Origin of the sequence: Cognatilysobacter xinjiangensis (assembly GCF_014651995.1) — a bacterium.
GTDB classification, from domain to species: Bacteria; Pseudomonadota; Gammaproteobacteria; order Xanthomonadales; family Xanthomonadaceae; genus Cognatilysobacter; species Cognatilysobacter xinjiangensis.
This window is the reverse complement of sequence record NZ_BMXY01000001.1, coordinates 1,696,449-1,741,615: the sequence shown is the minus strand read 5'-3', so window position 1 is coordinate 1,741,615 and position 45,167 is coordinate 1,696,449. Positions and strand designations below refer to the sequence as shown.

Annotated in this window: 48 protein-coding genes; 27 read left to right on the top strand and 21 right to left on the bottom strand. The window is 70.3% G+C overall.

The features are described 5' to 3' along the window. Window positions 1-213: 213 nt before the first annotated feature. Both IE066_RS08420 and IE066_RS08415 read left to right on the top strand, forming a co-directional pair. Window positions 214-684 (top strand): hypothetical protein, encoded by a 471-nt coding sequence (locus IE066_RS08420; protein ID WP_189448642.1) that lies wholly within the window; start codon window positions 214-216, stop codon window positions 682-684. A gap of 9 nt (window positions 685-693) precedes the next feature. Next, a complete protein-coding gene (locus tag IE066_RS08415) occupies window positions 694-1,437 on the top strand; it encodes a pseudouridine synthase (protein WP_189448639.1) in 744 nt (247 codons plus the stop codon). A 2-nt stretch (window positions 1,438-1,439) separates the two neighbouring features. Here the strand turns inward: IE066_RS08415 and IE066_RS08410 are convergent, their stop codons facing one another. From IE066_RS08410 to tdh, 3 genes are all read right to left on the bottom strand, one after another. Continuing rightward, entirely contained in the window at window positions 1,440-1,862 is a 423-nt protein-coding gene (locus IE066_RS08410; RefSeq protein WP_189448637.1) for an HNH endonuclease, read from the bottom strand. Window positions 1,863-1,962: 100 nt separating this feature from the next. Beyond that, window positions 1,963-3,156: a glycine C-acetyltransferase gene (gene kbl / locus IE066_RS08405; protein WP_189448635.1), complete on the bottom strand. Its 1,194-nt coding sequence runs from the start codon at window positions 3,154-3,156 to the stop codon at window positions 1,963-1,965. A 163-nt stretch (window positions 3,157-3,319) separates the two neighbouring features. Beyond that, a complete protein-coding gene (gene tdh, locus IE066_RS08400; RefSeq protein WP_189448906.1) occupies window positions 3,320-4,342 on the bottom strand; it encodes an L-threonine 3-dehydrogenase in 1,023 nt (340 codons plus the stop codon). Window positions 4,343-4,517: 175 nt separating this feature from the next. Between tdh and IE066_RS08395 the strand changes: the two genes are divergently transcribed. Continuing rightward, window positions 4,518-6,665, top strand: a complete 2,148-nt coding sequence (locus IE066_RS08395; RefSeq protein ID WP_229790710.1) for a S46 family peptidase — start codon at window positions 4,518-4,520, stop codon at window positions 6,663-6,665. A 92-nt stretch (window positions 6,666-6,757) separates the two neighbouring features. Continuing rightward, on the top strand, window positions 6,758-8,923 hold the full coding sequence (locus IE066_RS08390) for a S46 family peptidase (protein ID WP_189448633.1): 2,166 nt from the start codon (window positions 6,758-6,760) through the stop codon (window positions 8,921-8,923). A 72-nt stretch (window positions 8,924-8,995) separates the two neighbouring features. On the opposite strand, the gene IE066_RS08385 is transcribed toward IE066_RS08390, so the two are convergent. Next, window positions 8,996-9,391 (bottom strand): DUF3224 domain-containing protein, encoded by a 396-nt coding sequence (locus IE066_RS08385; RefSeq protein WP_189448631.1) that lies wholly within the window; start codon window positions 9,389-9,391, stop codon window positions 8,996-8,998. Window positions 9,392-9,658: 267 nt separating this feature from the next. Here IE066_RS08385 and serA point away from each other — a divergent pair, with 267 nt between their 5' ends. The 8 genes from serA to IE066_RS08345 all read left to right on the top strand — a co-directional run bounded on the left by serA (window position 9,659) and on the right by IE066_RS08345 (window position 17,579). Continuing rightward, the gene (gene serA / locus IE066_RS08380) at window positions 9,659-11,239 is read left to right on the top strand and encodes a phosphoglycerate dehydrogenase (protein ID WP_189448628.1); all 1,581 of its coding nucleotides are present in this window, start codon (window positions 9,659-9,661) and stop codon (window positions 11,237-11,239) included. A gap of 10 nt (window positions 11,240-11,249) precedes the next feature. Beyond that, window positions 11,250-11,891 carry a histidine phosphatase family protein gene (locus tag IE066_RS08375; protein WP_189448625.1) on the top strand — a complete coding sequence of 214 codons (642 nt, stop codon included), beginning with the start codon at window positions 11,250-11,252 and terminating at the stop codon, window positions 11,889-11,891. Between the two features lie 85 nt (window positions 11,892-11,976). Next, entirely contained in the window at window positions 11,977-13,257 is a 1,281-nt protein-coding gene (folC, locus tag IE066_RS08370) for a bifunctional tetrahydrofolate synthase/dihydrofolate synthase (RefSeq protein ID WP_189448623.1), read from the top strand. A gap of 88 nt (window positions 13,258-13,345) precedes the next feature. Beyond that, complete coding sequence (locus IE066_RS08365; RefSeq protein WP_189448620.1) at window positions 13,346-14,353, top strand: SPOR domain-containing protein; 1,008 nt, start codon at window positions 13,346-13,348, stop codon at window positions 14,351-14,353. Between the two features lie 3 nt (window positions 14,354-14,356). Beyond that, entirely contained in the window at window positions 14,357-14,905 is a 549-nt protein-coding gene (locus IE066_RS08360) for a CvpA family protein (RefSeq protein ID WP_189448617.1), read from the top strand. A 22-nt stretch (window positions 14,906-14,927) separates the two neighbouring features. Further along, window positions 14,928-16,397, top strand: coding sequence for an amidophosphoribosyltransferase (gene purF / locus IE066_RS08355; protein ID WP_189448614.1), 1,470 nt, complete (start codon window positions 14,928-14,930; stop codon window positions 16,395-16,397). 1 nt (window position 16,398) lies between these two features. Further along, a complete protein-coding gene (locus IE066_RS08350) occupies window positions 16,399-16,773 on the top strand; it encodes a ribonuclease E inhibitor RraB (RefSeq protein WP_189448613.1) in 375 nt (124 codons plus the stop codon). Beyond that, a complete protein-coding gene (locus IE066_RS08345) occupies window positions 16,773-17,579 on the top strand; it encodes a ferritin-like domain-containing protein (RefSeq protein WP_189448610.1) in 807 nt (268 codons plus the stop codon). The genes IE066_RS08350 and IE066_RS08345 overlap by 1 nt, the downstream gene beginning before the upstream one ends. A 12-nt stretch (window positions 17,580-17,591) precedes the next feature. Here IE066_RS08345 and lpxH read toward each other — a convergent pair whose 3' ends face one another. Further along, the gene (gene lpxH / locus IE066_RS08340; protein ID WP_189448607.1) at window positions 17,592-18,326 is read right to left on the bottom strand and encodes a UDP-2,3-diacylglucosamine diphosphatase; all 735 of its coding nucleotides are present in this window, start codon (window positions 18,324-18,326) and stop codon (window positions 17,592-17,594) included. A gap of 196 nt (window positions 18,327-18,522) precedes the next feature. On the opposite strand from lpxH, the gene IE066_RS08335 reads away from it, so the two are divergent. From IE066_RS08335 to IE066_RS08325, 3 genes are read left to right on the top strand one after another with little or no spacing between them, the layout of a single operon-like run. After that, entirely contained in the window at window positions 18,523-18,768 is a 246-nt protein-coding gene (locus IE066_RS08335) for a type II toxin-antitoxin system HicB family antitoxin (protein WP_189448605.1), read from the top strand. A gap of 59 nt (window positions 18,769-18,827) precedes the next feature. Next, window positions 18,828-20,234, top strand: coding sequence for a glutamate--tRNA ligase (gene gltX, locus IE066_RS08330; protein WP_189448602.1), 1,407 nt, complete (start codon window positions 18,828-18,830; stop codon window positions 20,232-20,234). Window positions 20,235-20,241: 7 nt separating this feature from the next. Then, the gene (locus tag IE066_RS08325) at window positions 20,242-20,742 is read left to right on the top strand and encodes a transcriptional repressor (protein WP_189448600.1); all 501 of its coding nucleotides are present in this window, start codon (window positions 20,242-20,244) and stop codon (window positions 20,740-20,742) included. Window positions 20,743-20,918: 176 nt separating this feature from the next. On the opposite strand, the gene IE066_RS08320 is transcribed toward IE066_RS08325, so the two are convergent. After that, window positions 20,919-23,069, bottom strand: a complete 2,151-nt coding sequence (locus tag IE066_RS08320) for a TonB-dependent receptor (protein ID WP_189448597.1) — start codon at window positions 23,067-23,069, stop codon at window positions 20,919-20,921. Between the two features lie 78 nt (window positions 23,070-23,147). Between IE066_RS08320 and IE066_RS08315 the strand changes: the two genes are divergently transcribed. Both IE066_RS08315 and IE066_RS08310 read left to right on the top strand, forming a co-directional pair. Further along, the gene (locus IE066_RS08315; protein WP_189448595.1) at window positions 23,148-23,540 is read left to right on the top strand and encodes a MerC domain-containing protein; all 393 of its coding nucleotides are present in this window, start codon (window positions 23,148-23,150) and stop codon (window positions 23,538-23,540) included. Between the two features lie 122 nt (window positions 23,541-23,662). Next, a complete protein-coding gene (locus tag IE066_RS08310; RefSeq protein WP_189448593.1) occupies window positions 23,663-23,848 on the top strand; it encodes a 30S ribosomal protein THX in 186 nt (61 codons plus the stop codon). Between the two features lie 60 nt (window positions 23,849-23,908). Here the strand turns inward: IE066_RS08310 and IE066_RS08305 are convergent, their stop codons facing one another. The 4 genes from IE066_RS08305 to IE066_RS08290 all read right to left on the bottom strand — a co-directional run bounded on the left by IE066_RS08305 (window position 23,909) and on the right by IE066_RS08290 (window position 27,602). Further along, window positions 23,909-24,919, bottom strand: a complete 1,011-nt coding sequence (locus IE066_RS08305; protein WP_189448590.1) for an extracellular catalytic domain type 1 short-chain-length polyhydroxyalkanoate depolymerase — start codon at window positions 24,917-24,919, stop codon at window positions 23,909-23,911. Window positions 24,920-24,980: 61 nt separating this feature from the next. Then, on the bottom strand, window positions 24,981-26,180 hold the full coding sequence (locus tag IE066_RS08300) for a dipeptidase (protein ID WP_189448588.1): 1,200 nt from the start codon (window positions 26,178-26,180) through the stop codon (window positions 24,981-24,983). Window positions 26,181-26,203: 23 nt separating this feature from the next. Further along, window positions 26,204-27,418 carry an imidazolonepropionase gene (gene hutI / locus IE066_RS08295; protein ID WP_189448585.1) on the bottom strand — a complete coding sequence of 405 codons (1,215 nt, stop codon included), beginning with the start codon at window positions 27,416-27,418 and terminating at the stop codon, window positions 26,204-26,206. Beyond that, window positions 27,411-27,602 carry a hypothetical protein gene (locus IE066_RS08290; protein WP_189448582.1) on the bottom strand — a complete coding sequence of 64 codons (192 nt, stop codon included), beginning with the start codon at window positions 27,600-27,602 and terminating at the stop codon, window positions 27,411-27,413. The genes hutI and IE066_RS08290 overlap by 8 nt, the downstream gene beginning before the upstream one ends. A 56-nt stretch (window positions 27,603-27,658) precedes the next feature. Between IE066_RS08290 and IE066_RS08285 the strand changes: the two genes are divergently transcribed. After that, the gene (locus tag IE066_RS08285) at window positions 27,659-28,894 is read left to right on the top strand and encodes a formimidoylglutamate deiminase (protein WP_189448580.1); all 1,236 of its coding nucleotides are present in this window, start codon (window positions 27,659-27,661) and stop codon (window positions 28,892-28,894) included. Between the two features lie 55 nt (window positions 28,895-28,949). On the opposite strand, the gene IE066_RS08280 is transcribed toward IE066_RS08285, so the two are convergent. Together IE066_RS08280 and IE066_RS08275 are read right to left on the bottom strand one after the other, a co-directional pair. Next, window positions 28,950-29,237: a hypothetical protein gene (locus IE066_RS08280; protein WP_189448578.1), complete on the bottom strand. Its 288-nt coding sequence runs from the start codon at window positions 29,235-29,237 to the stop codon at window positions 28,950-28,952. A gap of 32 nt (window positions 29,238-29,269) precedes the next feature. Further along, on the bottom strand, window positions 29,270-30,496 hold the full coding sequence (locus IE066_RS08275; RefSeq protein WP_189448575.1) for an alkaline phosphatase family protein: 1,227 nt from the start codon (window positions 30,494-30,496) through the stop codon (window positions 29,270-29,272). Between the two features lie 96 nt (window positions 30,497-30,592). Here IE066_RS08275 and IE066_RS08270 point away from each other — a divergent pair, with 96 nt between their 5' ends. The 4 genes from IE066_RS08270 to IE066_RS08255 all read left to right on the top strand — a co-directional run bounded on the left by IE066_RS08270 (window position 30,593) and on the right by IE066_RS08255 (window position 33,539). Next, window positions 30,593-31,102: a YybH family protein gene (locus IE066_RS08270; RefSeq protein ID WP_189448572.1), complete on the top strand. Its 510-nt coding sequence runs from the start codon at window positions 30,593-30,595 to the stop codon at window positions 31,100-31,102. Between the two features lie 71 nt (window positions 31,103-31,173). Further along, entirely contained in the window at window positions 31,174-31,488 is a 315-nt protein-coding gene (locus IE066_RS08265; protein WP_189448570.1) for a hypothetical protein, read from the top strand. Window positions 31,489-31,587: 99 nt separating this feature from the next. Next, the gene (gene hutU, locus IE066_RS08260) at window positions 31,588-33,258 is read left to right on the top strand and encodes a urocanate hydratase (RefSeq protein WP_189448567.1); all 1,671 of its coding nucleotides are present in this window, start codon (window positions 31,588-31,590) and stop codon (window positions 33,256-33,258) included. Then, window positions 33,258-33,539: a DUF3253 domain-containing protein gene (locus tag IE066_RS08255; RefSeq protein ID WP_189448565.1), complete on the top strand. Its 282-nt coding sequence runs from the start codon at window positions 33,258-33,260 to the stop codon at window positions 33,537-33,539. The genes hutU and IE066_RS08255 overlap by 1 nt, the downstream gene beginning before the upstream one ends. 84 nt (window positions 33,540-33,623) lie before the next feature. Here IE066_RS08255 and IE066_RS08250 read toward each other — a convergent pair whose 3' ends face one another. The 3 genes from IE066_RS08250 to IE066_RS08240 form a co-directional block, all read right to left on the bottom strand. Continuing rightward, complete coding sequence (locus IE066_RS08250) at window positions 33,624-34,028, bottom strand: hypothetical protein (protein ID WP_189448562.1); 405 nt, start codon at window positions 34,026-34,028, stop codon at window positions 33,624-33,626. 11 nt (window positions 34,029-34,039) lie between these two features. Further along, window positions 34,040-35,230: a zinc-dependent alcohol dehydrogenase gene (locus IE066_RS08245; protein ID WP_189448560.1), complete on the bottom strand. Its 1,191-nt coding sequence runs from the start codon at window positions 35,228-35,230 to the stop codon at window positions 34,040-34,042. 78 nt (window positions 35,231-35,308) lie between these two features. Beyond that, window positions 35,309-35,632 carry a DUF6122 family protein gene (locus tag IE066_RS08240; RefSeq protein ID WP_189448557.1) on the bottom strand — a complete coding sequence of 108 codons (324 nt, stop codon included), beginning with the start codon at window positions 35,630-35,632 and terminating at the stop codon, window positions 35,309-35,311. 517 nt (window positions 35,633-36,149) lie between these two features. Here IE066_RS08240 and IE066_RS08235 point away from each other — a divergent pair. Beyond that, a complete protein-coding gene (locus tag IE066_RS08235; RefSeq protein WP_189448555.1) occupies window positions 36,150-36,386 on the top strand; it encodes a hypothetical protein in 237 nt (78 codons plus the stop codon). Window positions 36,387-36,389: 3 nt separating this feature from the next. Here IE066_RS08235 and IE066_RS08230 read toward each other — a convergent pair whose 3' ends face one another. Together IE066_RS08230 and IE066_RS08225 are read right to left on the bottom strand one after the other, a co-directional pair. Further along, window positions 36,390-38,894: an ABC transporter permease gene (locus IE066_RS08230; protein WP_189448552.1), complete on the bottom strand. Its 2,505-nt coding sequence runs from the start codon at window positions 38,892-38,894 to the stop codon at window positions 36,390-36,392. Beyond that, the gene (locus IE066_RS08225; RefSeq protein WP_189448550.1) at window positions 38,894-39,613 is read right to left on the bottom strand and encodes an ABC transporter ATP-binding protein; all 720 of its coding nucleotides are present in this window, start codon (window positions 39,611-39,613) and stop codon (window positions 38,894-38,896) included. The genes IE066_RS08230 and IE066_RS08225 overlap by 1 nt, the downstream gene beginning before the upstream one ends. A 39-nt stretch (window positions 39,614-39,652) precedes the next feature. On the opposite strand from IE066_RS08225, the gene IE066_RS08220 reads away from it, so the two are divergent. Continuing rightward, window positions 39,653-40,330, top strand: coding sequence for an arylesterase (locus IE066_RS08220; RefSeq protein ID WP_189448548.1), 678 nt, complete (start codon window positions 39,653-39,655; stop codon window positions 40,328-40,330). On the opposite strand, the gene IE066_RS08215 is transcribed toward IE066_RS08220, so the two are convergent. Together IE066_RS08215 and IE066_RS08210 are read right to left on the bottom strand one after the other, a co-directional pair. Continuing rightward, a complete protein-coding gene (locus tag IE066_RS08215; protein ID WP_189448545.1) occupies window positions 40,331-40,549 on the bottom strand; it encodes an RNA-binding S4 domain-containing protein in 219 nt (72 codons plus the stop codon). 1 nt (window position 40,550) lies between these two features. Beyond that, window positions 40,551-40,946, bottom strand: a complete 396-nt coding sequence (locus tag IE066_RS08210) for a DoxX family protein (RefSeq protein ID WP_189448543.1) — start codon at window positions 40,944-40,946, stop codon at window positions 40,551-40,553. Between the two features lie 122 nt (window positions 40,947-41,068). Here IE066_RS08210 and IE066_RS08205 point away from each other — a divergent pair, with 122 nt between their 5' ends. Further along, window positions 41,069-41,467, top strand: coding sequence for a VOC family protein (locus IE066_RS08205; protein ID WP_189448540.1), 399 nt, complete (start codon window positions 41,069-41,071; stop codon window positions 41,465-41,467). A 93-nt stretch (window positions 41,468-41,560) separates the two neighbouring features. Continuing rightward, window positions 41,561-41,926, top strand: coding sequence for a cupin domain-containing protein (locus IE066_RS08200; protein ID WP_189448538.1), 366 nt, complete (start codon window positions 41,561-41,563; stop codon window positions 41,924-41,926). Window positions 41,927-41,933: 7 nt separating this feature from the next. Here the strand turns inward: IE066_RS08200 and IE066_RS08195 are convergent, their stop codons facing one another. Both IE066_RS08195 and IE066_RS08190 read right to left on the bottom strand, forming a co-directional pair. Continuing rightward, a complete protein-coding gene (locus tag IE066_RS08195) occupies window positions 41,934-42,878 on the bottom strand; it encodes a DMT family transporter (RefSeq protein ID WP_189448536.1) in 945 nt (314 codons plus the stop codon). A 55-nt stretch (window positions 42,879-42,933) separates the two neighbouring features. Then, on the bottom strand, window positions 42,934-43,827 hold the full coding sequence (locus IE066_RS08190; protein ID WP_189448533.1) for a LysR substrate-binding domain-containing protein: 894 nt from the start codon (window positions 43,825-43,827) through the stop codon (window positions 42,934-42,936). 170 nt (window positions 43,828-43,997) lie between these two features. On the opposite strand from IE066_RS08190, the gene IE066_RS08185 reads away from it, so the two are divergent. Next, the gene (locus IE066_RS08185; protein ID WP_189448531.1) at window positions 43,998-44,891 is read left to right on the top strand and encodes a DMT family transporter; all 894 of its coding nucleotides are present in this window, start codon (window positions 43,998-44,000) and stop codon (window positions 44,889-44,891) included. Window positions 44,892-45,167: the final 276 nt, after the last annotated feature.

Genomic DNA, 45,167 nt, shown 5'->3' with positions numbered 1-45,167 from the left:
GTCGTACCGAGCTCAACGTCCAGAACTCGTAATACGCAGCGCTTGGATGTACCCGCGAAGCCCGGCCTTGTGCCGGGCTTCGTTTTTCTGCCTCCCTAAATGCGTGCGGCAATAGCCGGCCGCGTACACGGCCGCAGAATCGCGATCGAAGCGGTTGGATTTCACGAAGCACGACGTATCCTGTCTCGCCGCACACGCCGCCGGAGACCGACCATGCGCCTTGCCCTGTTGCCCCTTCTGCTCGTCGCCGGAAGCGCTTGGGCGCAGGACGCCTGCACCGCGCTGGCGCGCAATGCGACGGCACCGGCCACTATGCCGGCGCTCGCGCCGGAGCTGACCGCGCCGGCGCCCGTGCTGGGCGCGCCCAGCGGCGTGCTCGCGCAGGCCTTCGACGAGACGCAGACGCTCGACGCGGTGCTGCTGCGCATGCGCATCGACAAGTGCCGCGCGACGGCCTCGGCAGCGCCGGCCGGCCAGTTCGTGCCCGGCACGGATCCGGCCTCGTACAAGCCCAAGACCGAGTTCGACAACACGCCGTGGCGGTTCGACATGAACCAAAACGGCAAGCGCATGACCGCCGACGAGTTCGACGCCTGGATGAAGGCGCGCGGCGTGCGCGTCGCCAAGGGCGCGCAGCCGGCCACGCCGCCTCCGCCGCCGCCGGCCGACGCCGAGAAGAAGTAAGCCCGACCGATGCGTGCGCCGGCGTCGCCCCGGCACGGGCTGGCGCGCGTGCTGTCCAAGCGCGGTCTGTGCTCGCGTACGCAGGCGGCGGCTTGGGTGCGCGACGGACGCGTCGCCGTCAACGGAAAGGTCGTACGCGACCCCGAATTTCCCGTCCGCATGGACATCGATCGCGTCGATGTGGCGGGGGTCGAACAGGCGTCCGCAGCACCGATCTACCTCGCGCTCAACAAGCCGCGCGGCCTGGTGACGACCGCTAAGGACGAGAAGGGCCGCGATACCGTCTATCGCTGCTTCGACGATGCGGGCCTTCCGTGGATCGCGCCGGTCGGTCGCCTCGACCGCGCTAGCGAGGGCCTGCTGCTGTTCAGCAACGATCCGGCCTGGGCAGCCTCGATCACCGACCCGGAACGCGGGCCGGACAAGACCTATCACGTGCAGATCGACCGCGTGCCCGATGCGGCGTTGCTGGCCGCCCTGGAGGCCGGTCGCGAGGTCGACGGCGAACGGCTGGCCGCCGTGCGCGCGACCCTGCTGCGGCAGGGCCAGCGCAATGCCTGGCTGGAAATCGTGCTCGACGAGGGCCGCAACCGGCACATCCGGCGCCTGCTCGATGCGCATGGCATCGGCGTGCTGCGGCTGGTTCGGGTGTCGATCGGGCCCGTCGCACTCGGCGCGCTCGCGAAGGGCGCCTGGCGCCTCCTGGATGCCGGCGAAGCCGAATCGCTGGCGCCGGTCCGTCCATCGCGCTGACGTCAGCGCTGCGGCATGCGCCACGTGCCGCGCTGCGCGCGGGCGTCGTCCGTGTCACGCCAACGGGCGAGCCGGCGCGCCAGCAGTGCGTCCACGACTTCGAAGGCGCGCGTATCGGCCGGACCGCGCGCATCCGGTCCCTTGCCCTTGTCGTGGTTGCAGCGCGCACAGGCGATGGCGAGGTTGCGCGGGTCGTCGGCGTCGTCGCCGACCCGCACCGTGAGCGGCGTGGCGGCGCGCTTGCCGAACCAGGCCTGCGCGACGACGTGTTCGAGCGACGCATGGCCGAGCGGCGTGCCGTCGCCGCGTACCTGCAGGCGCGTGCGGCAGTGCAGGCAGCGCGTGGTCCAGGCGTCGCCTGCGAGCGTCGCCTCCGCGTCCGCCCGCAGCGCCGTCAGGAACAGGCGGCGCAGGGCGGGGCGCATGTCGGGGCAGGTCGAAGCCGCATCCCGGCAGCCTGACATGCAGGCACGGGTGGAGCGGTGATCGGTGACGGCCCGCGCGCGGCGACGCGGGCCGGGACGATCAGGCCTTCAGCACGCCAAGTTCGTGGCCGATGCGCGTGAACGCGTCGATGGCACGATCCAGGTGCTCGCGTGTGTGTGCCGCGGAGATCTGCGTGCGGATGCGTGCCTGGCCCTTCGGCACGACCGGGAAGAAGAAGCCGATCGCGTAGATGCCTTCCTCGAGCAAGCGCTCGGCGAAACGCTGCGCGAGCGGCGCGTCGTAGAGCATCACCGGGCTGATCGGGTGCACGCCGGGCTTGATGTCGAAGCCGGCGGCGGTCATGCGTTCACGGAAGTAGCGTGTGTTCTCCTGCAGCTGCGTGCGCAGGTCGCCTGCGGCGTCGAGCATCTCGAACGCCTTGATGCCGGCGGCGACGATGTGCGGCGGCAGCGAGTTGGAGAACAGGTACGGACGCGAGCGCTGGCGCAGCAGTTCGATGACCTCGCGCTTGGCGATGGTGAAGCCACCGAGCGCGCCGCCCATGGCCTTGCCGAGAGTGCCGGTGATGATGTCGATCTTCTCCAGCACGCCCTTGACCTCGGCGGAGCCGCGGCCGCTCGCGCCGAGGAAGCCCGTCGCGTGGCATTCGTCGATATGGACGAGTGCGCCGTACTTGGCGGCCAGCGCGGTGATCTCGTCGAGCGGCGCGATGAAGCCGTCCATCGAGAACACGCCGTCGGTGGTGATCATGATGGTGCGCGCGCCGTCGGCCTTGGCCTGCTGCAGCTGCTTCTCCAGGTCCGCCATGTCGCAGTTGGCGTAGCGGTAGCGCTTGGCCTTGCACAGGCGCACGCCGTCGATGATCGAGGCGTGGTTGAGCGCGTCGGAAATGATCGCGTCGCCTTCGTCGAGCAGCGGCTCGAACAGGCCGCCGTTGGCGTCGAAGCAGGCAGCGTAGAGGATCGTGTCCTCCTTGCCGAAGAAATCGGCGATCGTCTTCTCGAGCTGCTTGTGCAAGTCCTGCGTGCCGCAGATGAAGCGCACCGACGCCATGCCGAAGCCGTGCGTGTCCAGCGCCTTCTTCGCTTCCGCGATGATGTCCGGATGGTCGGCGAGGCCGAGGTAGTTGTTGGCGCAGAAGTTCAGCACCGTGCGGCCGTCGGCGAGCGTGATCTCGGCCGACTGCGGCGACGTGATGATGCGCTCGGACTTGAACAGTCCGGCGTCGCGGATCTTGTCGAGGGTTTCCGAATAGCGCTCGGTAAGGGTCATCACAGGCTCCGATGAAGTGGGAGCGGCAGGCGAGCTGCCGATGCGCGACCGTAGGCGGCATGGACGCCGCCTACCAGCCTATATGGACGTATTCACGGCGTGCCGCGCATCGGCTTCGTCTGCCGCGTCGCGTCGATCCCGCCAGCTATGACGTCCGAACGAATCAGTTCCAGCTCAGGACGATCTTGCCGCTCTTGCCGGCTTCCATCAGGTCGAAGCCTTCCTGGAAACGATCGACCGGCAGCTGGTGAGTCAACACCTTGCCCAGCGGGAAGCCCGACAGCACCAGCTGCGTCATCTTGTACCAGGTCTCGTACATGCGGCGGCCGTAGATGCCGTGCAGTGTGAGGCCCTTGAAGATGATCTTGTCCCAGTCGGCGCCGGCGCCCTTGGGCATGATGCCGAGCATCGCGATCTTGCCGCCGTTGTACATGCAGTCGAGCATGTCGTTGAACGCGCGCGGGTTGCCGGACATTTCCAGGCCCACGTCGAAGCCTTCCATGTGCAGGTCGGCCATCACGTCCTTGAGCGAGGTGTTCGACACGTTCACGACCCGCGTCGCGCCCATGTCGGCGGCGAGCTTCAAGCGGTAGTCGTTGACGTCGGTCACCACGACATTGCGCGCGCCGATGTGCTTGCAGATGCCGGCGGCGATGATGCCGATCGGGCCCGCGCCGGTGATCAGCACGTCCTCGCCGACCACGTCGAACTCCAGCGCGCAGTGCGCGGCGTTGCCGTATGGGTCGAAGAAGGCGGCGAGTTCGCTCGGGATCTGGTCCGGGATCGGCCACAGGTTCGAGGCCGGCATGACGATGTACTCGGCGAACGCGCCGTTGCGGTTCACGCCGATGCCGACGGTGTTCGGGCACAGGTGCTGCTTGCCGGCGCGGCAGTTGCGGCAGTGGCCGCAGACGATGTGGCCCTCGGCGGAGACGCGCTGGCCGATGGCGTAACCGGTCACGCCGGTGCCGAGTTGCACGATGCGGCCGACGAACTCGTGACCGATGACCAGGCCCGGCTTGATCGTGCGCTGGCTCCACTCGTCCCAAAGGTAGATGTGCAGGTCGGTGCCGCAGATCGCGGTCTTCTCGAGCTTGATCAGCACCTCGTTCGGGCCGGGCACGGGCACGGGCACCTCCTCCATCCAGATGCCCTTGGCGGCTTCGCGCTTGACGAGGGCGCGCATGGTCGGCGAGGTGGGGGAGAGGGTGGCGGTCTCGGACATGCGGAAAAGGCCTGCGACGCGCGGCGCGCGGTGGAGCGCGAATTATACGGGGGCCACCCTGAAGCCCCCGCGCGGGTTTGCCGCGCGCGGACGGGAGCGGCTATGGTCGGCGGCTGCTCCAAGGGAATCCCCGTCCATGCGCCGTCGTCTGCTCGCCACCGCCCTGTCCCTCGCCATCGCCCCGGCTGCCGCGTCCGAAGGCATGTGGATGCCGTCACAATTGCCGGACCTCGCGCCGCAGCTGAAGGCCGCCGGCTTCGAGGGCGACCCCGCCGCGCTCGCCGACCTCACGCGGCCGCCGCTGAACGCGGTGGTGAAGGTGGGCGGCGCCACCGGCGCGTTCGTGTCGAAGGACGGGCTGGTGCTGACCAACCACCACGTCGCGTTCGGCGTCATCCAGTACAACAGCAAGCCCGAGCGCGACCTGATCGCGGGCGGCTTCGTCGCCAACAGCCGCGCCGAGGAGTTGCCGGCCAATCCCGACTACCGCGTGCTGGTGACGACCGGCTTCGACCGCATCACCGATCGCATCCTGGCTGGCGCCAAGGGCAAGACCGGTCGCGCCTACTACGACGCCGTGGACGCAGCGACCAAGGCGGCCGTGGCCGAGTGTGAGCGCGAGGCGGGCTACCGCTGCAGCGTCGCCAACATGTACTACGGCACTGACTTCTACCTGATCCGCCAGCTCGAGCTGCGCGACATCCGCCTCGTGTACGCGCCGCCGGCGGGCATCGGCAACTACGGCGACGAGGTCGACAACTTCATGTGGCCGCGCCATTCGGGCGACTTCACCGTGCTGCGCGCCTATGTCGGCCGCGACGGCAAGCCGGCCGACTACAGCGCCGACAACGTGCCCTACAACCCGCCGGCGCACCTGCAGGTTTCGACGCGCCACGTGGGCGAAGGCGACTTCGCGATGCTCGCGGGCTACCCGGGGGTCACGTTCCGCCATCGCATGGCGAGCGAGTTCGAACAGCAGATCGGCTGGCAGCTGCCCAGCCGCGTCGCGCTGAGCCAGTCGATGATCGACACGATCGGCAAGGCCGCGACCACGCCCGAGGCGCGCGTTCTGTACGCCGCGCAGGTACAGAGCCTGAAGAACACGCTCAAGCGCGCACAGGGCGAGCTGGACGGCCTGCGCCGCAGCGACGCCGCCAAGGCGCGCGAGGCCGACGAGGCCCAGATGCTGGCCTGGCTCGCGAAGCAGCCGTCGGCGAAGGCCACGCGCAACGACATCGCCGCCGTGCAGAGGCTGCTCGACCAGGCCTCCGCCATGCGCGAGCGCGACCAGCTGCTGGGCATGATCCGCAGCCAGACGCAGTTGCTGCGCGCCGCGCTCACCGTGCAGCGCCTGGCGCACGAGCGCGCCAAGCCCGACGCCGAACGCGAGACCGGCTACCAGCAGCGCGACGAGACGCTGATCACCGGCCAGCTCAAGCAGGTGCAGCGCCGCTACGACCCCGCGGTCGAGAAGGCGCTGCTGGCCGATCTGCTGTCGCAGTACCAGGCATTGCCCGCGGCGCAGCACGTGGCCGAGTTCGATGCGGTGTTCGGTACGACGGCCGAGGAAACGCGCGCGAAGCTCGACGCGCTGTATGCCGGCACGAAGCTGGGCGACGACGCGGTGCGCCTGGCGGCGATGGGGCGCGACGCCGCCGCGCTCAAGGCCGATGCCGATCCGCTGCTGCAGGCGGCCGCCGCACTGATGCCGGCGGTCATGCGGCTGGAGGATGAGGCCAAGGTGCGCGACGGCGAGCTGCTGCGCCTGCGCCCGTCCTACATGCGTGCGCTGATCGCCTACCGCCAGTCGCAGGGCAGGGCGGTGTACCCGGATGCGAACTCCACGCTGCGCGTGAGCTACGGCAACCTCAAGGGCATGTCGCCGCGCGACGGCGTGAACTACGTACCGGTGACCACGGTGGGCGGCATCGTCGAGAAGCACACCGGCGAGGCGCCGTTCGACGCGCCCGCGCCGCTGCGCGCGGCGATCGCGAAGGGCGACTTCGGCACGACGGCCGATCCGTCGATCAAGACCCAGACCGTCAACATCCTCACGGACCTCGATACCACCGGCGGCAACTCCGGCTCGCCGGTGCTCGACGCCGAGGGCAAGCTGATCGCGCTGAACTTCGACAGCAACTGGGAGTCGGTCAGCGCCAGCTGGAAGTACGACCCGAACTACAAGCGCGCCATCCACGTCGACATGCGCTACATGCGCTGGCTGATGGCGAAGGTCTACCCGGCGCCGCAACTGCTCGCCGAGATGGGCCTGCCGGCCGAATGAAACGTGCAGGCCGGCGATCCGTCGCCCGCCCGCGAAGCCTGCGATCGACCATTGGCGTCGTCGCGACCCGATCACCGCAACAGGAACTCTCCATGCGTCAGACCACGCTTGCCGCCGCCACCCTCGCCGCGCTCGCTGCCTCCACCGGCGCCTTCGCCGGCGAAGGCATGTGGGTGCCCCAGCAGCTGCCGGAAATCGCCGGTCCGCTGAAGAAGGCGGGCCTCGAACTCAGTGCCGAACAGCTGTCCGATCTCACCGGTGATCCGCTGGGCGCGGTCGTCTCGCTCGGTGGCTGCACCGCCGGCTTCGTTTCGCCCAAGGGCCTGGTGGCGACCAACCACCACTGCGCGTACGGCGCGATCCAGCTGAACTCGACGCCCGAGAACAACCTCATCGCCAACGGCTTCAATGCGCCGGCGTTCAAGGACGAGCTCTCCGCCGGCCCGAACGCACGCATCTACGTGCTCGATTCGATCCAGGACGTCACCGCGCAGGTGAAGGCCGCGATCGCCGCGGCGAAGACGCCGATCGAGCGCACGCGCGCGGTCGAATCGCTGGAGAAGAAGCTGGTCGCCGACTGCGAGGCCGAGGGCGGCTTCCGCTGCCGCTTGTACAGCTTCTCCGGCGGCAACGTGTACCGCCTGTTCCGTAACCTCGAGATACGCGACGTGCGTCTCGTGTACGCACCGCCGGCGAGCATCGGCAAGTACGGCGGCGACATCGACAACTGGATGTGGCCGCGCCACACGGGCGATTTCTCGTTCTACCGCGCCTACGTCGGCAAGGATGGCAAGCCGGCCGCTTTCTCGCCGGACAACGTGCCCTACCAGCCCAAGCGCCACCTGAGGATCGCCGAGCGTCCGCTGGGCGAGGGCGACTTCGTGATGGTCGCGGGCTACCCCGGTTCAACCAGCCGCTACGCGCTCGCCTCGGACTTCGACGCGACCGCCGGCTGGACCTATCCGACCATCAGCCGCCACTACAAGAACGTCGTGGCGATGGTCGAGGCGGCCGGCAAGCGCAATCCCGACATCGCGGTGAAGTACGCGAGTTCGATGGCGAGTTGGAACAACGTGCTGAAGAACTACGACGGCCAGCTGGAAGGCTTCGAGCGCATCGGCGCGGCCAAGACCAAGCGCGCGGAAGAAGACGCCGTGCTCGCATGGCTGCGCACGCAGGGCGCGAACGGCAAGGCCGGGCTCGCAGCGCACGATCGCCTGGTGAAGCTCGGCAACGAGCAGCGCGCCACGCGCGACCGCGACCTCGTTTTCGGTCAGCTGCGCAACACGGGCGTGATCGGCGCAGCGACGTCGCTCTACCGCCTGTCGATCGAGCGCGCCAAGCCCGACGCCGAGCGCGAGTCGGGTTACCAGCAGCGCGACCTGCCGGCCTTCGAGGGCGGCCTGCGACAGATGGAGCGCCGTTACCATCCGGAGATGGATCGCGAGCTCGTCGCCTACTGGCTGCGCGAGTACCTGAAGCTGGCGAAGGCGCAGCGCATCGCCGCGGTCGATAGCTGGCTGGGCGGCAATGACGAAGCCGCGATCACGCGCGCGCTGGACACGCTGTCGGCCACCAAGCTCGGCGACACGCAGACGCGGCTGTCGCTGATGCAGGCCGATCGCGCCACCCTCGAGGCCTCGACCGACCCGGCGATCCGCTTCGCCGTCGCGGTGATGCCCACGATCCTGAAGCTCGAGGAGCAGGCCAAGACGCGCGCCGGCGAGACGCTGGTCTACCGTCCCGTCTACCTGCAGGCGGTGGCCGACTACAAGGAAAGCAAGGGCCAGTTCGTCTATCCCGACGCCAACTCGTCGCTGCGCATCACCTTCGGCAACGTCATGGGTTACACCAAGACCGATGGCTCGAAGCAGGACGCGTTCACCAGGCTCGAGCAGGTCGCGCAGAAGGCCACGGGCGTCGAGCCCTTCGACGCACCGAAGGCGCAGCTCGACGCGATCGCCGCGAAGAACTACGGCGGCCTCGCCGACGAGCGCCTCGGCACGGTGCCGGTGAACTTCCTGTCCGACCTCGATATCACCGGCGGCAATTCCGGCTCGCCGGTGCTCGACGCGCAGGGCCGCCTCGTCGGCCTGGCCTTCGACGGCAACTGGGAGTCGGTGAGCAGCAACTGGGTGTTCGACCCGGTGATGACCCGCATGATCGCGGTCGATCAGCGCTACATGCGCTGGGTCATGCAGGAAGTCTTCCCGGCGCCGCAGTTGCTGGCGGAAATGGGCGTGCCCGAGAAGAAGTAAGCCGTCCCGCCACGGCGTAACCGATGCGAACGGCCGGCGTGCGAGCGTCGGCCGTTTCGTTTGGCGCGGCAATCAGGCCGGCGGCAGCTCGTAGTCGAACCTGTAGAAGTGCGCGCCGTCGGTGATGTCGATGCGCATCGAGCCGCGCAGGCCGGCGAGTCCGCCGTCGGCCGAGTCGGGCACGACTTCGAGTTTCAGCGACGGCGTGCCGCGATCCATCACGCCGAAATGCATCATCGAGAAACGCCCCGCGCGGCCGTCGAGTGTCGCCTCGAGCCGTTCCAGGGCGACATATCCGGCCGAGCCTTCCATCGCGGTGCCGACCGCGAGCATGTGCACCACGCTGGTCGCGACCAGCGGGCCTTCGAAGGTCTTGTCGAAGCGCATGTGGATGCCCTGCGTGTCGCCCAGCTCGAGCGGCCCCTGCGGCGTGCGGCGCACTTCGAAACGGCCCTGTGCGGTCGGCATGTCGGCATCTCCATCGCGGGTGGAAGGCCATCGTGATCGCGGCGCCGCCGATCGGCCAGTACTGGGCACGCCGCGATCATCTGCTAGGCTCCGGGACGTCGCGGATTCCCATGCCAGCCGGCCCCGTCTCCCGACCCGATGGACCCTGCGTGCGCCCGCCGCATGCTTGCAGTGCCGCTACACCGCATCACCGTCGTGCCCGACATGGGCCCGTGCGACGGCCGGCTGGCAGGACATCCGCGCTTCCCTACTTACGGAGCGCGACCGATGAAAGTGCTGGCATGCGATGGAATCCATGAAGACGGCCTCGAGATGTTCCGCCACGCCGGCTGGGACGTCGAAGTCGCGCCTGAGCCGATCAAGGACCCCGCCGTTCTGGCCACCGCGCTGGCCGGCGTCGACGCCGTGCTCGTGCGCTCGGCCACCAGGGTGCCTGCCGAGGCACTCGCGCAGGCCACACGCCTGAAGGTGATCGGTCGCGCCGGCGCCGGCGTGGACACCATCGACGTGGACGCGGCGACCGCGCGCGGCATCGCGGTGATGAACGCGCCCGACGGCAACACGCTGGCGGCCGCCGAGCACGCGATCGCGCTGCTGTTCGCGCTGGCGCGCCACATCCCCAAGGCCGACGCCGGCATGAAGGCGGGCCAGTGGCCCAAGAACGGGCTCACCGGCTTCGAGCTCGAGGGCAAGCGGCTGGGCGTGATCGGCCTCGGCCGTATCGGCGGCACGATGGCGCGCAAGGCGCAGGGCATCGGCATGGAGGTCGCCGCGTACGACCCGTTCCTGCCGGCATCGGCCGCCGGCAAAGGCAGCGTGCCGCTGATGTCGCTGGACGAGTTGCTCGCCTGGGCCGACATCGTGACGCTGCACATCCCGCGCACGAAGGAGACCACCAACCTGCTGTCGGAAGCGCGCATGCGCGCGATGAAGCCGGGCGCGCTGCTGATCAACGCCGCGCGCGGCGGGCTGGTCGACGAGGCCGCGCTGCTGCGGCTGCTGGACGAGGGCCATATCGCCGGCGCCGCGCTCGATACCTTCGTGACCGAGCCGCTCGCGTCGGACTCGCAACTGCGCAACCACCCGAATCTGGTGCTGACGCCGCACCTCGGCGCGTCCACCAGCGAGGCGCAGCAGGCGGTCAGCACGATCCTGGCGCGGCAGATCATCGACTTCGTCGGCACCGGCGCCGTGGCCGGCTGCGTGAACCTGCCGCCGCTCACCGCGGAGGCCGCCCGCGAAGTGGGCCCGTGGATGCCGCTGATGACCGCGCTCGGTCGGGTCGCCTCGCGACTGGTGCCCGCGCCGACGCGCCTGCACATCCGCTACGCCGGCCGCACCGACGGCCTCGATACGCGGCCGCTCACGCGCCTGCTGGTGTCCTCGCTGCTGGGCGCGGCATCCGGGCGCGTCACGCCGGTCAATGCACTGCAGGAAGCGGCTTCGCGCGGCCTCGAAGTGTCCGAAACCATCGGCGGCGAGGGCGACGGCTACGACCGTCTGGTGCGATTGGCGGTGGACGGCCAGGACGACCGCGGCCGCACCGTGCACCGCGAGATCGACGCCACGCTGCACCGTGCGCCGCGCGTGGTGGCGCTGGACGGCGTCGAGATCGAGTTCGACCCGCTCGCGCACGTGCTGCTGATGCGCAACGAGGACCGTCCCGGCATGGTCGGCACGGTCGGCTCGCAGCTCGGCGCGGCCGGCATCAACATCATCAACTTCGCGCTCGGCGCCGCGGGCGACGGCTATGCGCGCGCGGCGATCACCATCGACCGCGAGATCGACGACGACCAGCTCGCGCTGCTGCGCGCGACGCCGGGCGTGTTCTCGATCCAGCAGGTCTGAGGGCGTACGCATGAAGATCATCCTCGCCCGCCACGGCGAAACGCCCTGGAACGCCGAAGGCCGCTACCAGGGCCAGGAAGACATCGCGCTCTCGCCGGTCGGCGAAGCGCAGGCCGCGGCGCTGGCGCTGCGCCTGCGCGACGTGCCGATCAGCCGCGCGGTCGCCTCGCCGCTCGTCCGCGCGCGGCGCACGGCCGAGATCGCGCTCGGCGAACGTGCGCCGATGCTCGGCACCGATCCCGGCCTGATGGAGATCGCGCACGGCGAATGGGAGGGCCTGCTCGCCAGCGAGATCCGCGCGCGCGACGGCGAGCGCCTCGCCGCTTGGCGCGACGCGCCGCACGACGTGCTGATGCCGGGCGGCGAATCGCTGCAGCATGTGCTCGACCGGGCGTGGCCGGCGCTCGCACGCGCCTGCGAGGGCCTCGGCGACCACGACACGCTGCTGGTCGTCGCGCACGACGCGGTGAACCGCGTGCTGCTCTGCCGCGTACTCGGCCTGCCGCTCGCCCATCTCTGGCGCTTCCGGCAGGCGCCGACGACGGTGAACCTGCTGGAAGGCCCGTCCGTCGACCGCCTCGACGTCGTGCGCCTGAACGACTGCAGCCATCACACCGCTCTGTTCGGCGAAGCGGTGCATCGCGCGCTCTGAACGGGTTGCGGCTTCGGCGCGGACTCCCGCCCGCGCCGTCGCCGCGATCGGCGACAATCGCGCGCCTTTTCCCGCCCGGCCACCGATGTCCACCGCCCTCAACGACTGGCTCGAGCGCCTCGAGCGCCAGCATCCGCGCTCGATCGACCTCGGCCTCGACCGCATCCGCACCGTGCATGCGCGGCTGGGGCTGGCGCGCCCGGCGCCGGTGGTGATCACCGTCGGCGGCACCAACGGCAAGGGCTCGAACGTCGCGTTCATCGAAGCGATCGCGCGCGCGCAGGGGCTGCGCGTCGGCGCGTACACGTCGCCGCACCTGCTGCGCTACAACGAGCGCATCCGCATCGACGGCCGCGACGCCGACGACGCGGCCATCGTCGAGGCCTTCGAAGCGATCGAGGCCGCGCGTGGCGATACCACGCTCACCTATTTCGAAGTCGGCACGCTCGCCGCGCTGGGGCTGTTCGAGCGCGCGCGGCTCGACCTCGCGATCCTCGAGGTCGGCCTCGGCGGCCGGCTGGATGCGACCAATCTCGTCGACGCCGACGTGGCGGTGATTACCACCGTCGACCTCGATCACCAGGACTGGCTGGGCGACGACGTCGAGACGATCGGTTTCGAGAAAGCCGGGATCGCACGCGCATGGAAGCCGCTGGTACTGGGCGACGACGACCCGCCGTCCAGCGTGCTGCGTCATGCGTACGCGATCGGCGCGAAAGCCTGGCGGATCGGCTGCGACTTCTTCATCGATCGCGATGCCGACGCGAACGGCTGGGGCTGGCGCGAAGTCGGTTTCGAGGCCGAACTGCCGATGCCGGCGCTCGCCGCGCCTGCGCAACTGCGTAATGCGGCGGTCGCGATCGCCGCGCTGCGGGCGAGCCCGCTCGTCATCGACGAATGCGCGCTGCGCGAGGGCGTCGCCGGCGCACGGGTGCCCGCGCGGCTGCAGCGCATCGAGCGCGGCGGCGTCGAGTACGTGGTCGACGTCGCGCACAACCCGCAGGCCGCGCGCCAGCTGGCCGGCTGGCTCGACGGCGCGCCCGCGAGCGGCCGCGTGCATGCGCTGTTCGCTGCGCTCGGCGACAAGGACGCGGCGGGCATCGTGCGGGCACTGGATGGCCGCATCGATGCCTGGCATGTCGCGGGCCTGGCTGGCCACGGCCCGCGCGGCACCGACGTCGAGGCCACGGCCGCGCGCCTGCAGGACACGGCAGCCGCCGGCGCGACGCGCTGGGCGGACGTTGAGACAGCGCTGACCGGCATCGCACCGCAGCCGGGCGACCGTGTGCTGGTGTTCGGCTCCTTCCACACCGCCGCCGCGGCCCTGCGGCTGCTCGGCGCGGACGCTTCCGCCGCCGCCGGCTGAACCGCGCCGACGGCGGCCGGGCAGGGCGGGGGCGACGCGTATAATTCGCGTCGAGAAGGCGGGCCGCTCCCCGCCGCCTGCGGACCCGATGGAACCTGCCCTGAAACAGCGGCTGCTCGGCGCGGCGGTACTCGTCGCCCTCGCAGTGGTCTTCCTGCCCCTTCTGGTGATGGACCCGGCCCCCGACAGTGGCGCCTCGCGGGTGCCATTGCGCGTGCCGAACGCGCCGGCCGAAGCCAATGGCGACACGCGCACGTTCGACCTGCCGCTCGCAACGCCCGCCGACACGCAGGCGCCGGTAACCGCGACGCCCGTCGAGCCGCCGGCCGGTGCGACGCCGGCCGTCGCACCCGCCGGCCCGACGACCGCCGCCGGCGACTACGCGGTGAACTTCGGCAGCTATGCGACGACGACCGACGCCGCGCGCGTAGTGGCCGCGTTGGCCGCGGCGCGACTGCCTGCGTATCAGGAACCGACCACGCTCGGCACGCGAACCGTCTACCGCGTGCGCATCGGCCCGTATCCGACGTCTGCCGATGCCGAAACCGCGCGCCTGGCTGCGGCGCGCGTTCGCAGCGACGTGAACGCGAAGGTAGTGGTGCTGGATGCCGCTACGCCGTCGGCCGCCGCCGCGGGGGCCCAGACCACGGCGCTGCCGGCCACGCCCGCCGCCAAGCCCGTCGCGCTGCCGCCGACCACGCCCGCCACCACCGTCGCGACCGCGCCGCGCACGGCCGCCACGACGCCGGCGACCACCGTCACGGCCGGTACCGACCGCACCACGCCCGCCGCCAGCGAGCCGCCGCGTCCGGTCACGCCGCCGGTGCCGCCGTCGCCGACGACCGCGCCGGCCGCCGCCGGCGTCGGTTTCGCCGTGCAGCTCGGCGCGTTCGCCAATGCCGACGAGGCCACGCGCCTGCGCGACCGCGTGCGGGCCGCGGGTTTCTCCGCCTTCGTCGAACAGGTGAATACCGATCGCGGCACGCTCAGCCGCGTACGCGTCGGGCCGGTGCCGGATCGCGCGCAGGCCGATGCGCTGCGCGCGCAGGTGGCCGCGAAGGTCGGCGTGAGCGGCATCGTGCGGCAGCATCCCTGATCGATGGGCCCGATCGACTGGCTGCTGCTGGCGATCCTCGGCGTCTCCGCGCTGACGGGCCTGATGCGCGGCTTCGTCGGTGTCATCGCCTCGCTCGCGGCATGGCTGCTGGGCGGCATCTGCGCGATCACGCTCGGCGGCGGCGTCGCCCGCATGCTGTCCGACGGCTATGACCCGACGCCCGCGCAGCTGCTCGCCGGCTACGGCCTGTGTTTTCTCGCCACGTCGCTGGTGGTCGCGATCTTCGCCTTCATTGCCCGGCGCATGCTGCGCGCGGCGGGACTGGACGGCGTCGATCGCATGCTCGGCCTCGCGCTGGGCGGCCTGCGCGGCTTCGCGATGGCCTGTGTAATCGTGCTGATGCTCGGTTTCACGCCGGTCACGCGCCAGCCGCACTGGCAGGCGTCGGCGCTGCTGCCGGTGTTCAAGCCCGGCGCGCGCTGGCTGTCGACCTGGCTGCCGGTCTGGGCGCGCGAGCGCCTCGACCTCGACGGGAATGCGCCCGCTCGAAACTTCCCGGTCATGCCCCCATTACCGGGTCTTCCCGCCTGATTTTTCTGCAGGACACCGAACCATGTGCGGCATCATCGGAATCGTCGGCCACAGCGACGTCGCGGGCCAGCTCTATGACGGGCTGACCGTGCTCCAGCACCGCGGCCAGGACGCCGCGGGCATCGCCACCGCCAGCGGCACCAAGATCCGCGTGCACAAGGGCAACGGCCTGGTCAGTGACGTCTTCGACGAAGCGTCGATGCAACTGCTGCACGGCAACTTCGGCATCGGCCACTGCCGCTATCCCACCGCCGGCAGCGCCGGTTGCGACGAGGCGCAGCCGTTCTACGTCAACTCGCCCTACGGCATCGCACTCGCCCATAACGGCAACCTGATCAATACCGACGCGCTGCGCCGCGAGGTGTTCGAGCAGGACAAGCGCAACGTCAATACCGAGTCCGACTCGGAAGTGCTGCTCAACGTATTCGCGCACGAGCTCGACACGCAGGGCGAGCTGACACCCGAGTCGGTGTTCCGTGCGATCGAGGGCGTGCATCGCCGCTGCGTGGGCGGCTACGCGGTGGTCATCACCGTGCTCGGCTTCGGGCTGGTGGCGTTCCGCGACCAGAACGGCGTGCGCCCGCTGGTGATCGGCAAGCGCGTGCGCGAGGGCGGCGACGAATACGCGATCGCGTCCGAGTCGGTCGCGCTCGACCTGCTCGGCTACGAACGCCTGCGCGACGTGCGCCCCGGCGAGGGCATCGTCGTCACCAAGGACGGCACGCTGCACGCGCGCCAGTGCGCCGAGGAAAGGCCGGTCTCGCCGTGCATCTTCGAATACGTCTACTTCGCGCGCCCCGATTCGATGATGGACGACGTGTCGGTGCACAAGGCGCGCATGCGCATGGGCCAGAAGCTCGGCGAGAAGATCCTGCGCCTGCGTCCGGACCACGACATCGACGTGGTCATCCCGATTCCCGATACCTCGCGCGACGCCGCGCTGGAAATCGCCAATGTGCTCGGCGTGAAGTACCGCGAGGGCTTCATCAAGAACCGATACGTCGGGCGCACCTTCATCATGCCGGGGCAGGGTGAGCGCGCGAAGTCGGTGCGCCGCAAGCTCAATCCGATCCCGCTGGAATTCCGCCGGCGCAACGTGCTGCTGGTCGACGACTCGATCGTGCGCGGCACCACGTCAAAGCAGATCGTGCAGATGGCTCGCGACGCCGGCGCCAACAAGGTCTACCTCGCCTCCGCCGCGCCGCCGGTGCGTTTTCCGAACATCTACGGCATCGACATGCCGTCGGCCGAGGAACTCGTCGCGCACGGCCGCACCGACGAGCAAGTGCAGGAGCTGCTCGGCTGCGACTGGCTGATCTACCAGGACCTCGCCGATCTGGAGGACGCGGTGTCCGGCCCCAAGCACCGCATCGAGCACTTCGATTCGTCGTGCTTCTCCGGCGAATACGTCACCGGCGTGGAGCCGGGCTACTTCGAGCGCATCCAGCAGCTGCGCTCCGATGCCGCCAAGCAGGCGCGGAAGGCCGGCTGACATGAAATCACTGCAGTTCGCGATGCTGCCCGACGACGAGAACGGCGACGTGCTGCGCGCCATGCTCGAGGACGGCGACGACCTCACCATCCCGCGCGAGATCGACTTCCACCTCGTGTTCGCCGACGAGGCCGCGGCGGCCGCCTTCGCCGATGCGGCCAAGCTGCAACCCGACCTCATCGTGTCGGTGCCGGCGCTGGTCGAGGACGGCATCTGGCAGGTGACCGCGAGCCGGCACATGGCGCCGCGCCATGGGGATATCACCAGGCTCGAGAAGGAGCTGACCGTGCTCGCCGAATCCTTCGGCGGCTACCCTGACGGCTGGGAATGCTCGCGCGCCGCGGGTCCCATCGACGACGGCGACGACGCGGCCTGATGCCCGGCTGCCTTCACGCGGCGGCGCTGCTCTGCCTGCGCGCTGCCTCGCCCGACGAGAAGGTCGCCTGCACCTTCGACGCGTTCGAGCGCTTCCAGCGCGGCGCGGTCCTGCCGCGCACCGATGCGCCGGGCCCCGAACCGATCGCAATGCCCGGCCGCCCGGAGCGACCGCGCCTCGTGCACGCGCGCGATCTCCCCAAGCGCGGCTTCGGTACCCCCGAGGGCCTCGCCGCGTTCGTGCACGCGATCGCGCACATCGAGTTCAACGCGATCGACCTCGCCTGGGACGCCGTCTACCGCTACCGCGGCATGCCAGCGAAGTTCTACGAGGACTGGGTGGCGGTCGCCAACGACGAGGCGCGCCACTTCACGATGCTGCGCGCGCGCCTCGCGTCGATGGGTCGGGACTACGGCGATTTCGACGCGCACAACGGCCTGTGGGAAATGGCCGAGAAGACCGCGCACGACGGCCTCGCGCGCATGGCGCTGGTGCCGCGCGTGCTGGAGGCGCGCGGGCTCGACGTCACGCCGGGCATGATCGTGAAGCTGCGCCAGCTGGGCGACGACACGACCGCCGACGTGCTGGAGGTGATCCTGCGCGAGGAAGTCGCCCACGTCGCCGCGGGCAGCCGCTGGTTCCGCTGGCACTGCGCGCAGCGCGGGCTGGAGCCGCAGTCGACGTTCAAGGCGTTGCTGGCCGACTATGCGCGCGCCGTGCTGTACGGGCCGTTCAACCGGGAAGCGCGGCTGGAGGCCGGCTTCGACGCCGAGGAACTCGAGTCGCTGGAGTCGCTGGCGAACTGAATCGCGGCTGCGTCAGGCCAGGGTCGAGAGCTCGATCGCGTCGCCGTCCACTCGCAGCACCGAGCCCTGCTCGTACCAGTCGCCCAGCACGACACGGCGGCATTCGCGACCGCCCGCGTCCAACGTATGCACGGCCGGGCGATGCGTATGGCCGTGGATCATCAGGTCGACGCCGTAGCGCGCGAAATGGCTGGTGACCGCTGTCGGCGCGACGTCGGTGATCGTCTCCATCGTGCCGGCCTCGCGCAGCGCGGCCTGCGCCTGCCGGCTCTGCTCGCGCGCCTGTCGCGCGAACGCCAGCCGCGCCGCCAGCGGTTGCGCGAGGAACTGCGCCTGCCAGCGCGGATCCCGCGTCTGCGCGCGGAACGCCATGTAGCCGGTGTCGTCGGTGCACAGCAGGTCGCCGTGCAGTAGCAGCATGGGGCGGCCGTCGAGCAGGATCACCGAGGGATCGTTGAGGATCCGCATGCCGGCGCGCGCGGCATAGTCCGCGCCGAGCAGGAAATCGCGGTTGCCGCGAATGAAGAACACCGGCGTGCCGGTGTCGGCGAGCGCGCGCGTGCCCGCGGCGACCGCTGCGCCAACCGGCGACGGATCGTCGTCGCCGACCCAGGCCTCGAACAGGTCGCCGAGGATGTAGAGCGCCCGCGCGCCGCGCGCCTCATCCCGCAGGAAGCGCAGGAACAGCGCGGTGATGTCCGGACGCGACTCGTCGAGGTGCAGGTCGGAAATAAAGAGGGTGGCCATGCCGGCATTGTAGGTGGCGCGTTGCGCGTCCTTGCGCAGCGCGGCCGAGGGATGGCAAGTGCCGTGCGTGCGCATCGGTGCCCCGGAGCGCAGGCGTATAGTCGGATCGACCGATCACGACCGGGGGGGCGGACGGCATGTACAGGGAATCTTCCAGCCACGCGCAACGCGGCGGTACCCGGCCGGGCACGCGCGGATGAGCCTGGCCTACTTCGCCTTCGTGCGCCGCGACGAGCAGCGGCGATACCACGCCGTGCTGCCCGATTTCCCCGGTTGCCGGGCGCTCGCCGAGCGCTTGGACCTGCTGGACGACGCGATCCGCGCGGCGATCGCCGGCCACGGCGGGGCGGGCGCCATGCCGGAGCCGACCCGTCTGGAGGCACTGCCGCGCCAGCCCGACGACCACGAGGGCTACTGGCTGATGGTGGACGTCGAGGGCTGACGACCGGCCCGGTTCCCCGCAGGCGGTAAAATCGCGGACCGTTTCCGCCGAGCCGCCGCATGACCAGCCGTACCCGCTTCGCGCCCAGTCCCACGGGCTACCTCCACATCGGCGGCGCCCGCACGGCGCTGTACTGCTGGCTGGAAGCGCGTCGCCACGGCGGCGAGTTCGTGCTGCGCATCGAGGACACCGACCAGGAGCGGAGCACCCAGGCCGCGATCGACGCGATCCTCGAGGCGATGGACTGGCTCGGCCTCGACTACGACGAAGGCCCGATCTACCAGACCCACCGTCTCGACCGTTACCGGCAGGTGGCGGAGCAGCTCGTCGCCGCAGGCAAGGCGTACTACGCCTACGAGACCAAGGAAGAACTCGAGGCCATGCGCGAGGCCGCGATGGCGAGGAACGAGAAGCCCCGCTACAACGGCGCCTACCGCGAGCAGAACGCCGGTCTGCGCGACGACCCGAACCGCGTCATCCGCTTCAAGAACCCGCAGGGCGGCAGCGTGGTGTGGGAGGACAAGGTCAAGGGCCGCATCGAGATCAGCAACGACGAGCTTGACGACCTGGTGATCTTCCGTTCCGACGGCTATCCCACCTACAACTTCGCGGTGGTGGTCGACGACATCGACATGCGCATCACCGACGTGGTGCGCGGCGACGACCACGTCAACAACACCCCGCGGCAGATCAACATCTACCACGCGCTCAACGCGCCGGTGCCGCACTTCGCGCACCTGCCGATGATCCTCGACGAGCACGGCGCCAAGCTCTCCAAGCGCACCGGCGCGGCCGACGTCATGCAGTACCGCGAGATGGGCTACCTCCCGCACGCGCTGCTGAACTACCTGGTTCGCCTCGGCTGGTCGCATGGCGACCAGGAGATCTTCTCGATCGAAGAGATGACGCGCCTGTTCGACCTCAAGGACGTCAATGCCAAGGCCTCGCGCCTGGATCCGGCCAAGCTCGGCTGGCTCAACCAGCAGTACCTCAAGAGCGATGATCCGGACACGGTGGCGAAGCATCTGGATTGGCATCTGCAGCAGCAGGGCCTTGATCCCGCGCGCGGGCCGAAGGCCGCCGACCTTGTCGTCGCACTGCGCGACCGCGTGCAGACGCTGAAGGACATGGCCGAGCGCGCCGCGGTGTGGTTCCAGCCGCTGACCAGCTACGACGACGCGGCCGTCGCCAAGCACCTCACTGCGGCCGCGCGTCGCCCGCTCACCGAGGCACGCGCGCGCCTGGGCGAGCTGAAGACGTGGTCGCCGGAGTCCGTGTCGATGGTGCTGCACGACGTCGCCGCCGCCTGCGAGGTCGGCATGGGCAAGGTCGCCCAGCCGCTGCGCGTGGCGATCACCGGCACGCAGGTATCGCCCGACATCGCGCACACCGTTTACCTCGCCGGCCGCGACGAGGCGCTGCTACGCATCGAGGCGGCGATCGCGAAGCTGTCCGCGGAAGACTGAGGCCGCCATGGCGCACGACGACCGCTGCACCGATCCGCATCATCACGTTTACTCGGGCGATGCCTTCGTCGCGGAAGTCGAGCGTTCCTGCGAGGCGCGCGGACTGCGGCTCACGCCGCTGCGCGCCAGCGCCCTGCGGCTGATCGCCGACGCCGGCCGCCCGCTCAAGGCCTACGAGCTGCTCGATCGCATGAAGGCCACGCACGAGGGCGCGGCGCCGCCGACGGTGTATCGCGCGCTCGATTTCCTGCTCGAGAACGGCTTCATCCACAAGCTGTCGTCGATCAATGCCTTCGTCGCCTGCCACCATCCGGGCGGCGAGCGCCATGCCGTGCCGTTCCTGATCTGCGACGTCTGCCAGAGCGCCATCGAGCTGGAAGACCTGCAGGTGGTGAAGCTGCTCGACGACCGCGCGGGTGCGCTGGGCTTCAGTCCGCGCGCGCAGACGCTCGAAGTGCATGGGCTGTGCGCCGCCTGCGCCGCGGCGGACACGGCCGATCGCGACTGAGCAAGGCGGGTCGCGCGCTACCGCATCACGCATACATGGATGTGCGGGCCGACGCCGGTCCCGACGCCTCGACATCGCCGTTTCGCGGTCGTGCCCGATGGCACCGCGCCCAGTCGAACGAGACAGCCCGGCAATTGCCGGGCTGTCTCGCGACCAGGTCGTTGCGGACAGCGCGATCAGAAGAACGCACGCACTCCGAACGCGATGCCTCGCCCCGGCAGAGGCGCGTAGTCCTTCAGGAACGAGGTGTGCACCCGCGCGTCCTCGTCCAACAGGTTGGTGCCGTCGAGGAACAGTTCCCACGCCGTCTCGTTGCGCGTGTCGAGGTGCCACGTAAGGTGGGCGTCGACGAGCGTGTAGCCGGGCGTCTCCTCCTCCAACCGGGCGACGCGGTCCTGCCGGGCGTAGCGGATCGCTCCCAGCGAGGCGCGCCACGGTCCCCGCTCCCAGCGCATCTCGCCGCCGATGCGGGATGGCGCGATGCGAGGCAGGTTGCCGCCGAGCGCGATGTCGGTGGTGTAGTCATGGGTATGGTCCCCATGGGGTACCGCGACGTCGGTCGTGCGGGCCCCGGAGCCGGCCAGGCGCGCGCGCACGGTGTCGCCGAAGAGGCGCAGGCCGAAGCGGTCCTCGCCGTTGTCGAAGAAGGTCCAATCGAGTTCGGCCTCCGCGCCGTGGAAGCGCGCATCCGCCTGCGCCCAGACGCGAACGGGCGCCTCCTCGTCGATGTTGGTATCGGCGAGGTAGATGAAATTGTCGAAGCGGACGGCGTAGGCGGAGGCGCTCAGCTTCAGCGGGCCGCGATGCCAGTGCAGGCCGACTTCGGCACGGTTCGCGGTTTCGACGTCGAGCGTGGGATCACCGAGCTCGAAGCTGCCCGTGGCCACATGCAGGCCGCTGGAGTAGAGCTCCTCGGCGGTCGGCGAGCGCTGCGCGCGGTCCATGCCGAACGAGACGTGGAGGTCCGGCGTCGCGTCCCAGCGCAGGGCCGCCGAGGCGCTCGTCGTGTCGAAGGAGCGGCTCGGGCCGGTCGCCGAAGTCGCGTCGACGTCCACTTCGTTGCGGTCGTGGCGCACGCCGAGTTCCGCGGCGAACTGGCCGAAGCCGTGGCGACCGATCCAGAACAGCCCCGCATCGTTCGAGCGGGAACTCGGCACGAAGGCTTCCTCGCCGACCGCCTCGAAGTCGCGGCGCGACCATTGCGCACCGAAGGCGCCGGTCCAGCCGGCGACCGCACGATGGGCAAGCTCCAGCCGGCCCTCGACGGTGTCGTTGTCGAACACCGTACCGATCTCGTCGCCCTCGAATTCGGTGTGGGTATACGTGGTCCGGGCCAACTTCAGGCGCGCGGTCTCGAAGGGGCCCGCGCGGTCGAGGCCGGCGCGCGCTTCGGTCCTGCGCTGGTCCAGCAGGATGTGCACGGGGGCTTCCTCTTCCGACTCGGCCTCTTCGCCTTCGTGCGAATGGGCATGCGCTTCGGCGGGGATGCCGTAGCGGGTGTTGTAGAGGCTCTGGCTCACACCAACGAATCCGCGCTCGCCGATCCAGGACAGGCCCAGTGCGCCCGAATCGGTGCGGACGGCGCTGTTGGGCAGCACGCCGTAAGCACCCGGCTCGTCCGCCTCGGCCTCGTCCTCGGCATGTGCCGCATGCGCACCCGCGGACTCAGCGAAGCCCGGGATGTCGTAGTCGCCGGTTTCGCGATGAAGCGCATCGACGTGGAAAACGAGATGGCCGGAGGCCGAGGTGCCGTCCAGCCGCAGCATCCCGGTGCGTTCGTCGTTGACGGTATTGCCCCGAAGCTCGGCCCGACCCTGCAAGGGGGCGTCGGTGACGCGCGTGGGCACGCGGCCGTCGACCACGTTGACGGCGCCCCCGATAGCGCCACTGCCGTAGAGCAGGGTCGCGGGGCCCTTGAGCACCTCGATCTGATCGGCGAGGAACGGCTCGATGCTCACCGCGTGGTCGACGCTCACGGTGGAGACGTCGCCGGCCGCCAGGCCGTCGCTCAGCACCTGAACGCGCGCGCCCTCGAAACCGCGCACGATCGGTCGCCCTACGCCGGGGCCGAAATAGGACGTCTGCACGCCCGGAAGCCGGGACACGGTTTCGCCCAGCGTGGACGCCTTGGCTTCATCGAGTGCCTCGCCGGAAAGCACCTCGACCGGACGGGTGAGGTCCTCGGCGGTGGTCGGCAGGGGCGTGGCATGCACGACGACCCGGTCGAGCTGGTGGGCGTGGTCGTGCCCGGCATCCTGGGCGAAGGCGGGCGTCGCAGCGGCGATGGCGACGAACAATGCGGTGCGGGAGAGCGTCGACGGCGTCATGGGCGGGTGGGCGTTACACTGGGTGGGTTGAAGCAATGTTATATTGTTTCAAAACCCGGTCCACATCCCCCTTTGGTCATGCGCGAATCCGATACCGCTCTCCGTACAGCCGACCGTGTCGGGTTCGCGGCCTCGTTCGTCTGTGCCGTCCACTGCGCGATCGTGCCGTTGGTGTTGGCGCTGGTGCCCGCGCTCGGGCTGGAGTTCAGCGGCTGGGCGGACATCGACCAGGCGTTCGTGGTGTTCGCCACGCTGCTCGGCCTGACGACGATGACGCTCGGCTACCGGCGCCATCGGACGTTCCGTGCCTGGGCCCTGCTGGTGCCGGGCCTCGTGCTGATCTGGCTCGGTTCGTTCACTCCGCTGCACGACCACGGCTGGGGGCACGCGGCGGTCATGGTCCTGGGCGGCTTCGCGCTCGCGGCCGCGCACAGCGTGAACCTGCGGATGGCCCATCGCGCTGGCCTCTGAGCCGCCGGACGGGGCGGCTGTGCTAGGCTTTCGCGCTTCGCGAGCCGCGTGGGTCTACCGCGCCCGCCTCGTTTTCGCCGCGTCGCGCGGCATCCGTACGCAATATTTTCAGGAGCGACATCATGGGTAAGGGCGACCGCAAGACCGCCAAGGGCAAGCGCTACAACTCCAGCTACGGCAACGCGCGCAAGCACGTGACGGCCGTGGCCACCGGCTCGACCTCCGCGCCGGTCGCGAAGAAGGCGACGAAGTCGGTCACGAAGGCGCCGGCCAAGAAGGTCGTCGCCAAGAAGGCCGCCAAGGAATAAGCACCGCTCCGGCGGTTGCGAAAAAAGCCCCGCATCGCGGGGCTTTTTGTTTGCGCGGGATCAGGGCGCGCCGCGGAGCGAATCGAAGAAGGCCCACATCGTGTCGTTGGCGTCGATGGCCTGAGAAGGCGCGCCGCGCGCCTTGCTGCCGCCCGGCCAGGAATGCCCGCCGCCGTCGGTGACGCAGAGCTGCACCTTGCTGCCCTGCGCGCAGGCCGCATACAGGTCGCAATGAGCGCCGGGAACGTCGACGATGCGGCGCGGCGGCGCGCGGCAGCCGTTGCGGTGCGTCCAGGCCTCGACGGTCGCCGGAACGGACGCGAAATCGGTCACCGCCGCAGGATTGCGGAAGGCGCCCGCGCCGGCGCCGCCATCGAACAGCACGTGGTCGTCGTCCAGCGCGTGGATGTGCAGCACGGACACCGCAGGCGATGGCTCGCAGCGCGAGGTGTTGTCGGTGCCGGCGACCGCGGCGATCGCGCGGAACACGTCCGGGGCTTCGCAGGCCAGCCTGTAGGCCATCATCCCGCCGTTCGACATGCCGGTGGCGTAGACGCGGCGGCGATCGACGTGGAGCGTGCGTGAGACGTCGGCGACCACCGCGCGGATGAAGCCCACATCGTCGACGTCGCGATCGCGTGCCGGGCCGCAACAGCGCCTCGCGTTCCACGTAGCGAGCCGGCCGCCCGGCAGGCGGCTGAAACCGTTGGGGAAGACGGCGATGAAGCCGCGGCGCTCGGCGGCGGAGATCAGCCCGTACTTCGAATCATCGGCCTGCCAGTCCATGTCGCCACCGCCGCCGTGCAGCGCGACCAGCAGCGGCATCGGGTGTCCCCGCCGGTAACCGCGCGGCACGTGCATTCGGTATTCGCGCGACAGGCCGTCGTGCATCAGCTCGACGCGATAGTCGCCCGGCGCGTCGATCGCCTCGCCCGCACGCGGGCTAACGACCGGTGGTGCGGCGGCGCGCGCGCGCAACGTTTCCCGCAGCCGCCCGCCTCCCTCCTGCGCCAGCGCAACCGCGGCGATTCCCAACAGGACGACCAGCAGAACCGGCGGCAGGCGGCGCATCGCGACCTCGACATGGGAGCCCGTCGAGGCCAACGCGCCGCTGCGACGCCGGTTGACGCGATCAGTGCGCGGCGGCGGCCTCGACCTGCCGCCAGACGCGCAGCAGGTTGGCGCCCAGCACCTTGCGGATGGTCGCGTCGGAATGACCGCGCTCGCGCAGCGCGGCGACCAGGTTCGGATAGTCCGCCACGCTCTTCAGGCCGACCGGTAGCGCGCCGCCCACGCCATCGAAGTCGGAACCGAGGCCGACGTGGTCCTCGCCCAGCAGCTTGATCGCGTAGTCGATGTGATCGACCACCTGCGAGAGCTGCGTGGTCGGCGTGGGATGCGCCGCCTGCCAAGCGGCGTCCCATTCCTCCATCGACTGCACCGCCTCGCCGCGCGCCTTGGCCTCGTCCTGCCGGCGCTTGAAGTTCGCGACCTCGCGGAAATACGCGGTGGTGTTGGCGGCCGCCTTCGCATCGACGAAGCCGCTGCCGAAGGTGATCTGCACCACGCCGCCGGTCTTCGCGATCGCCTTGGCGAGTTCGTCGGAGAGGTTGCGCTCGAAGCCCGGCGTGAAGTGGCGCAGGCTCGAATGGCTGGCGATCACCGGCGCCTTCGCCACGCGCAGGACGTCCTGGACCGACTCGTCGGAAAGATGCGAGACGTCGACCATGATGCCGAGGCGGTTCATCTCGGCGACGACCTTCTCGCCGAACGGGCTCAGGCCCTTCCACGGCCGATCCAGCGAGTACGAGCCGTCGGCGATGCGGTTGCTGTGGCTGTGCGCCAGCGTCATGTAGCGTACGCCGCGATCGTGGAACTGCTTGAGCCGCGAGAGGTCGTCGCCGATCGGCGCGCCGTTCTCCATGCCGAGGGCGAGCAGCACGCGGCCGCCCTGACGCAGGCGTTCTACGTCGCCTGGCGAGGTGAGCTTGGCGAAGCGGTCGGGATGGCGGCCGACCATCGCCTCCACCGCGTCGATCTGCTTGTGCGCCTTCTCGAACGCCGCATTGGACGCGTCGTCGCCCGGCGAGGTGTAGATCGACATGAAGCCGACATCGAGGCCGCCCTCGCGTGCGCGGGGATAGTCGAATTCGCGATCCGGCGTGCGTTCGCCGAGGTCGCGCCAGCCGCCGAGCAGCTCGCCGGGTGCGTCGATGTGGGTGTCGACGACGATGGCCTCGTCGGCGAGCGCGCGCGCGGACGCGAGCGGATCGGCCGCGAAGGCGAACGGCGAGGCGAGCAGCAGCAGGCAGGGCAGGAGCGGTCGGCGCATCGGATCCTCGTACGTTGCGGTAATCAGGAGCGGCGTCGGCCGGCGACCCAGCTCGCATCGAGCAGGTCGCCGCCGAGCCAGTAGCAGAGTTCGGCCGGATGGCGCACGCGCCAGAGCGTGAGGTCGGCGCGCTGGCCGACACGCAGTACGCCGCGATCGGCAAGGCCGAGCGCGCGCGCGGCATGCGTCGTGGCGCCGCGCAGCGCGTCCTCGGGCGTCAGACGGAAATGCGTGCAGGCCAGCTGCATCGCCTGTCGCAGCGAGAGCAGCGGAGAGGTGCCGGGATTGCAGTCGGTCGCAACGGCCATCGGCACGCCGTGCTTGCGGAACAGTTCGAGCGGCGGCAGCCTGGTTTCGCGCAGTACATGGAAGGCGCCGGGCAGCAGTACCGCGACGGTGCCGGCGGCCGCCATCGCGGCCACGCCCGCTTCGCTGGTGTGCTCGACGTGGTCGGCCGAGAGCCCGCCGAATTCCGCCGCGATCGACGCGCCGCCGAGGTCGCTCAACTGGTCGGCATGCAGCTTGACCGGCAGGCCGAGCGCGCGTGCGCATTCGAACAATCGGCGCGTCTGCGACGGCGAGAAGCCGATGCCCTCGCAGAACGCGTCGACCGCATCGACGAGGCCTTCGGCATGCAGGCGGGGCAGCCAGTCGATGGCGGCATCGATGTACTCGTCCGCGCGACCGGCGTATTCGGGCGGCAGCGCGTGCGCGGCGAGGTAGGTAGTGCGCACGGTGAGGCCGTCGCCATCGAAGCGGCGCGCGACGCGCAGCATCTTGCGCTCGTTCTCGAAGTCGAGCCCGTAGCCGGACTTGATCTCCAAGGTGGTCACGCCGTCGCGCATCAGCGCCTCGACGCGCGGGCGCGACGCCTCGAACAGCGCATCCTCGTCCGCCGCGCGCACGGCGCGAACAGTGGAGAGGATGCCGCCGCCGGCGCGCGCGATCGCCTCGTATGACGCGCCGCCCAGGCGCATCTCGAACTCGACCGCGCGGTCGCCCGCGAAGACGGCATGGGTATGGCAGTCGACCAGGCCAGGCGTGATCCAGCCGCGCGCCTCGATCACTTCATCAGCGAGCGACGCTGCGTCGCCGGGCAGCTCGTCGCGGCGGCCGACAAAGGTGAGCACGCCGTCCGACCACGCGACCGCGCCGTCCTCGATCGCGCCATAGGCCTCGCCATCGAGCGTGGCGAGGCCGGCGCCGACGATCAGACCGTCCCAGCGCGGCTCAGTCATCGTCGCCTTCCGCGTCGCCACCCGCGCCTGCGTCGCGATCGTTGCCGTGATGGGGATCGAGATGCCTAGTGTCGTCAGGCGTGTCCTGGCGTTGCAGCGACTCGAGCGTATGCGGCCGCCCGACCAGCCAGCCGAACAGCGCGATCAGCGCCACCACGGCCACCACGAACTCGACGATGCGCATGCGGCTCTCCACGGCTCCCCGCGATAGGCTAGCGCACCCGGCCGCCACCGCCCGTCATGTCCGAGCCCATCGTCCAACGCACCGCGCGCGGCTGGGAGCTTCCCGGCATCGCCAACCTGCATTCGCATGCCTTCCAGCGCGCGATGGCGGGGCTGGCCGAGCGCCAGACCGATCCGGCCGACAGCTTCTGGACCTGGCGCGAAACCATGTACCGCATGGCCGCGCGCTTCGACCCCGAGCTGCTGCGCGACGTCGCCGCGCAGCTCTACGTCGAGATGCTCGAAGCCGGCTACACGGCGGTCTGCGAGTTCCACTACCTGCACCACGCGCCCGACGGCCGCCCGTACGAGGACGCGGCCGCGATGTCGCGCGCGCTGATCGACGCCGCGCGCGAGACCGGCATCCGCCTTACGCTGCTGCCGGTGCTGTACATGACCGGCGGCTTCGACGGTCGCGCGCTCGCCGAGCGGCAGCGCCGCTTCGGGCACGACGTCGGCGCTTATCTGCAACTGCTGGACACGCTGCGCGCGCAGCAGGACGACACGCTCCGCATCGGTTGCGCGCTGCACAGCCTGCGCGCGGTGCCCGAAGACGCGATGCGCGACGTGCTGGCCGCGCTGCCGGGCGATTCGCGCATCCACATCCACATCGCCGAGCAGATCGCCGAGGTGGACGAGTGCGTCGACCTGCGCGGCGCACGCCCCGTGCAATGGCTGCTGGACCACGCGCCCGTCGACCGGCGCTGGACACTGGTGCATGCCACGCACCTGGATGCGTCGGAAATCGCCGGCATCGCGGCCTCGCGCGCCACCGTTGCGATCTGCACGACCACCGAGGCCAATCTCGGAGACGGCCTGTTTCCGCTGCGCGCGTTCATGGACACGGGCGGTCGCTTCGGCATCGGCTCGGACTCGCACGTGTCGATGTCGCCGGTGGAGGAACTGCGCTGGCTCGAGTACGGGCAGCGGCTGGTCACGCGGCGACGCAACGTCGCCGTCGGCGCGTCGACCAGCGTCGGCGAGTCGCTGCTGTCGCAGGTGCTGGACAGCGCCGCCGATGCGTCCGCGCAGGCGACGCGGGACGACCGCGTGGTACTCGACGCGCAGGCGCCGGTGCTGGCCGGCGCCACGCAGGACGATATCGTCGATCGCTGGCTGTTCTCGGGAAATCGCCCGGTCGTGCGCGAGGTCGACGTCGCCGGCCGCGGCGTGGTGCGCGACGGCGTCCATGTCGCACGCGAGGCCATCGCCGCGCGTTACGCCGCGGCGATGCGCAGGCTGTTGGCCGGCTGACGGCCACGCCGGCATCCGCTCACGGCAGGGCGGTGTACGCGTCCTCGACGGCGTCTTACACGGAGACCTCGCCAGCGGCCGAAACGCGGTAGCGGGCGCGCACCGTCGAGGTGTCGGGATCGCCACCGCAGCGCGCGTCGTGGACCTCGTGCAGCGCGAACAACCAGCCGTCGCCCGCGTCGTCCTCGCGCAATACGGCGAGGCAGTCGAGCGCGTCGCTGTCGCGGCGCAGCAGCGCGTCCTGCAGGCGTCCGATCGCGGTCCCGGCGTCCGTCACCGTCATCGGCAACGCGGAGTTGGGCGATGCATGGACAAGGCTGGCGACCGCCAGGCCCAGGCCCACGATTGCAATACCGAACGACGGGCGACGCGGCATCACGGCTGGCGAAGCATCGCGGCGCCGGTCGCGGGATCGCCGTCGTTGGGCCGCGGCGTGACGCCGAGCAGCCGCGCGAGCACCGGATACACGTCGACGTTGTCGAAGGCCGGCACCACGGCGCCGTCGCGGAACGACGGGCCGTCCGCGACGAACAGCGCACGCATCGACGGCAGTGCCGGGTCGTAGCCGTGGGAGCCGCGCGTGCTGCCGGCAAGGCGCGCGGCGACACGCGCGCGCGGCACTGCGTCCCAACCCTCGTCCATCTGGCAGACGATCGGCGGCACGCGCGCGTGCGCGCCGTAGTGCCAGCGCGGCGGCAGCGATTCGCGCGTCCAGCATTCGTAGTGGTCGTGGCGGCCGAGCAGGCGGCGGCGCGTTTCGTCCTCGCGGCCCGGCTGCGGCCGGAAGCCCACGGACTGCCCGGTGGTGACGTTCGCGGCGATCTCCGGCGGCGCCATGTCCTCCACCGCCACGACGTGCGCGGGCGGTACCGGCGCCATGCCGTGGTCGGAGACCACGACGACGTCGACCTGCGCGTCGAGCCCGCGCGTCGCGAGCCCTGTGCGCAGGCGGCCGATGTAGCCGTCCACGGTCCTGATCGCCGCCTCGGCTTCGGGCGAGCCCGGGCCATGGTCGTGTTCGGCGTGGTCCACGTCCTCGAAATACAGCGTGACCAGGCGCGGGCGCGTCGCTGCCGGGCGCTCCAGCCAGCCGAGCACCGTGTCCACGCGTGCTTCGCCCGAGAACGTCTCGTCGTAGGCGCGCCATTCCGACGGCCGCACGCCGCCGATCGCGGCCGAGCTGCCCGGCCAGAACATGGTGGCGCTGCGGATGCCGGCGTTCTCCGCGGTCGCCCAGATGGGTTCGCCGCCCCACCAGCGCGCGTCGTCGACGGCTTCGGTGCGCGCCAACGCGAAACGACCGAGCGTCTCGTCCCTCATGGTGTTGTGCACCAGCCCGTGCCGATCCGGCCGCAGCCCGGTCACCAGCGTGTAGTGGTTCGGGAAGGTCAGGCTCGGGTAGGAAGGCCGCATGTACTCGGCACGCACGCCGTCGCGGGCGAGGGCATCGAGGTGGGGCGTGAGGCCGCGGCCGAGGTCGGCGGCGCGGAAGCCGTCGATCGAGATCAACACGACGGCGGGCGGCGTATCGGAGGGCTTGGGGGTGCTGGCGCAGGCGGCGAGGGTGACGGCGAGGACTGCGGCAATGAGCGGTCGGATCACGTACGGAAACTAGGTCGAAAGCAACGGTGACTTTAGCCGCTCGCCCATGACAGGCGCGCGCATCACTATCTCGGAATCGATCACCGGAGTGTCGCAATGCCGTTCGCCCTCGCGCTCGTGCCGCTGCTCGCCGCCACCGCCGCCGCGCCGCCGCCGGAACCGTTGTCCGCAGACGAGTGCGCGGTGTTCATGCGCGAGCTCTCGTTCGCGCGCTCGGTGGCCGAGCACGATGCCGCCGCGTTCGCGCAGCACATCGCGCCCGACGCGGCCTTCGGCGTGGGCTCGCCGCGTCCGCAGCGCGGGCGCGAGGCGATAGTGAAGGGCTGGGACGGCATCGTGCGCGGCGACGGCATCCGGCTGGAGTGGTATCCCGCGCGCACCACGGCGGTCGGCGACCTCGCCTGGTCGACCGGGCCGGCGCTGACGGAGATACAGGGGCCCGACGGCACGCGCCTGCAGATGAGTACCTTCCAGTCCGTGTGGCGCCGCGGCGCCGACGGCGTCTGGCACGTGCTGTTCGATGGCGGTACGCCCCCGCGGCCGGTGGATGCGGCCGCCGCCGAAGCCTTCCGCGCCAAGCGCCCGACGAGCTGCCCGGCCGACTGACGGACGGTGCGTTTCGAGCCTATGCAGCGTGCGCGGCGTATCGTGGCAGGCATTCCCAGGAGGTGACCGCCATGATCCGTCGATACCTGCTCCTCGCGGCGCTGCTCACGGCCGCTCCGGTGTTCGCACAGAGCAGCACCGCTGCACGGCCCGCCGACCCCGTGCCTGCCGATACCGCCAGGGCGAAGGAAGACGGCGCGCGTGCCGATGTCGATCGCCATTGCCTGCGCGAGACCGGCACGATGATCCGCTCGCGTCGCGCCAAGGCCGATGGTCGCTGCGTCTCGTACCAGGCCGGCCGCGTCTACACGAACGACGACCTGCGCAATACCGGGCAGATCGACGTCGTGCAGGCGCTGCGCACGCTTGACCCCGCGATCCGCTGATCGCCGTCGCCAAGCAGTCCCGACGCCCGGCCCCGTGCCGGGCGTCGTCGTTTGGGGCGGTGCGATAATCCGGCGGTCACCACGCACCGGAAGCTCTGGATGTCCACGCGCGTCGATCCCACCCGCACCGTCCGCGCGCCGCGCGGCACCGAACTCAGCTGCCGGTCCTGGCTGACCGAAGCCCCGTTCCGCATGCTGCAGAACAACCTCGACCCCGAGGTGGCCGAGAACCCCGCCGAGCTGGTGGTCTATGGCGGCATCGGCCGCGCCGCACGCGACTGGGAATGCTTCGACGCGATCCTGAAATCACTGCGCCAGCTGGGCGACGACGAGACGCTGCTGATCCAGTCCGGCAAGCCGGTCGGCATCTTCCCGACGCATCCCGACGCGCCGCGCGTGCTGCTCGCCAACTCCAACCTCGTGCCGCACTGGGCCACGTGGGAGCACTTCAACGAGCTCGATAGGAAGGGCCTGATGATGTACGGCCAGATGACGGCCGGCTCGTGGATCTACATCGGCTCGCAGGGCATCGTGCAGGGCACGTACGAGACGTTCGTCGAGATGGGCCGCCAGTCCTATGGCGGCGACCTGACGGGTCGCTGGATGCTCACGGCGGGCCTCGGCGGCATGGGCGGCGCGCAGCCGCTCGCGGCGACGCTTGCGGGCGCCTGCTCGCTCACCATCGAATGCCAGCAGTCGCGCATCGATTTCCGCCTGCGCACGCGCTACGTCGACGAGCAGGCGGCCGACCTCGACGACGCGCTCGCGCGCATCGAGAAGTACACCAAGGCCGGCGAGGCCAAGTCGATCGCGCTGCTCGGCAATGCGGCCGATGTGCTGCCGGAACTCGTGCGGCGCGGCGTCCGCCCCGATGCCGTCACCGACCAGACCAGCGCGCACGATCCGGTGCACGGCTACCTGCCGATCGGCTGGACCGTCGAACAGTGGCTCGAAGCGCAGAAGAACGACCCCGAGCGCGTGCGCGACGAGGCGAAGAGGTCGATGCGCACGCACGTCGAGGCCATGCTCGCGTTCAAGCGCCAGGGCATCCCGACCTTCGACTACGGCAACAACATCCGCCAGATGGCCTTCGACGAAGGCTGCAGCGACGCCTTCGATTTCCCGGGCTTCGTGCCGGCCTACGTGCGCCCGCTGTTCTGCCGCGGCATCGGCCCGTTCCGCTGGGTCGCGCTGAGTGGCGATCCGGAAGACATCTACAAGACCGACGCGAAGGTGAAGGAGCTGATCCCCGACGATCCGCACCTGCACCGCTGGCTCGACATGGCGCGCGAGCGCATCGCCTTCCAGGGTCTGCCGGCGCGCATCTGCTGGGTCGGACTCGGCCAGCGCCACAAGCTCGCGCTCGCGTTCAACGAGATGGTGCGCAGCGGCGAGCTGAAGGCGCCGGTGGTGATCGGCCGCGACCATCTCGACAGCGGCTCGGTCGCCTCGCCGAACCGCGAGACCGAAGCCATGAAGGACGGCAGCGACGCCGTCTCCGACTGGCCGCTGCTCAACGCCATGCTGAACGTCGCCGGTGGCGCGACGTGGGTGTCGCTGCACCACGGCGGGGGCGTCGGGATGGGTTACTCGCAGCACTCGGGCGTGGTGATCGTCTGCGACGGCACCGAAGCAGCCGACTGCCGCCTCGCACGCGTGCTGTGGAACGACCCGGGCACCGGCGTGATGCGCCATGCCGACGCCGGCTACGAGCTGGCGCAGCAGTGCGCGAGCGAGCAGGGGCTGAAGCTGCCGATGCTCGGTAGCTGATGGCCGACGACGCGGCGATCCGCGACTGTGTCGTGGCCCTGCTGCGACGACGTGCCGACGACGCGTCGATCTGCCCGTCGGAAGTAGCGCGCGCACTGTCGCCCGACGAAACCGAATGGCGTGCATCGATGCCGCAGGTCAGGCGCGTGGCGGCTGCGATGGCCGAATCGGACGAGATCGCGGTGACGCAGGGCGAGCGCGAGTTGCCGTCGTCGGAGGTCATGCTCGCGGGTGGACCGATCCGGCTGCGCCGCGGGCGCGGCTTTCCGAGCGAGGCATGAAAGCCGTACGTCTACCGCTCGCCACATGAACCGAGGGCCGCATCGCTGCGGCCCTCGGTCGATTCGATCAAATGCAGGACGACGTCAGCGACGCAGCCACATCACCGCGATCAGGCCGACGAGTCCGATGGCCGCGATCGAATGCGCCTTCTTGGAACGGCGCGCATCGTCGAACAGCCCCTCAATGACGTTCACGCGGTCGGCGAGCAGCAGCATCATCCAGTGACGCAGGCGTCCCTCGCTGTGGCGGAACGCGGCGCGGCGGATTTTGCCCGACAGCCCCGACGGCGGGCACGCGGTGCCGAACACCGGTGTATTGCCGGGGCGCTCGATGGAATGCAGCACCTCGACGGTCTGCGCCTGCGCCTCGGGCACGTCCCAGTGCGCGTCGTCCTCGCGCGGCGGCATACGCTCCATCGGCACGGCGGGGCGGTTTCTGCGATCGAGGTCGGCGCCCCAGCCTGGAATCTGCGAACGGTCGAAATTCATGGGTCGTCTCCTCAATGCAGGTGCGGCGAGGTGACGGGCACCTCGGCGATATTGGCCATGCCCGGCGGAATCAGGATCGGCTTGATGCAGCCCTCCTTCTTGCCCGAGAACATGTTGTACGCGTCTTCCACGTCCTCCAGCGGGACGCGGTGGGTGATGATTTCGCGTGGCTTGATGCGGCCGGCCATCACGTGCTCGATGAGGCGCGGCAGGTGGCGCTTCACGCTGGCCTGGTTGGCGCGGATGGTCAGGCCCTTGTTGACCGCGTTGCCCAGCGGAATGGCATTCACGGTCGGGCCGTAAACGCCGACGATCGAGATGTTCCCGCCCTTGCGCACCGAGTTGATGGCCCACATCGCCGCGGTCGCGGCGCCGGCCTGCAGCTTCATGCGTACGCCGGTGATCGACTGCCACAGGCTGCCGTCCGCTTCGCCGCCGACCGCATCGATGCAGACGTCCGGGCCCAGCCAGTCGGTGATCTTCTTCAGGTGCAGCACCATGTCATCGATTTCCTTGAAATTGATGACCTCGGCCGGCGCCCACTTGGCGACGAAGTCGAGCCGGTATTCCACGTGGTCTACGACAATCACGCGGCCCGCGCCCATCAGCCAGGCGCTGCGCGCGGCGAGGATGCCGACCGGGCCGGCGCCGAACACCACTACCGTGTCGCCTTCCTTGATATCGCCCATTTCCGCGGCCTGGTAGCCGGTGGGGACCACGTCCGTCAGCAGCACCGCGTCCTCGATGTGCATGCCTTCGGGAATCTTCGTCGGGCCGATGTCGGCGAACGGCACGCGCACGTACTCCGCCTGGCCACCGTGGTAGCCGCCGGTGGTGTGCGAATAACCGAAGATGCCGCCGACCGCTGTCGCCTCGGGGTTCGTGTTGTGGCAGTTGCCGTAGAGCTCGCGCTGGCAGAAGTAGCAACTGCCGCAGGCGATGTTGAACGGCACGATGACGTGGTCGCCCACCTGCAGGTTCTGCACCGACGAGCCGACTTCCGTCACGATGCCGCAGAACTCGTGGCCGAAGATGGTGCCCACGCGCGTGTCCGGCACGAGGCCGTGGTAGAGGTGCAGGTCGGAGCCGCAGATGCAGGTGCGGCTGACCTTCACGATCGCATCATTGGGGTGTTCGATCTTCGGTTCGGCAACGTGTTCCGCGCGTACCTTGTACGGGCGCCGGTAGGTGGTGGCGAGCATCTCGTGTCCTTCGAAGCGGGCGTGTGGACCGAGGCTAGGGAGCGCTGGATCACGGCAGCGACAAACCGGCCGTAACCGTCAGCGCATCAGCACGCAGTCGATGCCGTCGAGCACGATGTGGATCAGCAGGCCCACGGCGAACACCCGCGTACGCTTGGGCACCAGCATTGCGACGTACACGACGATGGCCCACGGCTCGTGCAGCGGATGGAACGCGATGCTGCAACGGCCCGGCGCATAGATGGGATCGGCGAGCAGATGATCGACGTCGATCAGCCAGCCCGCGAGCAGCAACGCATATGTCTCCGCCCATCGACGTCCCGGCCACGCCAGCGCGACGGCCAATGGGACGATCGCATGGAGGACGAGATGCAGCAGCGCGCGGGTGCCGGGAAGGTCCATCGCGACATGATGCGATGCGGCACGCGACGGCGCCGCGCAACGGATCATGGGCGGTTAACGATGCCTTGCGCACCCTGCGCGCAAGGCCGCCGACAAGCAAAGCTACGGCACCGACAGCGGCCCCCGGCAGCAACCCGTGCACAGGTCTGCCGCGGCAACGACGCTTGCACGCCCCGGTCATGCCGGGGCGTCTCTTTATGCGCAGCAGCGCACACATTCCGACGAAGGGCGTCGACCGTCACGGTCATCTCACGGCCGCTGGGCGAAGGTGGCGGCGTGGTCAGCTGCAAGGTGGTTGCAGCCTTCCTCTCCAACCCCGGGCCCAGGCCCGGGGTTTTTTTATCCGACTGTCACGCATGGCTAACGGAGCCGGGCGCAGCGTCGAATCCGCGACGGCTCTCCGTCGCGCATCCGCCCCGTGCGGCGCCGCCTCCTGTGAGGCATGGGTCCCCGGTTCGCACGACCGGGGACTCCTCGTCCGGCGGGCCGCTCCCGGCATACGCACGCGAGGGACCGAATGCGCCTGCATGCGTTCCAGCTGACCGACGGCACGATGCACGTCGTCGCCGAGCGGCTCGCTGCCGCGCTCGACGCGCGCAGCGAGCTCGATGGCCACGACCTCGGTGTCGCCGACGTCGACCTCGCGCGCCTCAGCCCGCACCTCGTGCTCGGCATCGGCATGGATGCCTGGGCGATCGCGCGCGGCGACGACGCACTGCTGATCCGCGACGCGCTCGCCGCGCAGGCGAGCTGACGCCTAGTCCTGCAGTTCCCTCAACGTGGTCGACGGCGGTGCGTCGAGCACGCGCCGCGTCGCCCACAGGCCGGCCACGAGCGCGGCCAGCATGCCGATCGCGGCGCCGGCCAGCGCCGGCTTCCAGTCGAAGGACCAGGGCAGGTCGAACACGCGCGTGGCGACGACGCCCGACAGTACAGAGGCCGCAACCGCGGCGACCAACCCCGACAGCAGCCCGATCGCGAGGAACTCCGAAGCCTGCGCCAGCCGCAGCTGACCGCGTTTTGCGCCCAGCACGCGCATCACCCCGCCCTCGAGTAGGCGCTCGTCCTGGCTCGCGGTGACCGCGGCCATCAGCACCAGCACGCCGGCGGCGAGCGAGAACCAGAACACCACCTGCACGACCGTGGACACCTGGTCGCCGGTCGCGCGGACCTGCTCGAGGACGGCGTCGATGTCGACGACGGTGAGGTTGGGGAAGCGGTCGACGAGGCGCGCGGTGAAGCGCGGCTGCGACGGCGGCACGCGCACCGCGGTGATCCAGCTCGCCGCATAGCCGTCGAGCGCACCGGGCGAGGCGACGACGAAGAAGTTCGGCGTGAAGCTCTCCCAGTCGACCTCGCGCAACGAGGTGACGCGCGCCTCGAACGGCTGGCCGGCGATGTCAAAGCCGATGCGGTCGCCGACCTTCCAGCCGAGGCGCTCGGCGAAGCGCTGCTCGACGGAGAGCTCGGGCGTGCGGGGTTTGCCAGTCCACCACTTGCCCGCGGTGATCTCATTGCCGACGCCCGGCTTGGCCGCCACCGACAGGTTGAACTCGCGCTCGGCGAAGCGTCGCGCCTGTTCCTCGCTGTATTCGGCGCCGCCGGTGGCGCGGCCGTTCCGGCTGACCAGGCGCGCGCGGATCATCGGCACCAGCTCGGGCGCGGCGATGCCCTCGTCGCGGATGAAGGCGCGCACATCGCCCACCTGGTCGTCCTGCACGTTGATGATGAAACGGTTGGGCACGTCGGTGGACAGCGAGCGCTGCCAGCGATCGAGCAGGTCGGTGCGCACGAAGGTGAGCAGCAGCAGCGCCATAAGCCCGAGGCCCAGCGCGCAGACCTGCGCGACGCTCGCGCCTGCGCGACGGCTCACGTTGGCCAGGCCGTAGCGCAGCGGCCCGCGCAGGCGGGTTCGCAGCGCGCGCACGGCGAGGATGAGCAGGCCGGCCAGCAGCGCGAGCGCCGCCAGCGTGGCCACGACGCCCACCAGCATCGACAGCCCGAGCGTCGCCGAGCCCGCCTTCCACCACAGCAGCGCGCCGAGCGCGGCGAGGCCGAGCGCGCCCACCGCCCATGCGCTGGGCTCGACCGGGTCTAGATCGCGACGCAGCACGCGCAGCGCCGGCACGCGACGCAGCGCAAGTACCGGCGGTGCGCCAAAGGCGAGCAGCACCACGAGGCCCAGCATCAGGCCCTGCAAGGCCGGCAGCGCGCTGGCGGGCGGAATCGACAGCGCCAGCTTCTGCGCGAGCCACAGGCCCACGCCCCACTGCAGCAGGAAGGCCAGCGCCACGCCGGCAAGGCTCGCGAACAGGCCGAGCAGCATGAGCTCGCCGACATGGATCGCGACGATGCGCCGCTGCGACGCACCCAGGCAGCGCATCACGGCCGCGCCGGCGCGGTGGCGCTCGCTGTGCCGGCGCGCCGCCATCGCGACGGCGACGGCGGCCAGCATCACCGACACCATCGCCGCGAGGCCGAGGAAGCGACCGGCGCGATCCAACGCGGAATTCACCTCGGGGCGTGCATAGCCGACCGCCTCGAACCGCTGGCCGCGCTGCAGGGAGGCCTTGGCAGTCGCGGTGAAGCGCTCCACCGCGCCCGAATCGCCGGCGACGATCAACCGGTAGCCGATGCGGCTGCCTTCCTGCACCAGCCCGGTGGCCGGCAGGTCGGCGAGCGCGATGATCACGCGCGGCGCGATGTTGAACATGTCGATCGACGCGTCGGGCTCTTGGGCAACGATCGCGTCGATGCGGAAGCGGGATTCGCCCAGCGTGACGACGTCGCCGATGCGCGCATCCAGCGCTTGTGCGCCGGCGCGGGTGATCCAGGCGGTGCCGCGCGCGGGAATGCGTTGCGCGGTGGATTCGACGCCGTTCGCATCGACCAGCCGGAAGCTGCCGCGCAGCGGGAAGCCGTCGCCGAGCGCGCGCAGGTCGGCGAGCTTGAGGCGCTGCGCGTCACCCTCGCCGATGGACGCCATCGTCGTCAGCTCGCGCGTCTCGGTGAAGCGCAGGCCCGGCGCCCGCGCGGCCTCGATCTGGCGTGCGGACGGCGGGCCATCGCCACGCACCACGGCATCGCCGCCCATCAGGCGGTTGGCCTCGATGGTCAGCGCGCGCTCGGCGCGGTCGGTGACGAAACCCACCGCGGTGACGGCCAGCACCGCGAGCACGATCGCGGCGATCAGGATGCGCACCTCGCCGGCGCGCAGGTCGCGGCGCAGCTGGCGCCAGGCGAGGGAGAAGGCGGCGGGCATCAGGCGGTCGCCGAATCGTCGGCGAGGCGGCCGGCGTCGAGCCGGATACGCCGCCCGCAGCGCGCGGCGAGCGCATCGTCATGCGTGACCAGCACCAGCGTGGTGCCGGCCTGTGCGTTGAGCTCGAACAGCAGCTCGATGATGGCCGCGCCGGTGCGCGTGTCGAGGTTGCCGGTGGGCTCGTCGGCGAACAGCAGGCCGGGGCGGGTGACGAACGCCCGCGCAAGCGCCACGCGCTGCTGCTCGCCCCCGGAGAGCTGGCGTGGATAGTGGCCGAGCCGCTCGCCGAGGCCGACGCGGCCCAGGATCGCGCGCGCGGGTGTTTCTGCATCGCGGTCGCCGCGCAGTTCCAGCGGCAGCATTACGTTCTCCAGGGCGGTGAGCGAGGGCAGCAGCTGGAAGTTCTGGAACACGAAGCCGACTTTTTCGCCGCGCACTCGCGCACGGCCGTCCTCGTCTAGCGCCGACAGCGCCTGGCCGTCGAGCACCACTTGGCCGGACGAGGGCGTGTCCAGCCCCGCGAGCAGCGAGAGCAGCGTGCTCTTGCCCGAGCCCGAGGCGCCGACGATCGCCACCGACTCGCCCGGCGCGATCGCGAAGCCCACGTCGCGCAGGATGACGAGGTCGCCGGAGGGTAGCGGCACGCGCTTGCCGAGGCCTTCGACGGCGAGGGCCGACGGCGTGGTGCTTCGGGCGGTGTTCACGGTCGCGTCGAGCATCATGTCTCCAATTGGGCCGACGACCGGCCGGAGGAACGAATGAGTCGAGCATATGTAGGCATGCGGGCCCGTGTGCAACAGGGCCTTTGGTTGGTGGGCCTCCTGGCGGCGCTGCTCGCGCTGGCGCTGCCCGTGCAGGCGAAGGGCCCGGCGCGCGCGCCGGCGACCACGAAGACGGTGCTGGTGGTGGGCGATTCGCTCTCGGCCGGCTACGGCATCCAGGCGCAGCAGGGTTGGGTCTCGCTGCTGTCGCGACGCATGAAGACGACGCATCCCGGCTGGTCGGTGGTCAACGCCAGCGTGAGCGGTGAGACCACCGCGGGCGGGCTGTCGCGCCTGCCGCGCGAGCTGGCGCGGGTGAAGCCCGCCGTCGTGGTGATCGAGCTGGGCGCGAACGACGGCCTGCGCGGGCTGCCGGTCGACCGCATGCGCGCGAACCTCGACCGCATGGTGCAGCTCTCGCAGGCCTCGGGCGCGAAGGTGGTGCTGGTGGGCATGCGCATGCCGCCCAACCTGGGTCGCGCCTACACGGAGAGCTTCGCGAACGCCTTTACCACGGTGGCGAAGAACCGCGGCACCGCGCTGGTGCCGTTCCTGCTGGAGCCGGTCATGCTCGATCGCCGCGCGTTCCAGGCCGACAACCTGCATCCCACCGCCGCGGCGCAGCCGCGCCTGCTCGACCATGTCTGGCCGACGCTGGGCCCGCTGGTGAAGTGATCAGCGCTGGACGACGCGGATCTCGACGTCGTCCAGCCGCACCACCTGCCCGGCGCGGATCTTCGCGGTCTTGCGCAGCTCCACGTTGCCGTCCACAGAAACCGCGCCGCTGGCGACGATCTGCTTGCCCGCGCCGCCACTGTCGCAGAGCCCGGCCAGCTTCAGCAGCTGGTTGAGCTCGACGTACTCGCCTTCCAGATCGAATTCGACGGTCTGCATGTCAGCGCTCGTTGACGCTGAAGCGGCCCGGGCCCAGCAGCGCCACCGCCAGCCCGCCGACCAGGTACATGGCCTGCAATTCCAGCGACCAGCCACCCTGCGAATTGAAGCTGCCGAGCTGGCCCAGGTGCACCAGCACGATCGCGAACAGCATGTTGACGAACACCAGCGCGCCGCCGATGCGCGCATGGAAACCGGCGATCAGCATCAGCGGGCCGACGACCTCGCCGAGCAGCACGCCGTAGCCCAGCGCGCCGTGAAAGCCGCGCGCCTCCACCATGCGCACGATGCCGGCCATGCCGCCGTTGAGCTTGGCCAGGCCGTGCAGCAGCACGAGCACGCCGAGCGTGACGCGCAGGAGCAGCTTGCCGATGTCGTGCTGAGTGTTCGCGTTCATGGATCGTCCCCTGTGACCGCGGCGAGGATAGACGCTGCGCCGCGTGCTTGTCTGCGCCCCGACCGGCCGGGGCGCGACGGTGAACCCGCTAGCATCGACGGCCTTACACGGGGAGCCCTTCGATGATCGCCTACACCACCCTCGGCACCAACGACCTGCCACGCGCGGCTCGCTTCTACGACGAGTTGCTGGCCCTGATCGGCGGCAAGCGCGAGATGGAGCAGCCGGGCTACTTCATCGCCTACGGCAACGGCGGGCCGGGCGCCGGCCTCGGCATCACCGTGCCGTTCGACAAGAACGCGGCGACGGTCGGAAACGGCACGATGGTCGCGCTGGAAGCGAAGGACCCGGCGCAGGTCGATGCCGTGTACGCCAAGGCCATCGAGCTCGGCGGCACCGACGAGGGCGCGCCGGGCGAGCGCTTCCCGGGCTTCTACGCCGCGTACTTCCGCGACCTGGACGGCAACAAGCTCAACATCTGCCACATGACGTTCGACCCGTCGGTGCACGCGCCGGGCTGATCCGGGGCATTCGGGCGAGGGCGGCGCGATCGCGGCGCCCTCGTCGCGTCCGGCCAACGCGACGTCGACGCCCGCCATGAGAGCGTCGGGGCCATGCACACGAAGAAGCTGAAACTCGGCCAAGGCTTCCGCGTCGCGTTCGAAGTGCGTCGCGCGCAGTGCGCCGAAATGGTGCTCGCACCCGGCGACAGCGAGGGCGGCGACGACAACCGCCACCACGGCGCGGACCAGTGGCTCTACGTCGTCGATGGCCGCGGCGTGGCCATCGTCGAAACGGAGGGCCGCAAGCGCCGCGTCGCGCTCGAACCCGGCCGCCTGCTGGTGATCGAGAAGGGCGAGCGCCACGAGATCCGCAACACGGGCACGGCACTGCTGCGCACGATCAACTTCTACTACCCGCCGGCCTTCCGCCGCGACGGCGAACCGAAGGGGCCGGGGCGCAAGCGCGCGTCCCGGTAGGGCGGCGTCAGTCCACCATGCCCTTGGACTCGGAGGCGGCGAGCATTTCCGGATGCTCGATGCGGCGCAGGCGGTGCATCAGCGGATAGGCCAGCACCGCGCCGAGGATGATCGCGACGCCGCCGTAGAACGCCAGGCTCAACTCGCGCTGCTCGCCGAGCAGCAGGATGGCCAGCACGATCGCGTAGACGGGCTCGAGGTTCACCGCGAGCTGCGCCGCGAACGCGCTCATGTGCCGCAGCGCGACCAGCGACAGCGCGTACGGAATCAGCGTGCAGCCGATGGCCAACCCGAGCAGCAGCGCGGTGTCGTGCAGCGAGGGAAAGGCAAAGGCCAGTGCCTCGCCGGGCATGACGGTGCCCAGCAGCGGCGAGAGCAGGGTCAGCGCGATCGTGCCGGCGCCGAGCTCGATCGCGGTGATCGTTAGCGCGTCGCCGTGCTCGACAAGACGCTTGTTGAGCGAGCCGAACAGCGCCACGAAGATCGCCGACACGGTGCCGACGACGATGCCCATGCGCATGCCCGGTGGAATGCCGCCGACCACCAGCGCGACGCCCGGCAGCACCGCGACGCCGAGCAGGAAGTCGCGCGGCTGGAAGCGCGTGCGCGCGAGCCAGGGCTCGGCCATCGCGGTGAAGACCGTGCCCAGCGCGATGCAGGTCGCGCCCACCGATGCGTTGGAGAGCTTGATCGAGCCGTAAAACGTCAGCCAGTGCAGCGCGACCAGCACGCCGATACCCGAGTAAGCGCCGATCAGGCGCAGCGGCATTTCGCGCAGTCCGCGCCAGACGCGCGGCACCAGCAGCAGCACCGCGACCACGAACAGCATGCGCCACCACACCAGGGGCAGCGCCGCGAGGCTGATCAGCTTGCCAAGGATGGCGGTGAAGCCCCAGAGGACGACGCAGACGTGGATCTGCAGGAAGGCGCGGCGGGTTTCGGGTGTAGACATCGGGCCATTATCGGTGGCGGCGTGGCCGCCCGGTGCGACGCGTCGCCGTTGTCGCTCAATCCGCCTCGGCGCGGGCCTCGGCGATGACCCAGTCGGCGAACGCGCGCGCGGCCGGTCGCAGCCGCCGGTGCGTGGGCTCGACGACGTAGTACGACCAGCGCGACGTCACCGACGGGCCCGGCAGCCGCACCAGCCGGCCGCTCGCGAGATAACGCGCGACGATGTGCTCGCGCGCAAGCACGGCGCCGAGGCCGGTGGCCGCAGCTTCCAATGCACCGGTGGAATCGGTGAAGCGGTAGCGCTCGTCCGGGGTGATGCCGAGCACGCGCGCGGCGCGGAACCAGTCGGGCCAGCCCTGGCGCGCGTTGTCGGACACCAGTGGCAGCCGGGCGACGTCGCGCGCCGTCGCAACCGCCTCGACGCCCGGCATGGTCGGCGAGGCGACGGGAAACAGCTGCTCGCCGAGCAGTCGCGTCGCATGGGTGCCGGGCCACTGGCCGGGGCCGTGGCGGATCGCGAGGTCGGGGCCGCTGTCGTCGAAACGCGCGATGGCGAAGCCCGTCTCGATGCTCAGCCGCACCTGCGGATGGGCCTCGGCGAAGCGGGGCAGGCGCGGCATCAGCCAGGCGGTGACAAAGGAATGCAGCGTGGCGATACGCACGAGGTCATCGTCGCCGCTCGACGCCTTGAGCCCGCGCAGCACGTCCTCGAGGTCGGCGAGCGAGCTGCTGGCGGCGTCGGCCAGTTGCCGCCCGGCGGCGGTGAGCGACACGCCGCGCGCATGGCGCTGGAACAGCGGCAGGCCGAGCCGCGATTCCAGCTTGCGCACGTGGTGGCTGACCGCGCTGGCGGTCAAGTGCAGCTCCTCGCCGGCATGGGCGAAGTTCTGGTGGCGCGCCGCCGATTCGAAGGCGGCCAGGGCCGACAGCCATTCCGCACGGGTACTCATGCGAGCCTCAAGCCAGATTTGTGGCGGACAGCGAAAGTATGCGCTTGTGCGCACACTGATGCCGAGGACAATGGCGAGCCGACCCCAACCTCGCTCACGGCTGGCGGTGCGCAGGATGCGGGTAGCCGCCCACGCACCGCCATCCGAGGCTTCCGTCCCCGGAGGATCCGATGGCCGTCCACGCAACCGCTGCAACGCTCCCGGCGCCCGCCGCCGATCGCTGGATCACGCCGGTGGAGATCGGCGTGCTCGGCGCGATCTGGGGCGCGTCCTTCCTCTTCATGCGAGTGGCAGCGACCGAGTTCGGACCCGCGGCGCTGGTCGAGCTGCGGCTCGCGCTCGGCGCGATCGTGCTGCTGCCGTTCCTGTGGCGTGCGCGGGCGTCGTTCCCGCTCAGGCTGTGGCCGAAGCTGGCGCTGATCGGCGCGATCAACTCGGCGGTGCCGTTCCTGCTGTTCGCCTGGGCCGCCGAGCGCGCGCCGGCCGGCGTCGGCGCGATCTGCAATGCGATGACCGTGCTGTTCACCGCGCTCGTCGGCGCGCTGTTCTTCGGCGAGCGCATCGGCTTGGCGCGCAGCGTCACGCTGGCGATCGGCTTCGCGGGCGTGGTCGTGCTGGCCAGCGGGCGCATCGCCGGCGCGGACATCGGCCCGGCGGTGATGGCGGGTGCGTCGGCCGCGTTGCTCTACGGCATCGGCATCAACCTTGTGCGCCGGCATCTCACCGGGCTGCCGGCCACCGCCGTCGCGCCGGCGACGTTGCTCTGCGCCGCGATCCTCGTGCTTCCGTTCGGCATCGCGCAGTGGCCCGAGCGCATGCCGTCGATGCACGCATGGACGTCGGTGGTGCTGCTCGGGGTGCTCTGCACCGGGATCGCCTTCGTCATGTACTACCGCCTGATCGCACGCGTCGGTGCCGCGCGTGCCTCGACGGTCACGTACCTCGTCCCGTTGTTCGGCGTCGCCTGGGCGTGGTGGTTGCTCGACGAGGCACCGACGCTCCGCATGGCCATCGCTGCAGCGCTCATCCTCGGCAGCGTGGCGCTGAGCCAGCGAAAGACCTGATCCCTTCCTGAAATCGCGGTGCTTCGTTCGAGCGCGCAGCACCGCTCCGCCATCAGCGGCGCAACAGCCTCGAAATTACCGCCATGGCATCGCCCCCATGGCGGCAGCGAGGTTCCGCTGTTTCGCACCGCCGATATGGCGAAGCACTGCTTCGCCGTCAGCGGCGCAACAGCCGCGAAATCATGCCCATGGCGGCAGCGGGGTTCCGCTGTTTCGCACCGCGGGTATGGCGAAGCACTGCTTCGCCGTCAGCGGCGCAACAGCCGCGAAATCATG

Excerpts from the sequence above, each read along its gene's own strand:
- IE066_RS08420 (WP_189448642.1), top strand. The coding sequence starts at position 214 with ATGCGCCTTGCCCTGTTGCCCCTTCTGCTCGTCGCCGGAAGCGCTTGG.
- IE066_RS08415 (WP_189448639.1), top strand. The coding sequence starts at position 694 with ATGCGTGCGCCGGCGTCGCCCCGGCACGGGCTGGCGCGCGTGCTGTCC.
- IE066_RS08410 (WP_189448637.1), bottom strand. The coding sequence starts at position 1,862 with ATGCGCCCCGCCCTGCGCCGCCTGTTCCTGACGGCGCTGCGGGCGGAC.
- kbl (WP_189448635.1), bottom strand. The coding sequence starts at position 3,156 with ATGACCCTTACCGAGCGCTATTCGGAAACCCTCGACAAGATCCGCGAC.
- tdh (WP_189448906.1), bottom strand. The coding sequence starts at position 4,342 with ATGCGCGCCCTCGTCAAGCGCGAAGCCGCCAAGGGCATCTGGATGGAG.
- IE066_RS08395 (WP_229790710.1), top strand. The coding sequence starts at position 4,518 with ATGCGCCGTCGTCTGCTCGCCACCGCCCTGTCCCTCGCCATCGCCCCG.
- IE066_RS08390 (WP_189448633.1), top strand. The coding sequence starts at position 6,758 with ATGCGTCAGACCACGCTTGCCGCCGCCACCCTCGCCGCGCTCGCTGCC.
- IE066_RS08385 (WP_189448631.1), bottom strand. The coding sequence starts at position 9,391 with ATGCCGACCGCACAGGGCCGTTTCGAAGTGCGCCGCACGCCGCAGGGG.
- serA (WP_189448628.1), top strand. The coding sequence starts at position 9,659 with ATGAAAGTGCTGGCATGCGATGGAATCCATGAAGACGGCCTCGAGATG.
- IE066_RS08375 (WP_189448625.1), top strand. The coding sequence starts at position 11,250 with ATGAAGATCATCCTCGCCCGCCACGGCGAAACGCCCTGGAACGCCGAA.
- folC (WP_189448623.1), top strand. The coding sequence starts at position 11,977 with ATGTCCACCGCCCTCAACGACTGGCTCGAGCGCCTCGAGCGCCAGCAT.
- IE066_RS08365 (WP_189448620.1), top strand. The coding sequence starts at position 13,346 with ATGGAACCTGCCCTGAAACAGCGGCTGCTCGGCGCGGCGGTACTCGTC.
- IE066_RS08360 (WP_189448617.1), top strand. The coding sequence starts at position 14,357 with ATGGGCCCGATCGACTGGCTGCTGCTGGCGATCCTCGGCGTCTCCGCG.
- purF (WP_189448614.1), top strand. The coding sequence starts at position 14,928 with ATGTGCGGCATCATCGGAATCGTCGGCCACAGCGACGTCGCGGGCCAG.
- IE066_RS08350 (WP_189448613.1), top strand. The coding sequence starts at position 16,399 with ATGAAATCACTGCAGTTCGCGATGCTGCCCGACGACGAGAACGGCGAC.
- IE066_RS08345 (WP_189448610.1), top strand. The coding sequence starts at position 16,773 with ATGCCCGGCTGCCTTCACGCGGCGGCGCTGCTCTGCCTGCGCGCTGCC.
- lpxH (WP_189448607.1), bottom strand. The coding sequence starts at position 18,326 with ATGGCCACCCTCTTTATTTCCGACCTGCACCTCGACGAGTCGCGTCCG.
- IE066_RS08335 (WP_189448605.1), top strand. The coding sequence starts at position 18,523 with ATGAGCCTGGCCTACTTCGCCTTCGTGCGCCGCGACGAGCAGCGGCGA.
- gltX (WP_189448602.1), top strand. The coding sequence starts at position 18,828 with ATGACCAGCCGTACCCGCTTCGCGCCCAGTCCCACGGGCTACCTCCAC.
- IE066_RS08325 (WP_189448600.1), top strand. The coding sequence starts at position 20,242 with ATGGCGCACGACGACCGCTGCACCGATCCGCATCATCACGTTTACTCG.
- IE066_RS08320 (WP_189448597.1), bottom strand. The coding sequence starts at position 23,069 with ATGACGCCGTCGACGCTCTCCCGCACCGCATTGTTCGTCGCCATCGCC.
- IE066_RS08315 (WP_189448595.1), top strand. The coding sequence starts at position 23,148 with ATGCGCGAATCCGATACCGCTCTCCGTACAGCCGACCGTGTCGGGTTC.
- IE066_RS08310 (WP_189448593.1), top strand. The coding sequence starts at position 23,663 with ATGGGTAAGGGCGACCGCAAGACCGCCAAGGGCAAGCGCTACAACTCC.
- IE066_RS08305 (WP_189448590.1), bottom strand. The coding sequence starts at position 24,919 with ATGCGCCGCCTGCCGCCGGTTCTGCTGGTCGTCCTGTTGGGAATCGCC.
- IE066_RS08300 (WP_189448588.1), bottom strand. The coding sequence starts at position 26,180 with ATGCGCCGACCGCTCCTGCCCTGCCTGCTGCTGCTCGCCTCGCCGTTC.
- hutI (WP_189448585.1), bottom strand. The coding sequence starts at position 27,418 with ATGACTGAGCCGCGCTGGGACGGTCTGATCGTCGGCGCCGGCCTCGCC.
- IE066_RS08290 (WP_189448582.1), bottom strand. The coding sequence starts at position 27,602 with ATGCGCATCGTCGAGTTCGTGGTGGCCGTGGTGGCGCTGATCGCGCTG.
- IE066_RS08285 (WP_189448580.1), top strand. The coding sequence starts at position 27,659 with ATGTCCGAGCCCATCGTCCAACGCACCGCGCGCGGCTGGGAGCTTCCC.
- IE066_RS08270 (WP_189448572.1), top strand. The coding sequence starts at position 30,593 with ATGCCGTTCGCCCTCGCGCTCGTGCCGCTGCTCGCCGCCACCGCCGCC.
- IE066_RS08265 (WP_189448570.1), top strand. The coding sequence starts at position 31,174 with ATGATCCGTCGATACCTGCTCCTCGCGGCGCTGCTCACGGCCGCTCCG.
- hutU (WP_189448567.1), top strand. The coding sequence starts at position 31,588 with ATGTCCACGCGCGTCGATCCCACCCGCACCGTCCGCGCGCCGCGCGGC.
- IE066_RS08255 (WP_189448565.1), top strand. The coding sequence starts at position 33,258 with ATGGCCGACGACGCGGCGATCCGCGACTGTGTCGTGGCCCTGCTGCGA.
- IE066_RS08250 (WP_189448562.1), bottom strand. The coding sequence starts at position 34,028 with ATGAATTTCGACCGTTCGCAGATTCCAGGCTGGGGCGCCGACCTCGAT.
- IE066_RS08245 (WP_189448560.1), bottom strand. The coding sequence starts at position 35,230 with ATGCTCGCCACCACCTACCGGCGCCCGTACAAGGTACGCGCGGAACAC.
- IE066_RS08240 (WP_189448557.1), bottom strand. The coding sequence starts at position 35,632 with ATGGACCTTCCCGGCACCCGCGCGCTGCTGCATCTCGTCCTCCATGCG.
- IE066_RS08235 (WP_189448555.1), top strand. The coding sequence starts at position 36,150 with ATGCGCCTGCATGCGTTCCAGCTGACCGACGGCACGATGCACGTCGTC.
- IE066_RS08230 (WP_189448552.1), bottom strand. The coding sequence starts at position 38,894 with ATGCCCGCCGCCTTCTCCCTCGCCTGGCGCCAGCTGCGCCGCGACCTG.
- IE066_RS08225 (WP_189448550.1), bottom strand. The coding sequence starts at position 39,613 with ATGCTCGACGCGACCGTGAACACCGCCCGAAGCACCACGCCGTCGGCC.
- IE066_RS08220 (WP_189448548.1), top strand. The coding sequence starts at position 39,653 with ATGAGTCGAGCATATGTAGGCATGCGGGCCCGTGTGCAACAGGGCCTT.
- IE066_RS08215 (WP_189448545.1), bottom strand. The coding sequence starts at position 40,549 with ATGCAGACCGTCGAATTCGATCTGGAAGGCGAGTACGTCGAGCTCAAC.
- IE066_RS08210 (WP_189448543.1), bottom strand. The coding sequence starts at position 40,946 with ATGAACGCGAACACTCAGCACGACATCGGCAAGCTGCTCCTGCGCGTC.
- IE066_RS08205 (WP_189448540.1), top strand. The coding sequence starts at position 41,069 with ATGATCGCCTACACCACCCTCGGCACCAACGACCTGCCACGCGCGGCT.
- IE066_RS08200 (WP_189448538.1), top strand. The coding sequence starts at position 41,561 with ATGCACACGAAGAAGCTGAAACTCGGCCAAGGCTTCCGCGTCGCGTTC.
- IE066_RS08195 (WP_189448536.1), bottom strand. The coding sequence starts at position 42,878 with ATGTCTACACCCGAAACCCGCCGCGCCTTCCTGCAGATCCACGTCTGC.
- IE066_RS08190 (WP_189448533.1), bottom strand. The coding sequence starts at position 43,827 with ATGAGTACCCGTGCGGAATGGCTGTCGGCCCTGGCCGCCTTCGAATCG.
- IE066_RS08185 (WP_189448531.1), top strand. The coding sequence starts at position 43,998 with ATGGCCGTCCACGCAACCGCTGCAACGCTCCCGGCGCCCGCCGCCGAT.